36 protein-coding genes and 1 tRNA gene are annotated in these 40,897 nt (G+C 56.6%); 24 read left to right on the top strand and 13 right to left on the bottom strand.

The genetic code is table 11. From position 1 onward, the window contains the following. The 10 genes from Q0816_RS24085 to Q0816_RS24130 all read left to right on the top strand — a co-directional run. Positions 1–1,104 (top strand): hypothetical protein (locus Q0816_RS24085; RefSeq protein ID WP_298855483.1); only part of this gene is annotated, 1,104 nt, incomplete at its 5' end. A 10-nt stretch (positions 1,105–1,114) separates the two neighbouring features. Then, positions 1,115–2,608 carry a heme biosynthesis HemY N-terminal domain-containing protein gene (locus Q0816_RS24090; protein WP_298855485.1) on the top strand — a complete coding sequence of 498 codons (1,494 nt, stop codon included), beginning with the start codon at positions 1,115–1,117 and terminating at the stop codon, positions 2,606–2,608. Positions 2,609–2,693: 85 nt separating this feature from the next. Then, positions 2,694–3,791: an MHYT domain-containing protein gene (locus tag Q0816_RS24095; protein WP_298855487.1), complete on the top strand. Its 1,098-nt coding sequence runs from the start codon at positions 2,694–2,696 to the stop codon at positions 3,789–3,791. A 140-nt stretch (positions 3,792–3,931) separates the two neighbouring features. Next, on the top strand, positions 3,932–4,765 hold the full coding sequence (locus tag Q0816_RS24100) for a xanthine dehydrogenase family protein subunit M (RefSeq protein ID WP_298855489.1): 834 nt from the start codon (positions 3,932–3,934) through the stop codon (positions 4,763–4,765). 14 nt (positions 4,766–4,779) lie between these two features. Next, positions 4,780–5,274 carry a (2Fe-2S)-binding protein gene (locus Q0816_RS24105; RefSeq protein WP_298855491.1) on the top strand — a complete coding sequence of 165 codons (495 nt, stop codon included), beginning with the start codon at positions 4,780–4,782 and terminating at the stop codon, positions 5,272–5,274. Then, positions 5,271–7,688 carry an aerobic carbon-monoxide dehydrogenase large subunit gene (locus Q0816_RS24110; protein ID WP_298855493.1) on the top strand — a complete coding sequence of 806 codons (2,418 nt, stop codon included), beginning with the start codon at positions 5,271–5,273 and terminating at the stop codon, positions 7,686–7,688. The genes Q0816_RS24105 and Q0816_RS24110 overlap by 4 nt, the downstream gene beginning before the upstream one ends. A 105-nt stretch (positions 7,689–7,793) precedes the next feature. Then, the gene (locus tag Q0816_RS24115; RefSeq protein ID WP_298855494.1) at positions 7,794–8,660 is read left to right on the top strand and encodes a MoxR family ATPase; all 867 of its coding nucleotides are present in this window, start codon (positions 7,794–7,796) and stop codon (positions 8,658–8,660) included. Next, the gene (locus Q0816_RS24120) at positions 8,660–9,850 is read left to right on the top strand and encodes a VWA domain-containing protein (protein ID WP_298855495.1); all 1,191 of its coding nucleotides are present in this window, start codon (positions 8,660–8,662) and stop codon (positions 9,848–9,850) included. Before Q0816_RS24115 ends, Q0816_RS24120 begins: the two co-directional genes overlap by 1 nt. A 12-nt stretch (positions 9,851–9,862) precedes the next feature. After that, entirely contained in the window at positions 9,863–10,675 is an 813-nt protein-coding gene (locus Q0816_RS24125) for an XdhC family protein (RefSeq protein WP_298855496.1), read from the top strand. Positions 10,676–10,783: 108 nt separating this feature from the next. Beyond that, positions 10,784–11,236, top strand: coding sequence for a carbon monoxide dehydrogenase subunit G (locus tag Q0816_RS24130; RefSeq protein WP_298855497.1), 453 nt, complete (start codon positions 10,784–10,786; stop codon positions 11,234–11,236). An 83-nt stretch (positions 11,237–11,319) separates the two neighbouring features. Here the strand turns inward: Q0816_RS24130 and Q0816_RS24135 are convergent, their stop codons facing one another. Then, a complete protein-coding gene (locus tag Q0816_RS24135; protein WP_298855498.1) occupies positions 11,320–11,808 on the bottom strand; it encodes a class I SAM-dependent methyltransferase in 489 nt (162 codons plus the stop codon). Between the two features lie 373 nt (positions 11,809–12,181). After that, a tRNA-Leu gene (locus Q0816_RS24140) sits at positions 12,182–12,268 on the bottom strand. Positions 12,269–12,469: 201 nt separating this feature from the next. Here Q0816_RS24140 and Q0816_RS24145 point away from each other — a divergent pair. Then, positions 12,470–13,453 carry a complex I NDUFA9 subunit family protein gene (locus tag Q0816_RS24145; RefSeq protein WP_298855499.1) on the top strand — a complete coding sequence of 328 codons (984 nt, stop codon included), beginning with the start codon at positions 12,470–12,472 and terminating at the stop codon, positions 13,451–13,453. On the opposite strand, the gene Q0816_RS24150 is transcribed toward Q0816_RS24145, so the two are convergent. Continuing rightward, the gene (locus tag Q0816_RS24150; RefSeq protein WP_298855500.1) at positions 13,454–14,257 is read right to left on the bottom strand and encodes an undecaprenyl-diphosphate phosphatase; all 804 of its coding nucleotides are present in this window, start codon (positions 14,255–14,257) and stop codon (positions 13,454–13,456) included. It lies immediately after the preceding gene. Between the two features lie 229 nt (positions 14,258–14,486). On the opposite strand from Q0816_RS24150, the gene Q0816_RS24155 reads away from it, so the two are divergent. From Q0816_RS24155 to Q0816_RS24190, 8 genes are all read left to right on the top strand, one after another. Continuing rightward, positions 14,487–15,920 (top strand): NAD(P)-dependent oxidoreductase, encoded by a 1,434-nt coding sequence (locus tag Q0816_RS24155; protein ID WP_298855501.1) that lies wholly within the window; start codon positions 14,487–14,489, stop codon positions 15,918–15,920. 24 nt (positions 15,921–15,944) lie between these two features. Beyond that, positions 15,945–16,382: a GFA family protein gene (locus tag Q0816_RS24160; RefSeq protein ID WP_298855502.1), complete on the top strand. Its 438-nt coding sequence runs from the start codon at positions 15,945–15,947 to the stop codon at positions 16,380–16,382. Beyond that, the gene (gene gltB / locus Q0816_RS24165; protein ID WP_298855503.1) at positions 16,379–20,911 is read left to right on the top strand and encodes a glutamate synthase large subunit; all 4,533 of its coding nucleotides are present in this window, start codon (positions 16,379–16,381) and stop codon (positions 20,909–20,911) included. Before Q0816_RS24160 ends, gltB begins: the two co-directional genes overlap by 4 nt. A 181-nt stretch (positions 20,912–21,092) precedes the next feature. Beyond that, the gene (locus Q0816_RS24170) at positions 21,093–22,007 is read left to right on the top strand and encodes a Hint domain-containing protein (protein WP_298855504.1); all 915 of its coding nucleotides are present in this window, start codon (positions 21,093–21,095) and stop codon (positions 22,005–22,007) included. Between the two features lie 39 nt (positions 22,008–22,046). Continuing rightward, entirely contained in the window at positions 22,047–22,781 is a 735-nt protein-coding gene (mtgA, locus tag Q0816_RS24175; RefSeq protein WP_298855505.1) for a monofunctional biosynthetic peptidoglycan transglycosylase, read from the top strand. Positions 22,782–22,839: 58 nt separating this feature from the next. Beyond that, positions 22,840–23,505, top strand: a complete 666-nt coding sequence (locus tag Q0816_RS24180) for a glutathione S-transferase family protein (RefSeq protein ID WP_298855522.1) — start codon at positions 22,840–22,842, stop codon at positions 23,503–23,505. A 74-nt stretch (positions 23,506–23,579) separates the two neighbouring features. Further along, positions 23,580–24,617: a tRNA epoxyqueuosine(34) reductase QueG gene (queG, locus tag Q0816_RS24185; protein ID WP_298855506.1), complete on the top strand. Its 1,038-nt coding sequence runs from the start codon at positions 23,580–23,582 to the stop codon at positions 24,615–24,617. 71 nt (positions 24,618–24,688) lie between these two features. Continuing rightward, entirely contained in the window at positions 24,689–26,692 is a 2,004-nt protein-coding gene (locus Q0816_RS24190) for a hydantoinase/oxoprolinase family protein (protein WP_298855507.1), read from the top strand. Positions 26,693–26,730: 38 nt separating this feature from the next. Here the strand turns inward: Q0816_RS24190 and msrA are convergent, their stop codons facing one another. Together msrA and msrB are read right to left on the bottom strand one after the other, a co-directional pair. Further along, a complete protein-coding gene (msrA, locus tag Q0816_RS24195) occupies positions 26,731–27,243 on the bottom strand; it encodes a peptide-methionine (S)-S-oxide reductase MsrA (RefSeq protein ID WP_298855508.1) in 513 nt (170 codons plus the stop codon). Next, positions 27,243–27,689 carry a peptide-methionine (R)-S-oxide reductase MsrB gene (msrB, locus tag Q0816_RS24200; RefSeq protein WP_298855509.1) on the bottom strand — a complete coding sequence of 149 codons (447 nt, stop codon included), beginning with the start codon at positions 27,687–27,689 and terminating at the stop codon, positions 27,243–27,245. The genes msrA and msrB overlap by 1 nt, the downstream gene beginning before the upstream one ends. A 145-nt stretch (positions 27,690–27,834) precedes the next feature. Here msrB and Q0816_RS24205 point away from each other — a divergent pair, with 145 nt between their 5' ends. After that, positions 27,835–28,356, top strand: a complete 522-nt coding sequence (locus Q0816_RS24205) for a glutathione peroxidase (protein ID WP_298855510.1) — start codon at positions 27,835–27,837, stop codon at positions 28,354–28,356. On the opposite strand, the gene Q0816_RS24210 is transcribed toward Q0816_RS24205, so the two are convergent. Further along, a complete protein-coding gene (locus tag Q0816_RS24210; RefSeq protein ID WP_298855511.1) occupies positions 28,332–29,219 on the bottom strand; it encodes a DMT family transporter in 888 nt (295 codons plus the stop codon). The two genes, Q0816_RS24205 and Q0816_RS24210, sit on opposite strands and share 25 nt — an antisense overlap. A 182-nt stretch (positions 29,220–29,401) precedes the next feature. Here Q0816_RS24210 and Q0816_RS24215 point away from each other — a divergent pair, with 182 nt between their 5' ends. Next, positions 29,402–30,598, top strand: coding sequence for a BCCT family transporter (locus Q0816_RS24215; protein WP_298855523.1), 1,197 nt, complete (start codon positions 29,402–29,404; stop codon positions 30,596–30,598). A 146-nt stretch (positions 30,599–30,744) separates the two neighbouring features. On the opposite strand, the gene Q0816_RS24220 is transcribed toward Q0816_RS24215, so the two are convergent. The 4 genes from Q0816_RS24220 to ade form a co-directional block, all read right to left on the bottom strand. After that, entirely contained in the window at positions 30,745–31,281 is a 537-nt protein-coding gene (locus tag Q0816_RS24220) for a GNAT family N-acetyltransferase (protein WP_298855512.1), read from the bottom strand. A gap of 231 nt (positions 31,282–31,512) precedes the next feature. Then, on the bottom strand, positions 31,513–31,800 hold the full coding sequence (locus Q0816_RS24225) for an HU family DNA-binding protein (RefSeq protein ID WP_117871130.1): 288 nt from the start codon (positions 31,798–31,800) through the stop codon (positions 31,513–31,515). Between the two features lie 130 nt (positions 31,801–31,930). After that, positions 31,931–33,394, bottom strand: a complete 1,464-nt coding sequence (locus tag Q0816_RS24230) for an AMP nucleosidase (RefSeq protein ID WP_298855513.1) — start codon at positions 33,392–33,394, stop codon at positions 31,931–31,933. Further along, positions 33,391–35,193 carry an adenine deaminase gene (gene ade, locus Q0816_RS24235; protein WP_298855514.1) on the bottom strand — a complete coding sequence of 601 codons (1,803 nt, stop codon included), beginning with the start codon at positions 35,191–35,193 and terminating at the stop codon, positions 33,391–33,393. Before ade ends, Q0816_RS24230 begins: the two co-directional genes overlap by 4 nt. On the opposite strand from ade, the gene Q0816_RS24240 reads away from it, so the two are divergent. Beyond that, the gene (locus Q0816_RS24240) at positions 35,192–35,353 is read left to right on the top strand and encodes a hypothetical protein (protein ID WP_298855515.1); all 162 of its coding nucleotides are present in this window, start codon (positions 35,192–35,194) and stop codon (positions 35,351–35,353) included. The two genes, ade and Q0816_RS24240, sit on opposite strands and share 2 nt — an antisense overlap. Before the next feature lie 20 nt (positions 35,354–35,373). On the opposite strand, the gene Q0816_RS24245 is transcribed toward Q0816_RS24240, so the two are convergent. Next, entirely contained in the window at positions 35,374–36,243 is an 870-nt protein-coding gene (locus Q0816_RS24245) for a LysR substrate-binding domain-containing protein (RefSeq protein WP_298855516.1), read from the bottom strand. Between the two features lie 113 nt (positions 36,244–36,356). On the opposite strand from Q0816_RS24245, the gene Q0816_RS24250 reads away from it, so the two are divergent. Beyond that, on the top strand, positions 36,357–37,112 hold the full coding sequence (locus Q0816_RS24250) for a class II aldolase and adducin N-terminal domain-containing protein (protein WP_298855517.1): 756 nt from the start codon (positions 36,357–36,359) through the stop codon (positions 37,110–37,112). A 114-nt stretch (positions 37,113–37,226) separates the two neighbouring features. Here Q0816_RS24250 and Q0816_RS24255 read toward each other — a convergent pair whose 3' ends face one another. Beyond that, the gene (locus Q0816_RS24255; RefSeq protein WP_298855518.1) at positions 37,227–37,859 is read right to left on the bottom strand and encodes a class I SAM-dependent methyltransferase; all 633 of its coding nucleotides are present in this window, start codon (positions 37,857–37,859) and stop codon (positions 37,227–37,229) included. Positions 37,860–37,947: 88 nt separating this feature from the next. Between Q0816_RS24255 and Q0816_RS24260 the strand changes: the two genes are divergently transcribed. Further along, positions 37,948–38,793 carry an SDR family oxidoreductase gene (locus Q0816_RS24260; protein WP_298855520.1) on the top strand — a complete coding sequence of 282 codons (846 nt, stop codon included), beginning with the start codon at positions 37,948–37,950 and terminating at the stop codon, positions 38,791–38,793. Positions 38,794–38,798: 5 nt separating this feature from the next. Here the strand turns inward: Q0816_RS24260 and Q0816_RS24265 are convergent, their stop codons facing one another. After that, positions 38,799–40,418 carry a GMC family oxidoreductase gene (locus Q0816_RS24265; RefSeq protein ID WP_298855521.1) on the bottom strand — a complete coding sequence of 540 codons (1,620 nt, stop codon included), beginning with the start codon at positions 40,416–40,418 and terminating at the stop codon, positions 38,799–38,801. Between the last annotated feature and the right edge of the window lie 479 nt (positions 40,419–40,897).

Consider the following 40,897-nt stretch of genomic DNA (forward strand, 5'->3'; position numbering starts at 1 on the left):
GAAGCCGAAGCCGAAGCCGAAGCCGAAGCCGAAGCCGAAGCCGAAGCCGAAGCCGAAGCCGAAGCCGAAGCCGAAGCGCCAACAGAAGAAATCGCCCCGGTCGAGGAAAAGGTTGTCGAGCGTGTAGTTGAAAAGCGCGGTGGTTTTGTGCCCGCTTTGCTGGGCGGCGCCATCGCGGCTGCAATGGGATTTGCGCTGGGCAATGGCGGGATGTTGTCAAATGGCTCCGACAACTCAGATGTGTTGGCGGCATTGGAATCGAAACTGGCAGATCAATCGGGCCAGATTGCCAAGTTGTCACAGACGCTTGCAAACATCCCGGACGTTTCCGGTCTGACAGATCAGGTCAAAGCGTTGTCGGACAAGCTAACACCGGTCGAAGGAGACCTGAGCGCGGTCAAATCTTCGGTTGATACGCTGAACGGTCAGGTCGGGCCTTTGTCGGACCGGATCGCAGCATTGGAGAAAGCACCAATCGAAGCCAACGTATCACCCGAAGCCATCGCTGCCTTTGACGCCGAGTTGAAGAAACTGCAGGATTCGTTGGCGACTCAACGGGCTGAGGTTGAAAAAATGGTCTCGGACGCTCAGGCGCTTGAGGCGAAAGCGTCCGCCAACGCACAGGCAGCGACAAATGCCGCTGTTTTGTCCCGTCTGCACGGGCAACTGGACGCAGGTCAGCCCTATTCTGATCTGGTCACTGAATTGAAGACAGGGGGTGTCAATGTCCCGGACGCCTTGACCAGCACGTCGGAAAAGGGGGTGGAAACCCTGACCTCGTTGCGAGCCTCATTTGATTCTGCTGCGAGAACGGCGCTGACTGAAGCGCGGGATGCCGACAAAGGCAGTGGCCTGATCGCCTTCCTGCAACGCCAAACGGGTGCGCGTTCGGTCACGCCTCAGGAAGGCGATGGGCCTGACGCTGTTTTGTCACGCGCGCAGGCTGCGCTAGCGAATGGAGACCTGTCCAAAGCGTTGAGCGAATTGAAATCACTTCCCGAAGCGGCGCAGACCGCGATGGCCGATTGGGAGCAGGCGGCCCAGACACGGGTCGATGCCGTTGATGCGGCAAATACATTGGCTTCCGGCCTGAACTCGAACTGAAGGACCTGCCATGCTGTGGTCACTGTTTAAGATCCTCGTTTTTGTTGCGATTATCGGCCTGCTTGCGCTGGGCGGTCACTTCCTTATGCAAACCAGTGGCGGGGTTCAAATCACCGTCGCGGGCACAGAATTCACACTCGGGCCGCTTCAATCGGTGATCGCTCTGGGCGTGTTGGTGTTTGCGGTCTGGCTGTTTTTCAAACTGCTCAGCCTGTTAATCGCAACATTGAAATTTTTGAACGGTGACGAAACGGCCTTGTCCCGGTATTTCGACCGCAACCGAGAACAAAAAGGATATCATGCGCTGGCGGATGGCCTGATGGCGCTGGCTTCGGGCGAAGGGCGTGTGGCGATGACCAAAGCCAGCAAGGCCGAGAAGCTGTTGAACAGGCCGGAACTGACCAATCTGCTCGTGGCACAGGCCGCCGAGATGACCGGTGATACTAAAAAAGCATCGGACACCTACAAGAAACTGGTGACCAACAATGCGACCCGCTTTGTCGGCGTGCGCGGGATCATGAAGCAGAAGCTGGCCGAAGGTGATGATGAAACCGCCCGTAAATTGGCCGAGAAAGCTCTGGCGATCAAACCGCGCCACGAAGAAACGCAAGACGTGTTGATGAACCTGCAAACCAAGGCGCAGGATTGGGCCGGTGCGCGGTCGACGCTGACGTCCAAATTAAAAGCCGGGCATTTGCCACGCGACGTATTCAAACGGCGCGATGCAGTTTTGGCCTTGTCCGAAGCCAAGGGAATTCTGGACGAAGACGCCTCTGTCGAACAACAGGAGCGCGCGATCGAGGCCAATCGCCTGTCACCCGATCTTGTGCCAGCCGCCGCCATGGCGGCCCGTGCATATATTGCCAAAGGCAAACCCCGGGCGGCGACAAAGATTCTCAAAAAGGCATGGGATGTGCAGCCCCATCCTGATCTGGCCCATGCCTTTGCCGAGATCGCACCGGAAGAAACCCCCGATCAACGGATCAAGCGGTTCACCGCGCTGACTCGCATTCATCCCGAGAACATGGAAACCCGTCTGATTCTGGCGGAGCTGAATATCGTTGCCGAGGATTTCCCCGAAGCCCGCCGTGCGTTGGGCGATGTGGTCGAAAAACAAGGTGATGCACGCGCCTATACATTGATGGCTGCCATCGAACGGGGCGAAGGTGCTTCGGACGCCGTTGTGCAAGGCTGGTTGGCCAAGGCGTTGAACGCGCCGCGGGGTCCGCAGTGGGTGTGCAACAATTGCCATGATATTCAGCCTGAATGGGGGCCGGTTTGTCAGAACTGCGGCAGCTTCGATACGCTCAGTTGGCAGACACCTCAAACGCCCGAAATCGCAAGTGCGACCGGTGTACACATGCTGCCGTTGATCGTTGGTGCGCTTGAGGATCAATCCGAAGAGCCCGAAGCCATGGAGCCTGCGGAAGGGGACGACGTGGTCGAAGTGACAGCAGACGCTGTTGAGGTGGCGGAGCAGGCCGAGGTTCAAAAGCAGGCCTGAGCCCTGCGACAGCTAACTGTGAATTGTCGCAGCTAATTCTGTTTGCTAACGTCGCCCTCGCGTCGGGGAGGGCGCTCAAATCCAAATGTTGGACTATTCTCATAACGCCTGGTTAGTGGCGGCATCGCTTGCTGTGGCACTGATGGCCGGATTTACAGGTCTTTACCTTACGCATGGCGCGTCAAAGCTGGACAGTCAGCGGCGCAAACTTGTTGTGGCTTTGGCCGCGGTCATTCTGGGCGGCGGCATTTGGTCGATGCATTTTGTTGCTATGCTGGGCCTGCAACTGCCGATCCTGTTCTATTACGACGCCCTGATCACACTCATGTCGGCGCTGGCCGCAATCCTGATGGTTGGGCTAGCGCTGCTGTTGCTACATTTTCGGCCCCGTTCGGCGCAGACGATGATCGGTTCGGGGATGATCGTAGGTCTGGGTATCGTGGCGATGCACTATATCGGTATGGCCGGGATGCAACTGTGCCGCCCCGTGAACAACGTCTTGGACATTGTTCTGTCCACTTTGGCATCGGTGATTCTGTCAGTGGCCGCCATTTGGGTGGCTTATGGCAATCGAACTCAACGCAACATTCTGCTGGGCACGGTTTGTTTCGGGCTGGCTGTGTTTACCATGCATTTCGTTGCCACTGGTCTGACCGATTTCGTTGCAAGTGACAGCCCCGGTGGCGCGGGTCCTGCACTGGACAATCAGGTGCTGGCGATGGGCGTGACTGTATCCGTCTTCCTGATCTGCGGTGCTTTTTTGTTGACCGGGATCACGTTTATCGAACCAAAGCCCGAAGCGGCACCTGCGGCTTCTGCCCTAGATCCTGCGCCTGAACAGACACAGATGCGCGCTGGTGTTCCGTATGAGCGTGAAGGCCAGACGTTTTTTGCGGACCCCGCCGGAATTGCCGCCATTCGGGCCGAAGGGCATTATACTGTCCTTTATTTGGATTCAGAGAAACTATTCTGCCCATGGTCGATCACCGAAGCGGAAACCCGTCTGCTTTCCGAAGGGTTCTTGCGGGCGCATCGCAGCTATTTGGTGAACCCCAAACATGTCTCGAGTTTCGAACGGCACAAGGATAACGGCACTTGCTATTTCGACGGCGTCGACGCGTTGACAAAGGTGCCAGTCAGCCGATCCCGCCTGACGGATATTCGCGATGCGCTGGGTCTGTGATCGCAACTGGTGCAGCTCATTCGTATTTCGTGAAACAAGCTGCGCGCCCCGTTTCACGTAACTGGCGGGTGCGGAGTTAGCGCCGCTTTTCTATCCTCAGGTCCCCCAAGGCATATCGCTCGGACCCAGGGAGGAAAGATATGATACCAGCCGGTTTTGAGTATCACCGGCCAGGCGACATCGCTTCGGCCATCGGCATTCTACAGGAACACGGAGACGAGGCGCGCGTGATCGCGGGCGGGCACAGCCTGATCCCGATGATGAAGCTGCGAATGGCTGAAATGGGCCATCTGGTCGATCTTCAGGCTATTGATGAACTCAGGGGCGTCGAGATTGGTCCTGAGACAGTGACTCTTGGTGCGATGGTCACGCAGCATGAGCTGATCACCCATGATGGTTTGACTGCTGCTATCCCGCTGATCCGAGAGGCGGCGCTACAGATCGCCGATCCTCAGGTGCGATATATGGGAACTGTCGGTGGCAACGTGGCCAATGGAGATCCGGGGAATGATATGCCCGGTCTTATGCAGTGTCTGAACGCATCGTTTGAACTGTCTGGCCCCGATGGAAATCGCAGCGTTGCGGCCCGCGACTTTTATGAAGCTGCATACTTCACGGCCCGCGAGGACGAGGAAATTCTGACGCGGATTTCGATTCCTGTGCCGGGTGCGGGTGTCGGTCAGGCCTATGAAAAGCAAAAACGCAAGATCGGGGATTACGCAACTGCCGCCGCGGCAGTGATGGTTGGCAATGGAACGGCCTCGGTCGCGATGACCAATCTGGCCGATACTCCTGTCTGGTCCGAAAGCGCCAGTACTGCGCTTGCCGGGGGAAATGTTGATGCCTGCGTGACCGCGATGCTGGATGCCATCGAGCCTGTCGAAGACAACCGAGGACCCGTCGAATTCAAAAAACACGTGGCCGCTGTGATGTTGCGCCGCGCCATCGACCGCGCACAAAGCCGCGCGGGCTGAGGGGAGGAACATTCATGTCGAAAATGCACGTCAAACTCACCGTGAATGGCAAACAGGTCGAAGGTCTGGCCGAGCCGCGCACGCTGTTGATCCATTTCCTGCGGGAAGATTTGAAAATCACCGGTCCGCATATCGGGTGCGAGACCAGCCATTGCGGGGCCTGCACTGTCGATATCGACGGCAAGTCGGTCAAATCCTGCACCACTTTCGTGGCACAGGTGAACGGGGCCGATATCACCACCGTCGAAGGACTGGCCAACGACGATGGCAGCCTTGGGGTTCTGCAAGAGATGTTTCGCGAACATCACGGGCTGCAATGCGGTTTCTGCACACCGGGTATGATCACCCGTGCGCACAGGTTGCTGCAGGAAAACCCAACCCCGACCGAGGAAGACATCCGTTTTGGCATGGCCGGAAATCTGTGCCGCTGCACCGGGTATCAGAACATTGTCAAAGCGATCTCGGCCTCGGCCGACATGCTGAACGCTCAGAAGGAGGCTGCGGAATGAACGACCAGACTCTGACCCCCGAAGAACGCGCCACCAACCTAAAAGGCATGGGCTGCGCCCGAAAACGCGTCGAAGACGTGCGCTTTACCCAAGGCAAGGGCAACTATGTCGATGACATCAAGCTGGACGGAATGCTGTTCGGCGCATTTGTCCGCTCGCCCTACGCTCATGCACGTGTCGTCAGTGTGAACAAAGAGGCAGCGCTCGCCGTGCCCGGTGTTGTTGCCGTGTTGACTGCCGAAGACCTTGCTCCGCTAGGTCTGCATTGGATGCCGACGCTGGCCGGCGACAAGCAAATGGTGCTGGCAGACGGAAAGGTTCTTTTTCAGGGCCAAGAGGTTGCCTATGTCGTTGCCGAAGATCGCTATATTGCGGCCGATGCGGCAGAACTGGTTGAAGTCGACTACGAAGAATTGCCGGTTTTGACCGACCCGTTCGAGGCGTTGAAATCGGACGTTGTTCTGCGTGAAGACCTTGCAGGCCAGACCGAAGGTGCGCATGGGCCGCGCAAACATCACAACCATATCTTTACCTGGGAACAGGGCGACAAGGACGCGACCGAAGCGGTTCTGGGTGAGGCCGATGTCGTCGCTGAAGAGATGGTTTATTACCACCGCACGCACCCTTGCCCATTGGAGACCTGCGGCTGCGTCGCATCGATGGACAAGGTGACCGGTAAGCTGACGCTCTACGGCACGTTCCAGGCTCCGCATGCCATCCGGACAGTTGTGTCGCTTATTTCTGGATTGGCCGAGCATAATATCCGGGTGATCAGTCCTGATATTGGCGGTGGCTTTGGTAACAAGGTCGGGGCCTATGCAGGCTATGTCTGCTCGGTTGTGGCCTCGATCGTAACCGGTCAGCCGGTAAAATGGGTTGAAAACCGGATGGAAAACCTGATGGCCACCGCTTTTGCCCGCGATTACTGGATGCAGGGCAAAATCGCGGCCACGAAAGAAGGTAAGATCACCGGTCTGTGGTGCCATACCACGGCGGATCACGGCGGCTTCGATGCCTGTGCCGACCCGTCCAAGTTCCCGGCAGGGTTCATGAATATCTGCACCGGGTCTTATGACATCCCCACCGCTTATTTGGCTGTGGATGGTGTCTATACCAACAAGGCGCCCGGTGGTGTGGCCTATCGCTGTTCCTTCCGCGTGACCGAGGCCGCCTATTTCATCGAACGGATGATCGAGGTTCTGGCCATCAAGCTGAACATGGACGCAGCCGAGCTGCGCCGGATCAACTTTATCAAGGCCGATCAGTTCCCCTATCAGTCTGCGCTGGGCTGGGAATATGACTCGGGCGATTATCATACCGCCTGGGACAAGGCTTTGAAGGCTGTGGATTATGACGGTCTGCGTGCCGAGCAGGCGCAGCGGATCGAGGAGTTCAAGGCTGGAAAAACGCGTAAGCTGCTGGGGATCGGTCTGACGCATTTCACCGAAATCGTTGGCGCAGGGCCTGTGAAGAACTGCGATATCCTTGGGATGGGCATGTTCGATTCATGCGAAATCCGCATTCACCCCACCGGCTCTGCCATCGCGCGTATCGGGGCGATCAGCCAGGGGCAGGGTCATGCCACGACCTTTGCCCAGATCATCGCCAGCGAGATCGGTCTGCCCGCAGATGATATCACGCTGGAGGAAGGCGATACCGACACCGCGCCTTATGGGCTGGGCACCTACGGGTCGCGTTCGACCCCCGTGGCCGGTGCCGCGACGGCGGTAGCGTCGCGAAAGATCCGCGCCAAGGCGCAGATGATCGCGGCCTATCTGCTTGAGGTTCATGATGGCGATCTGGAATGGGATGTGGATCGCTTTGCCGTCAAAGGCGCGCCTGAGCGGTTCAAGACAATGAAAGAGATCGCTTTTGCCGCTTACAATCAGGCCATTCCCGGTCTGGAACCGGGGCTGGAGGCTGTAAGCTACTATGACCCGCCGAATATGACTTATCCTTTCGGGGCCTATATCTGCGTTATGGAGATCGACGTGGACACCGGTGAATGGGATGTTCGGAAGTTCTATGCTCTGGATGATTGCGGCACCCGGATCAACCCGATGATTATTGAAGGGCAGGTCCATGGTGGCGTGACCGAGGCGCTGGCCATCGCGATGGGTCAGGAAATCGCCTATGATGAGATGGGCAATGTGAAGACCGGCACGCTGATGGATTTCTTTATTCCTACCGCGTGGGAAACGCCGAACTACACCACGGACCACACGGTGACGCCTTCGCCGCATCATCCGATTGGTGCAAAGGGCGTAGGAGAAAGCCCGAATGTGGGTGGCGTGCCTGCGTTTTCAAACGCGGTGCATGATGCGTTCCGACCCTTTGGGCTGGTGCAGAGCCACATGCCGCATGACCACTGGCGCATTTGGAAGATCGCCAACGGGTTGGGGATGCACGGGTAATCGGTTTCGAACCGGCTGTCGCCGGTCCGACCGAACGGAGGGGGTTCTACCCCCTCCGAATCTCCCCCGAGGTATTTTTGGCCAGATGAAGATTGGATCCTGGTTTTGACTTTGAATGACGTGCAGAACGGATTGGCCGCGCAGGGCTATGTTGCCGACGACCGGTTGGCGATGGCGCTGCATTTGGCGCAGCAATTGGGGCGGCCTTTGCTGTTGGAAGGGCCCGCAGGCGTGGGCAAAACTGAAGTTGCCAAAGCAATGGCGGCATGGCGAGATACCCGATTGATCCGGTTGCAGTGCTATGAGGGGCTGGATGCCAGTCACGCCATCTATGAATGGAATTACCAACGTCAATTGCTGGCCATTCGCGCGAGCGAAGCGCAGGGTGGAATTGTCGAAGCGCAGCTGTTTTCTGATGATTATCTACTGAAACGGCCTTTGTTAGAGGCTATTTCTGAGGAGAAACCCCCAGTTCTTCTGATTGACGAGATTGATCGTGCGGATGAGGAGTTCGAAGCTTATCTTCTGGAAATTCTCTCTGATTTTCAGATCACGATTCCGGAACTGGGCACTGTGAAGGCGCAGGTCACGCCTATTGTGATCCTGACCGCTAATGGGACGCGTGATTTGTCAGACGCTTTGCGCAGACGGTGCTTGTATAGTTTCCTTGCCTATCCATCGAAGGAAACCGAAATGGCTATCTTGCGGTCTCGTTTGCCTCACATAGAAGGAATTCTGGCGCGTCAGATCATCGGGGTCGTCCAGGCGTTGCGGAAAGAAGACTTTGAGAAATCACCAGGTATTGCCGAAATGCTGGACTGGGCTGCTGCTCTGTCCGGGTTGGGGGTGAATGATTTGGCCAAGTCACCGGATGAAGTGCAGGCAACATTGGTTTGCTTGCTAAAGACCGCCGCTGATTACGACGCGGCCCCACCCGAGGTGATGGATCGCTTGATCGGAAAGGTGGCGTAATGCAGGTCACGCGCTTCCCTTCCCGAGCTAATGGTCTCGCGGATCGTATGTCCGGGTTCATCGGTTATCTGCGAATGAATGGCCTGCGTGTGGGGCCGAGTGAAACCGGGGATGCGCTGGCCGCTTTGTCCAATATCGATGCAACGAATGCCGACCAGGTCCGGCAGGCGATGTGCGCGGTGTTGACCGGTGATGCGGATGATTGGCGCCGTTTTGATGAGCTATTCGACGCCTATTGGTTCAATCTGGGCAAGCAGCGTGCGGGAACGGTGAAAAACAAACATGTGCGGGTGCAATCCGCGAAACCGATGATCTGGCAGTCCAAGAGCGAGGCGGAGGATGAAACACAGTCGCATTCGCCTCAGGAAGCCACCACTCCGGACCATGGCGACGGAGAGGCTGAGGGGATGGACGGGAAGTTGATCGCGACTCGGACTGCCAACATGTCGCGCCGGGATTTGCGTGAACTGGTGGATGAAGAGACTCTAAAACAGGCCGAAATGGCAGCTCTGGCCTTGGCCCACGCCATAAGGGATCGTCGTTCGCGTCGCCGCAAAAGAGCGTTGAGAGGATCAGTTTTGGACATGCGCCGAATTCAGCGCGCCAGCTTGGCGCGTGGTGGCGAGCCTTTGGATCTGTATCGCCGTGCGCGGCCGCCACGCCCGATGCGGATTGTGGCGCTGTGCGACGTGAGTGGATCGATGACCGTGTATTCACGCGTGTTTCTGGCTTTTCTAAAAGGGCTGATCGGTGGCGAGACTGAGGCGGACGCCTATCTGTTCCATACACGTTTGATGCGGGTTACCGATGCACTGCGCGATCACGATACGCTTCGGGCGGCAGGGCGATTGTCGCTGATGGCTGAAGGATTCGGGGGCGGTACCGATATATCGGGCAGTCTCGAGAGGTTTCTGGTCGGTTACGGCGCGCAAGCATTGAACGGGCGGACTGTCGTTCTGGTTCTTTCGGACGGATATTGCAGTTCTGATCCGCGAGCTCTGGGCGATGTATTGGCGCGCATAAAGCGCAAAGCACGGCGGATTGTCTGGTTGAATCCGCTAAAAGGCTGGAAAGACTATCAGCCGATTGCAGCGGGGATGCGAGCGGCAGAACCCTATCTGGACGCCCATTTGCCGGCCAACACACTCGATGCTTTGGCGGCGCTGGAGCCGCAATTCCGGAAGCTGTGAAAGGAGTCCAACATGGCAAATTTCGACATATTCGACACCATCGAACGGCTGCGCGAGAGTGGGGAGGCCTTTTGTGTGGCGACGGTTCTGCGTACAGCGGATGCGACCTCGGCCAAGGCCGGTGGCAAGGCGGCAATCACGCGAGACGGCCAGATTCTGGGGCATCTTGGCGGGGCGTGTGTGCAGCGCGCGGTTCGAACGTCGGCGCAGCGGGCGCTGACCTGCGGTGCGCCTCAGCTGATCTGCGTCAAACCTTCGGAAAAGGTGGTAACCATGACAGACCCGGATGGCGTGCAAACCTTCAAGAGCGGCTGCCCGTCTGGTGGCACCGTCGATCTGCTGGTCGAGCCCTATCAACATGCGCCCCGGCTGGTAATCTTCGGCGACGGGGTAATCGCAGAGGCTCTGGCGGCGCATGGGTTGCTTGCAGGGTTTCGTACGATGGTCGAGGCCGGAGTCGAGGCCGGAAAGGACTGTACGCGGTTCGCTTTGGACCAAGTCGATACTCTGGGCGTGGAACAGCGCGACTTTGTTGTTGTAGCTGCGCAAGGACGCAATGACGGGGTTGCCTTGAAGGCAGCCTTGGGGACCGAGGCGGCGCGCGTGGCGATGGTGGCCAGCCGCCGCAAGGCTGACACTCTGACTGCGAAGCTGATTACGCAGGGTATGGATCCAGTGAAGGTCGCCCGCCTGAAATCTCCGGCGGGGCTGAACATCAATGCCATTGACCCACATGAGATTGCCCTGTCGATCCTGGCCGAGATCGTGATGTGGCGAAACAGTGACAAATCGACAGAGGTTTCTCATGATGAAAAACTTGCTTGAACGCTTGCGCCGCAAATGGCCTGTGCGACCAGAACAAACCACTAAAGAGGCCACGGAGGTCGCTTTGCGTGTGTTTCCAAGATGTTGTTGAATAAAGGAAAGACCTGAATGGAACTGACTGACGAAATTCGTATTTCTGCACCTCGTGACGTGGTTTATCGCGCGTTGAATGATCCGGAAGTGTTGAAGGACTGCATCCCCGGCTGTGAAGAGCTCACGCAGAATTCACCTACTGAGCTTGAGGCCAAGGTGGTGCTGAAAATCGGTCCGGTTAAAGCCCGCTTTTCGGGTGAGGTTACGCTGGATACGACAAATGCACCGGATAGGTTCTCATTGACTGGTGAAGGAAAGGGCGGAGCAGCAGGCTTTGCCAAAGGCGGGGCCGAGGTAACGCTGACCGAAGACGGGGACGAAACGGTTCTGACCTATACGGCCAAGGTCGACGTCGGCGGCAAGATCGCTCAGCTTGGCAGTCGGTTGATTGCAGGAACTGCCAAGAAACTGTCAGGCAAGTTCTTTACCAGCTTTGGTGAGATCGTGTCTGAGCAATCGGTGTCCTGAACGTCGTAGTATGTGAGCTTTGATCAGTACTCTGCAAACGTTGCCGGTTTCCGGTACGCGAAGCTACCAAGGTGAAAGCGCCGTCAAGCGTTACTTGGACGCCTACCCACCGCCTGTACCAAAGTGTCCCGGCTCCAAATCCCCATTGATCGGTGCTGCCGATTGCCGAGGTTCGGATCGTGAAGATCAAACTCGGGTGCGTCTGATGTCTCGTGGATTAGATACAATGGCATCGGGAAATTGAACGGTTCAATCATAGGATTGAACCGTTGATACCCGCCATTCTTTTTGAGGTCCTGATTGTGCCGAACATGATCAATCGAAGTAAGAAGATAGGGAATATCAGCCTCAATGAAGTTCCTGAAGAATGCCCATTTTGCTTCGTGTTTCAGATGGAATAAGCAGTCGCGGCACATCATCAGGTCAGCTTTGGGCAGCGGGTCTGAACATATATCCAGTACGGAGAACGATACATTTTCAGAAGTAAACTCTTCTGCAACGGGGTTTATGACCGAACTTGAGATATCTGCTCCGTGATAGGCCACAAGCGTTGACAGGTCCACCGCCTGCATCCACGTCCAGTCGCCGCAGGGGGCATCAAGAAACCTACGGACTTCGAGTTTTTCGAAAATACTGGGCAAAGCGTCGCGAAGCCTAGTTGTGGCGGCCAAGGTCGATCCGCGACCTGACCGAGGCGCTCTTCCTCTTTTCCCCGACCAGTCAATATTTTCGAAAGCTACCTTCAGATCTTTGCGCATCGGTTTTGCCCTGTTGAACAATTCGCAAACTAATCTCTGGTGCCAGTGATCACCAGATGGATTTCTGTGTTCGGGGAAATACCTGCCAGATTTTTCATCTGCGGGTACCACAAGGTGCAATAGACGGTTTCCGGTACAAATCGCCTACGTCAACATGTTGAATCTATTTATGTTTTGTAAGGGGATTTGGTGCCCAGGAGAGGACTCGAACCTCCACGTCCATACGGACACTAGCACCTGAAGCTAGCGCGTCTACCAATTCCGCCACCTGGGCAGGTGTCGTGGAGGGGCGTTTAAGCCTAGTGGCCGGGGGCGTCAACCGGATTCGAATAGATTTTTTAAAGTTTTTTGAATTCGGTTTTCGACCGGTGGTTTTGACCCAGGAGTTTCAATGTCGTCGCGGCGAATTAGCGCCTTGTTTGACTGGGCTGCGGGCGTTAGTTCTAGGGCGCAATTTCTCAGCAGGAGCCCTCTCATGTCGAAACTGGTGACGATTTATGGCGGATCGGGATTTGTCGGTCGCTACATCGCGCGGCGCATGGCAAGTGAGGGCTGGCGTGTACGGGTTGCGGTGCGACGTCCGAACGAGGCAATGTTCGTGAAACCCTACGGTGTTGTGGGGCAGGTTGAACCGGTACTGTGCAATATTCGGGATGATGCTTCGGTCGCATTGGCGATGCATAGCGCGGATGTCGTGATCAACTGCGTGGGCGTGCTGAACGCGTTGGGTAAAAACGGTTTTGATACCGTGCAGGCCGAAGGAGCTGAACGCATCGCGCGTTTGGCCGCCGAGCAGGGTATTGAACGAATGGTTCAAATCTCGGCCATTGGTGCTGATGCGGGTGCCGCCAGCGATTATTCTCAAACCAAAGCACAAGGCGAAGCGGGTGTTCTGAAACATATGCCCAGCGCGGTGATCCTGCGCCCCTCAGTAATCTTTGGAACCGAAGATCAGTTTTTCAACCGTTTCGCCGGCATGACTCGCATGGGGCCGTTCCTGCCTCTGGTTGGGGCCGACACCAAATTCCAGCCGGTCTTCGTGGATGATGTGGCCCAGGCGGCCGTCAAAGGCGCTTTGGGTCAGGCCGAGCCTGGTGTGTATGAGCTGGGTGGGCCCGAGGTGAAGACCTTTCGCGCACTTATGCAGCAGATGCTTGAGGTCATTCACCGTCGCCGCGTCATCATCGGTATGCCGTTTTTTGCTGCCCGGATCATGGCGGGAATGTTGGACATCGCAAAATTCGTCAGCTTCCAGCTGTTCCCGAACAACATTTTGACCCGGGATCAGCTCAAGAACCTGCGGCACGACAATGTCGTATCGGACGGGGCCAAGTCATTTGCTGATCTTGGGATCGCGCCAACAACGCTGGACTCCGTGCTGCCGGAATATCTGTGGAAATTCCGGCCCTCGGGTCAGTATGATGACATTCAGAACTCGGCCAAGAACCTGCGTATCTGATCAGCTGTAGGCCATAAACAGCAGGATCGCGCCGAGAATGACGCGGTAGATGACATAGGGTGTAAAGCTGACACTGCGCAGAAGTCGCATCATCAGGCTGAGTGCCAAAAGGGCCGAGAGAAAAGCAAACACCGCTGCAATGGCCCCATCCCGGGCCAATTGCATATCGGCGTCGCGCACAACATCCAGTGCCAGCAAAGTGCCCGACGCCAGAATCGTCGGGATCGACATCAGCATGGCAATCCGTGCGCCGTCTTCTCGGGTATAGCCCAATTGACGGGCTCCTGTGATGGTAATCCCGGATCTGGATGTACCGGGAATCAGCGCAAGAACCTGCCACAACCCCATTATGAACGCGTCACGTATTCCCCAATCGGCGGCTTCCTTGGTTTCGGGGCCTTTCTGATCCATCCAGTACAGAAGCAGCCCAAAGCCCAGCATTGTCCAGCCGATCACGGTGATTGATCGCATGGCATCGCTCAGTCCGGTTAAATGCAAAATAAAGCCCGCGATCACAGTTGGGATCGTTGCAATGATCAGCCCCAGAGCGAGACGGGACTGAGGTGTGTCCGTCCGCCCGGTCAGAGCGCCAGGCAGCCCAGCAAGGGCTTGCTTCACGTCCGACCAGAAATAAAGAATAACGGCGCCGAGCGTGCCCACATGCACCGCAACGTCTATGGCCTGACCCTGATCTTGCAAGCCCGTCAGGCTAGGTAAAAGGATCAGGTGACCTGATGAAGATATGGGCAAAAACTCAGTGATTCCCTGAATGATTGCTACGAGAATCAGGTGGAAAAAACTCATCTGCCCTGCCGTGCTGCCGCCACGTGTCTTTGAGGTTTATGGGTATAAGGGCGGTAAAAAAAAGGAAAGCACGCATATAGGTCCGAATCGGAACTAAAACTTCGGGTTTTTACCTAATTTTTCCAATGGAACGACACGTTTTCTAAAAGTAGGTCAGTATATTTGACTTTTCATTCAGATACTCATCCCGTAAAGAAACCAGACTAAGCCAATTCATGGAGTCTGACCCGTGGCCAAGCAACCGATGCTGAAATTTGTGCAGATCGACCGCGTCATGCCGGAAAAGCGTGCCGCCGATGACCGCAAGGACGACTTTGACGAGATCTATTCCGAGTACGCCGCTAAAAAAGCGGCCGAGCAGGCGAGTCGTTGCAGCCAGTGTGGGGTACCATATTGTCAGTCACATTGCCCGCTGCACAATAACATCCCCGACTGGTTGCGACTGACTGCGACCGGCCGTCTGGAAGAGGCCTATCAGACAAGTCAGGCAACCAATACTTTCCCCGAGATTTGTGGGCGCATCTGTCCGCAGGACCGCCTGTGTGAAGGCAACTGCGTGATTGAACAATCGGGCCATGGAACGGTCACCATCGGTACCATTGAAAAATACATCACCGACACAGCATGGGATAAAGGTTGGGTAAAGCCAGTGATCCCGGCGGCAGAGCGCGGTGAAAGTGTGGGTATCATTGGTGGAGGACCTGGTGGACTGGCTGCAGCGGACATGCTGCGCCAAGCGGGTATCCAAGTCACCGTCTACGACCGTTATGACCGTGCGGGCGGCCTGCTTATGTACGGTATTCCGGGCTTCAAGCTGGAAAAAGACATCGTCCAGCGCCGCAATGATCTGCTGGCCGACGGTGGGGTCGAGTTTGTTCTGAACTGCGACGTGGATGCGGCCAAGTTCGAAGAAATCCGGGCCAAGCATGATGCCGTCATCATTGCGACCGGCGTTTACAAGTCGCGTGACTTGTCCATGCCGGGCAGTGGTCTTGCGGGTATCGAAAAAGCAATCGACTTCCTGACCGCTTCAAACCGGAAAAGTTTTGGCGACGAGGTCGAGGATTTCGACAATGGTCGCCTGAATGCGGCAGGCAAAAAAGTCGTTGTGATTGGCGGTGGTGACACCGCGATGGACTGTGTTCGCACATCGATCCGTCAGGGTGCAACTTCGGTCAAATGCCTGTATCGCCGGGACCGGGCGAACATGCCGGGCTCGCAGCGTGAAACGCAGAACGCCGAGGAAGAAGGCGTGATCTTTGAATGGCTCAGCGCGCCCAAAGGCTTCACGGGCGATGACACGGTTTCGGGTGTGATGGTGCAGAAGATGCGGCTGGGGCAGCCTGATGCCACGGGTCGTCAGGCCCCCGAAGTAATCGAAGGCGCGGATTATGTCGAAGACGCCGATCTGGTGATCAAGGCGCTGGGATTCGAGCCTGAAGATCTGCCCACACTGTTCGGCCAACCCGACCTGCCGGTCACCCGCTGGGGCACCGTCAAGGCGGCATTCCAAACCGGCGAGACCGAGATGGACGGCATCTATGCCATTGGTGACATAGTACGTGGTGCCTCTCTGGTGGTTTGGGCAATCCGTGATGGGCGCGACTGCGCCGACGCGATCATCGACCGCTTTAACACAAAAGCTGCCGTTGCAGCCGAGTAATCCCAGCGATCAGGAGGGTCCGAAATGCCTGAATTGCAAGGCCAATGCATGTGTGGCGAGGTCACAGTAACCGCAACTCCGGCGCGGGATGCGCTGGGGGCGTGCCATTGCGACCAGTGTCGCCGCTGGACCAGCTCGATGTTAGTGACCTTTCAGGCCGAAGAAGGGTACGCAGCGCTTGGCCCGGTCAAAACCTATACGTCTTCCGACTGGGCTGAGCGTGCCTTTTGTGCCGATTGTGGTTCGGCACTTTGGTATCGGATCACCCTTCCGGGCGAGATGCACGGCCAGACACAAATGGCGGCAGGTCTGTTTGATAATGCCGCAGGCAACCCGCTGAAACTTGAACTTTACATCGACAAAAAGCCCGAGGGGTACGCGTTCGCAGGCGAACGTCGGCAGATGACCAAAGCCGAGGTCGAAGCCATGTATGCCCAGCCGGAACAAGGAGACAGCCAATGACCAAATATGATGCCGATTGGGTGCGGGCCGAAGAAGCCAAGCGCACATGGATGGCCGAAAACGGTCTCTATTCCAAGGAAGAAGAGCATTCTTCTTGTGGCGTAGGCCTTGTTGTGTCCGTGGACGGCAAAGCGTCGCGCAAGGTTGTCGACGCGGGTATCGACGCGCTCAAGGCGATCTGGCACCGCGGCGCTGTCGATGCTGATGGCAAAACCGGCGATGGCGCGGGGATCCACGTGCAGATTCCGGTGCCATTCTTCTATGACCAGATTCGCCGCACAGGCCACGAGCCCAAGTTGGATGAGCTGATCGCGGTTGGTCAGGTCTTCCTGCCGCGCACCGATTTTGGTGCGCAGGAACAGTGCCGGACCATCGTGGAAACCGAAGTTCTGCGCATGGGCTACTACATCTATGGCTGGCGTCATGTGCCGGTCGACGTTACCTGCCTGGGTGAAAAAGCCAACGCCACCCGCCCCGAGATTGAGCAGATCCTGATCTCGAATTCCAAAGGCGTGGATGAAGAAACCTTCGAGCGTGAGCTCTATGTCATCCGCCGCCGCATTGAAAAAGCGGCCGCAGCGGCTGGTATTTCCGGGCTGTATCTGGCGTCGCTCAGCTGCCGTTCGATCATTTACAAGGGTATGATGCTGGCTGAACAGGTGGCGGTTTTCTATCCCGACCTGATGGACGAACGCTTTGAATCAGCGTTTGCAATTTATCACCAGCGCTATTCAACCAACACCTTCCCACAATGGTGGCTGGCCCAGCCGTTCCGCATGTTGGCTCATAACGGTGAGATCAATACACTGAGGGGCAACATCAACTGGATGAAGAGCCATGAAATCCGCATGGCCAGTGGCACCTTTGGCGACTATGCCGAAGACATTAAACCTATCATCGCTGGCGGATCGTCGGATTCCGCTGCATTGGACTCGGTTTTTGAAGTTCTGGTGCGTGCAGGCCGGTCTGCCCCGATGGCGAAAACCATGCTGGTGCCGGAAAGCTGGTCCAAGCAGGCAGTTGAGCTGCCACAGGCCTGGCGTGACATGTATTCCTATTGCAACTCGGTGATGGAGCCTTGGGATGGCCCGGCTGCGTTGGCCATGACCGATGGCCGCTGGGTTTGCGCCGGTCTGGATCGGAACGGATTGCGCCCAATGCGCTATGTGGTGACAGGCGATGGTTTGGTTATCGCGGGCTCTGAGGCCGGAATGGTTCCGATCGACGAGGCGAGCGTGACCGAAAAGGGCGCGCTGGGTCCGGGCCAGATGCTGGCCGTCGACATGAAAAAGGGCAAGCTGTTCCGCGATACCCAGATCAAGAACAAACTGGCCCGCGCCCTTCCTTTTGGTGAATGGGTCGGCAAGATCAACGATCTGGACAAAACGCTCGCTGGCGTGACCGAAACGTCCATCTTCTCGAGTGAAGAGCTGCGCAAGCGTCAGATCGCTGCGGGCTATTCGGTTGAAGAGCTGGAGCAAATCCTGGCTCCGATGGCAGAAGACGGTAAAGAAGCCCTGGCATCCATGGGCGATGACACGCCGTCGGCGGTTCTGTCCAAGCAATACCGCCCGCTCAGCCATTTCTTCCGCCAGAACTTCAGCCAGGTTACCAACCCTCCGATCGACAGCCTGCGTGAATACCGTGTGATGTCGCTGAAAACGCGGTTTGCCAACCTCAAGAATGTGTTGGATGAAGACAGCAGCCAAACCGAGATCGTGGTTTTGGAAAGCCCCTTTGTCGGTAATGCGCAATGGGACAAGCTGGTTGAAAACTTCGATGCTCCGCTGGCTGAAATTGATTGTAGTTTTGAACCCGGTCGGGGCGCTCTTAGCGCCGCTTTGGCCCGTGTTAGAGCCGAAGCAGAAGAAGCTGTACGCTCGGGTGCCGGACATCTTGTGCTGACGGACATGCACTCGGGCGAAGGCCGTGTCGCAATGCCAATGATTCTGGCAACCAGCGCCGTGCATTCGCACCTGACACGTCAGGGATTGCGCACTTTCTGTTCGCTGAACGTGCGGTCGGCGGAGTGTGTTGATCCGCATTACTTCGCTGTGTTGATCGGCTGCGGTGCGACCGTTGTGAACGCCTATCTGGCAGAAGATTCGCTGGCAGATCGCATTGATCGTGGGCTGTTGGACGGCACGCTGACCGAGAACGTCGCCCGCTTCCGCGAAGCCATCGACCAGGGCCTGCTGAAGATCATGGCCAAGATGGGCATTTCAGTGATCTCGTCCTATCGCGGTGGCCTTAATTTTGAGGCCGTTGGCCTCAGCCGCGCCATGGTGGCCGAATATTTCCCGGGCATGACCAGCCGTATTTCCGGTATCGGCGTCACGGGTATTCAGTCAAAGGCTGAAGAAATCCACGCCAAAGGCTGGAATAGCGGTCTGGATGTTCTTCCCATCGGTGGTTTCTACAAGGCGCGGAAATCAGGTGAGACCCACGCGTGGGAAGCCACGTCCATGCACATGATGCAGATGGCCTGCAACAAGGCGTCCTATGAGCTATGGAAGCAGTATTCGGCCAAGATGCAGTCGAACCCGCCGATCCATCTGCGTGATCTGATGGACTTCAAACCGCTGGGCAAGCCGGTTCCGATTGAAGAAGTCGAGTCGATCACCTCGATCCGCAAACGCTTTGTCACGCCGGGTATGAGCTTGGGTGCGCTGTCACCCGAGGCGCATAAGACGCTGAACGTGGCGATGAACCGGATCGGCGCAAAGTCGGACTCGGGCGAGGGTGGCGAAGACCCGGCACATTTCGTGCCGGAACCCAATGGCGACAACCCATCGGCCAAGATCAAGCAGGTGGCCTCGGGCCGGTTCGGTGTGACTGCTGAATACCTGAACCAGTGCGAAGAGTTGGAAATCAAGGTCGCCCAGGGTGCGAAACCCGGTGAGGGTGGACAGTTGCCAGGCATGAAGGTCACCGACCTGATTGCGCGTCTGCGGCACTCGACCAAAGGCGTGACCTTGATCTCGCCGCCGCCGCATCACGACATCTACTCGATCGAGGATCTGGCGCAGCTGATCTATGACCTCAAGCAGATCAACCCACGCTGCAAGGTGACGGTGAAACTGGTGGCGTCCTCGGGCGTTGGCACGATTGCGGCCGGTGTGGCCAAGGCAAAGGCTGATGTGATCCTGATTTCGGGGCACAATGGCGGCACAGGTGCTTCGCCCGCGACCAGCATCAAATATGCCGGTCTGCCGTGGGAGATGGGGCTGACCGAGGCGCATCAGGTTCTGGCGATGAACAACCTGCGCGACCGTGTTACCCTTCGGACTGACGGCGGTCTGCGCACCGGGCGCGACATTGTCATGGCCGCGATGATGGGGGCCGAAGAATACGGTATCGGCACCGCCGCGCTGATCGCGATGGGCTGTATCATGGTGCGTCAGTGCCAGTCGAACACCTGCCCGGTTGGCGTCTGTACACAGGACGAGAGCCTGCGCGCGAAGTTCACCGGAAATGCGGATAAGGTGGTGAACCTGATTACCTTCTACGCGCAGGAAGTGCGTGAGCTGCTGGCCAGCCTCGGGGCGCGATCGATTGACGACATCATCGGCCGGGCGGACCTGCTGGCTCAGGTCAGCCGTGGTTCGGCGCATCTGGACGATCTGGATCTCAACCCGCTGCTGATCACCGTCGATGGCTCGGCCAATATTGTCTACAACCGTGACAAAGATCGCAACGCGGTACCTGATACTCTGGATGCCGAGATCGTGCGGGATGCAGCAAGATTCCTGAAGGACGGCGAGAAAATGCAGCTGTCTTATGCGGTGCAGAATACGCACCGGACTGTGGGAACCCGTGTTTCCAGTCATATTGTTCAGAACTTTGGTATGCGGAACACGTTTCAGGACGACCATCTGCACGTGAAATTGCAGGGCTCGGCCGGTCAGTCTCTCGGTGCTTTCGCAGCTCCGGGTCTGAAGCTGGAAGTGTCAGGCGATGCAAACGACTATGTCGGTAAAGGTCTTTCTGGTGGCATGATTGTAGTACGCCCGCCGCAAGTCAGCCCGCTGAAGGCGGATGAAAACACGATTATCGGTAACACGGTCCTGTACGGCGCAACGGATGGCCATCTGTTTGCGGCTGGCCGTGCGGGTGAGCGGTTTGCTGTGCGAAACTCGGGTGCCAAAGTTGTGGTCGAAGGCTGCGGCTCGAACGGATGTGAATACATGACCGGCGGTCTGGCCGTTATCCTTGGTGAGATTGGCGCCAATTTCGGTGCAGGCATGACCGGTGGCATGGCTTATCTGTATGATCCAGAAGGCAAGGCCGAAGCGCTGATGAACAAGGAAACGCTTGTGACCTGTCCGGTCACTGTCGACCATTGGGTGGATCAACTGAAATCCATGATCACACGCCACGCCGAGGAGACTTACAGTCGCAAAGCCGCGGATATTCTGCAGCACTGGGACGTGGAAAAAAGCAACTTCCTGCAGGTTTGCCCCAATGAAATGCTGAACAAGCTGAGCCATCCGCTGACCGAGGAAGCCACGGCAGTTCCGGCGGAATAAGTCGGATTTCACCGAAAAACAGGGCCTCGCGTGTCATTTGCACCACGCGGGGCCCTGTTTGTTTACATTGATTGTGTGTGTTTCTTGCCTGCTCTTCTTAATTTCGCCAAGCTTTGTTCACGTTCTGGTGATAACCATGGGCTGTTTCGGTTTTTGATGGTGAGAAAATAGGTGCAGCAGGATGCCAACGACATATCGTGACCAGTTTTACACCTTTGACCCTGCAAACCCTCCGCCCTTGGGAACAGCCATCACGGTCACCAGTCTGGATCTGACAGATGTGGATGATGACGGTGAAATTGACGCGCCCAGTGGAGATACGGTCAACGGCCAGGATGTCACGAATTCCTGGCCCGGAGACACTGTAACAGTCAACGTGTCTGGCGTTGGGAATGTTACCTATGTAGGAACAACATTTTACTTGGCTGACGGATCTCGGGTTTTCACCCCGACGGACGGGCAGGTGTTGCAGCCAGGAACACTCGTATCAACCACGTTTGTTAATACGCAAGGCCCGCTGCCGGTCGGAAGCCTTGGCCCTCCCTGTTTCACATCTGGAACTATGATCGCGACGCCCGAAGGCGAATGCGCGGTGGAAGATCTGAAAGCTGGCGACATGGTCATAACAGTGGACCGCGGGCCGCAGCCTTTGATCTGGGTCGGGCGCACAATGGTTGCCGCGGAAGGTAAACTGGCCCCAATCCGGTTGGACGCTGGTGTGTTTGGTCTGGATCGCCCTTTGCTGGTATCACCTCAGCATCGGATGCTGGTTGAAGACTGGCAGGCGTCATACCTGTTCGGCCATACCGAAGCGCTGGTTCCCGCACACACCCTGGTCAATGGCGACACGGTAACACGGGTCGAAGGCGGTGAAATCGAGTATTTCCACCTCTTGTTCAAGCAACATGAGATCGTCTTCGCCAATGGAGCGAAAAGCGAAAGTTACTATCCGGGGCATGCGTTGTCGGCCTCGGATCGCGAGACACAATGCGAAGTGTTGCATTTGTTTCCTGAACTGGCCGGGCTTGACCCGATGTCGCTGGAAACTGCGCGTCCCGTTGTTCATCCGCGCGAGGCACGTGCTTTCGCGATTTAGGCCGTTTCAAACCGGAACCCTGCGTCGTATAGCTGAGACATGGCGAAGAAAGCAGCCCGCAAATCAGGCGGCAAAAAAAGCAAGGCATCCAGAAAGAAAACACCATTGGCGCGGCAGTTTCGCCGCTGGATGACGCGCGCTGGCCTGACGGTTGTGGGTCTCGTGGTTGCTCTGGTCCTGCTGTATTCGGTTTTGAACCCGCCCGTGACCCATACCATCTGGTCCGAATGGCGACGGTTGGGCAGGGTTGAGCGCGAATGGGTGCCGATTGAAGAGATAGCTCCAATCATGGCGCGATCGGTTGTGGCAGCAGAGGATGCAAATTTCTGCCAGCATTGGGGATTTGACGTTGAAGCCATCCGCGACGCGCTTGAGGGCGGCGGCAATCGCGGTGCATCGACCATAACCCAGCAGGTGGTTAAGAACGTGTTCCTTTGGCAAGGGCGCAGCTGGGTGCGCAAGGCAATGGAAACTTCGATCACGCCGGTGATTGAGATATTCTGGAGCAAGCAGCGTATCCTTGAGGTGTACCTGAACGTTGCGGAAACCGGGAATGGCGTTTTTGGGGTCGAAGCAGCCGCGCAGCAATACTTCAACACCAGCGCGTCAAAGCTGACGTCGGTTCAGGCGGCGCGAATTGCCGCAATTTTGCCTTCGCCGCGCAACCGATCAGTCACGGATCCGACCTCGCGTACACGCAGACGAGCGGCTTCTATTCTGGATGGGGCGGCCACCATCCGCGCAGATGGTCGCGCAGATTGTTTCGAGGATTGAAACCCGCCGCCCTCAAAGGCTAAATCTGTTGGGTACTCACTGGTTCGATTGGAAGCCCATGGCGCGTTTGTTTCACGTTCCCCTCTCACCGTATTGTCGCAAGGTCCGTCTGTCATTGGCGGAAAAGAAGATCGAGGTTGAGCTGGTCGAAGAGCGATATTGGGAACAGGATCCGGATTTTTTGCGTCGCAATCCGGCGGGAAAAGTTCCAGTGCTGCGCCTGGACGGGCAGATTATGTCAGAAAGCGCGGCGATCTGCGAATATATTGAGGAAACCCGTCCTGAACCCTCTTTGATGCCGAAAACCCCCGAAGCCCGGTTTGAAGTGCGGCGGCTTGTGGGATGGTTTGATGATAAGTTCCATCACGATGTGACATCGAAACTGGTGTATGAGCGGGTGAATAAAAAGGTGACGGGTCAGGGGTACCCGGACAGCAAGAATGTCAAACAGGGCGCCAGAGCGATCAAATACCACCTGGACTACATGGCATGGTTACTGGATCAACGCCGGTGGTTGGCAGGGGATCAAATGACATTGGCTGATTTCGCGGCCGCAGCGCATCTGTCTTCGCTGGATTACATTTCAGATGTGGATTGGAACCGCAGTCAGGTGGTCAAGGACTGGTACGCGAAGATCAAGTCGCGCCCGGCCTTCCGGTCGATACTGGCGGATCAGGTGCCCGGGTTCCGGCCACCGCCCCACTACGCTGATTTGGATTTCTGATAGGGTGCACAGAGGGGGGCTGTCTGCCCCCATCGCGCCAAGTCACGATTCCCCCCGAAGGTATTTTTGGCCAGATGAAGAACGGATCGGATTTGAAGGAATTGCTGGTGCAACGGGCCTTGGCAGAAGGGTTTGTTGCATGCCGCGTGTGCCGTCCGTGGGATGTTCCGCAGGTACCCGAGCGATTGGAGGCGTTTTTGGACGCTGGGTATCACGGCCAAATGCGCTGGATGGCTGAGCGGACACATTGGCGTGGCGATCCTGCCGCTTTGTGGCCCGAGGCGAGATCGGTGATCATGTTGGCCGAGAGTTACACGCCGGAACGCGACCCGACAGAAATCCTGAACCGCCCGGACCGAGGCGCGATTTCGGTCTATGCGCAGAACAAGGACTACCATGACCTGGTTAAGAAGCGGCTCAAGCGGTTGGCGAGGTGGTTGATTGGTGAAGCTGGTGGCGAGGTTAAGGTGTTTGTCGATACCGCGCCGGTTCCCGAGAAAGCTTTGGGACACGCCGCTGGACTTGGGTGGCAAGGAAAACACACAAACCTTGTGAGTCGCGATTGGGGAAATTGGGCTTTTATAGGGTCTGTTTTTTCTACGCTGGAATTGCCGGCGGACAAATCTGAGATGGATCATTGCGGGTCGTGCCGTGCCTGTCTGGACATCTGCCCGACCGATGCATTTCCGGCCCCGTACCGGTTGGATGCACGACGGTGCATTTCATATCTGACCATTGAACATAAAGGCCCGGTGGAGCCTGAGCTGCGCAGCAAGTTGGGCAATCGGATCTATGGTTGCGATGATTGCTTGGCGGCCTGTCCATGGAACAAGTTCGCGGTCGCCGCAAGTGACATGCGCTATGCTGCCCGCGAAGACCTGACGGCACCTGCGCTGGAGGAGTTGGCAGTTCTTGACGATGCGGCCTTTCGTGCGAAGTTTTCAGGTTCATCTGTCAAACGTATTGGACGGGATCGGTTCGTGCGCAACGTTCTTTATGCCATCGGAAACTCCGGACAGCCGAAGTTGAAGCCCGTCGCTGAACGTCTGACGGAGGATCCGGATGCAACCGTGGCCGACGCGGCGCGCTGGGCGGTGGAACAACTTTCATAATTGCCGCAAACAGGCTGGACGTGTCGTGCACAATCGCTAAACCATCCGCAGCGAACAGTAAGGAGGACCCGATGACGCTGTCTTTGGGGGTAGATACGGGCGGAACCTATACCGACGCGGTGTTGATCCGGGATGAGAAGGAGGTCATCGCCTCAGCCAAGTCCTTGACCACGCGTGCGGATCTGGCGATTGGTGTGGGCAAGGCGATTTCGGCTGTTCTGGAAGAAGCTCGGGTTGCTCCGGATCAGATATCGATGGCATCTCTGTCGACGACGCTGGCCACGAACGCTCTGGTCGAGGGGCAGGGCGGTCGGGTTGCGTTGATCTATATCGGGTTCAAAGACAGCGATCTTGAAAAACATGGGCTAAAGGATGCCTTGAAAGGTGATCCGGCCCTGGTCATTGGGGGCGGTCATTCCCACTCCGGCGGAGAAACTGCGCCATTGGATGTCGCTGCGTTGGAGGGTTTTTTAGACTCTCATAAGGGTATTTCCGGCTTTGCGATTGCGTCGCAGTTCGCGACCCGAAATCCTGCGCATGAGCTGGAGGCGGCGCGCGTTATCTCGGAAAGAACCGGGGCTCCGGTAACATGTTCGCATCATTTATCGGCAAAGCTGAACGGGCCAAAACGCGCGGTCACTGCCGTGTTGAATGCGCGGCTGATCGGGATGATCGACCGTTTGATCGGACGTGCGCAGGATCAGCTGCGCGCGTTGGGAATCTCAGCCCCCATGATGGTGGTGCGGGGCGATGGGGCGTTGATGAGCGCAGAACAGGCGAGGGAGCGGCCGATTGAGACAATCCTCAGCGGGCCGGCAGCGTCAATTGTCGGCGCGCGCTGGTTGACGGGTGCGGATAACGCGCTGGTGTCCGATATCGGAGGAACGACGACCGATGTGGCGCTGATCCGCGACGGCAAGCCCGCGATTGACCCGGCCGGCGCGCAGGTTGGTGGGTTTCGAACCATGGTCGAGGCCGTGGCGATGCGCACCCATGGTCTGGGTGGGGACAGTCAGGTTCATGTGGTGACCGAAGGGTTGCAGGGTGGTGTGTTTCTGGGGCCGCGTCGTGTCCTGCCGGTGTCGCTGATCGCGACTGAAACGCCAGAGGTTGTGCATGCCGTTCTGGACGAACAATTGCGGGCCACGACAGTGGGCGAGCATGATACGCGTTTCGCCCGCCGCGTGCCCGGTATTCATGCCGAGGGCGTCGGCGCGCGGGAAGAAGTTTTGTTGGAGCGGTTGGGCGATCAGGTTCTGCCCCTTGGCGCGTTGTTACGAACGCGTATGGAGAACGGAGCGCTGTCGCGGTTGGTGGATCGCGGAATCGTTCAGGTCTCGGGCGTGACGCCGTCGGATGCCAGCCACGTTCTGGGGCGGGTGAGTGCTTGGGATACCGAGGCGGCCCGTAAATCATTGCAGCTGGTGGCGCGTAAACGGGTAGGATCAGGCGACATGCTTGCAAGTTCGCCCGAAGCACTGGCGCGGATGATTATTGATCAGTTGACGGAACAAACCAGTTTGACCTTGTTAGAGGCTGCTTTTGGTGAGGAGCAGGATGGTTTCGGCCTGCCGCCACAAGACCTGGCGCGCCATGTGCTGACTCAGCGTGGATTGGCACAACATTGTGGGCTCCTGGCGCTGAGTGCGTCACTGAATGTGGATGTGGTGGGTCTTGGCGCATCGGCGCCCAGCTATTACCCGGCGGTGGGTGAGCGACTGCATTGCCGAATGATCCTGCCGGAACATGCAGGCGTGGCAAATGCGATTGGTGCTGTCGTGGGGCGGCTGACCTTGAGGCGTTCAGGCACGGTCACCTCTCCGACTGAGGGGCGGTATCGTGTGCACCTGGAGGACGGTCCACAGGATTTCGCCGCATCCGATGAAGCTTTGGCCTTGTTGGAACGCGTTCTGAGGTCTGAAGCGGAAGGTGCAGTACGACAAGCCGGTGCGGAAGATATCCGGGTGATCGTGGATCGTGACATCAAAACGGCACGGATCGAAGCCAAGGACGTGTTTGTCGAGGCCATGATCACGGTCGAAGCCAGTGGTAGACCGCGGGTGGCAGTAGACTAGCCCCCCTGAAGGATCAGAGGGGCCGGGCAGGTGGTGCGTTACTCTGCGGCGCTGACGCGCTTGGGCAAGACCCAATCCTGGCGCGGGAAGTGGCAGGTATAGCCGTTCGGGATGCGCTCAAGGTAATCCTGATGCTCTGGCTCGGCCTCCCAGAAGTCGCCGACGGGTTCGACTTCGGTCACAACCTTGCCGGGCCATAGGCCACTGGCGTTCACATCGGCGATGGTATCATCGGCGACCTGTTTCTGAGCGTCGTCAACGAAATAGATCGCCGAGCGATAGCTCATGCCGCGGTCATTGCCCTGACGGTTTGCCGTGGTCGGGTCATGGATCTGGAAGAAGAACTCCAGCAGGTCACGATAACTGATCTTCGACGGGTCGAACAAAATCTCGATCCCTTCGGCGTGGGTGCCGTGGTTGCGATAGGTCGCGTTGGGCACGTCGCCGCCGGTGTAACCGACGCGGGTGCGCGAGACACCCGGCAGTTTTCGGATCAGATCCTGCATACCCCAGAAACAGCCCCCGGCCAGTACAGCGCGTTGTTCGGTCATCAGATATCCTCCACGTGAATCAAATATTCGCCATAGCCTTCGGCTTCCATCTCATCGCGATGGATGAACCTGAGCGAGGCGGAGTTTATGCAGTAACGTAGCCCGCCATGTTCGCGCGGACCATCAGGGAAGACATGCCCCAGATGGCTGTCGCCGTGTTTTGAACGAACCTCGGTCCGGATCATACCATGCGTCGTATCGCGAACTTCTTCCACATGTTCGTGGATGATCGGTTTGGTAAAACTGGGCCAGCCGCAACCGGACTCGTATTTGTGGGTCGAGGCAAAGAGCGGCTCACCTGATACGATATCCACGTAAATGCCCGGCTCCTTGTTGTTCAGGTGTTTTCCGGTGCCCGGACGTTCGGTACCACTGCGCTGAGTGACGTGAAACTCTTCGGGTGAAAGCGCAGCGATGGCCGTGGGGTCTTTGGTAAAGCGAGTCATGGATCCTCCGGCTGAATTATTGTTTTCGCCATTATCTGGGGGCTGCGGGGTGGAAAGCAAAGCGATATTTCAAATCGCTCTCGCAGTCGTGCAAGTGATCTGAACAACAAAGACATGCGTATCAATCTAAAAGGGAGGACAAGTCATGATGAAATTGCTGCTTTTGACTGCCCTGATCTTACTGGGCCGCGCCGTTCAGGCGGCGCCTTTGACCGGTGAGTTCGACTCGATCGACGGAGGCACATTGACCATCGAAGACTGGCGCGGCCAACCTGTGCTGGTGGTCAACACCGCGTCGCATTGTGGATTCACGGGACAATACGCGGCTCTGCAAAAGGTGCATGAGACTTATTCCGGCAAAGGGTTGGTCGTTCTTGCGGTGCCGTCGGATTCATTCAATCAGGAGCTGGAATCGGCAGATGAGGTTAAACAGTTTTGTGAGATGAACTATGGGCTGACCCTACCGATGACGGACATCACTCCGGTGAAAGGCGCAGACGCCCATCCGTTCTACAAAGCCGTTGCCGCCCGGACCGGTTTCACGCCCAAATGGAACTTCAACAAGATCCTGATCGATTCTGAAGGGGAGGTGGTTGCGACCTATGGGTCGAACGTCAAACCCGATTCCCGTAAACTGTTGTCTCAGGTCGAGGCCTTGCTGCCCTGAGCGCCCTGTCGTGAAATCTGAACCGCAAGAATGCCAAGGGTCGTGACGGCGACGCCGACCGCGTCCATCGCACCCAACTTTTCGCCCAGCATGATCGCCGCGATCGTGACCCCGAATACAGGGTTTAAAAAGTGGAAAGTGGCGGCCCGAATGGCTCCGATCCGATCCAATAGCAGGAACCAGATCAATGTGGCCAGCAATCCGGGGAAAAGGGTTGTGTAGATGAACGCCAGCGCCAGCGGAAGTGTCGGGTGAATGTAGATGGTCTCAAAGATCGGAGCGGCCAGAAACAGCGCGGCTGAGCCTACCAGCATCTGCAAGCCGACGACCATCATGAAGTTACCGCCAGACGTCGCACCGCGAACCGCAAGCGTGGCAAAAGTCAAAGCAAGCGCCCCCGCACCGCATAGTGCGACTCCGAACATATCGACGCCCGCGCTGATCCGGCTGCTCATAATAAGGGCGACTCCGGCGAAACCGGCGAACAGACCCAATACACCAAGCGGGCGCAGCTTATCCCCGAACATCAGCCAACCTGCCAGTGCCACCAACAAGGGCATAGTGGATGCGATAATGGCCGCGACCGAAGCCTCGACCGTTTGCATCGCGTAGAAGTTCAGGCCCAAATACAGGGCATTTTGGCAGATTCCGAACAGGATCGTGGCACGCCATTGATTTCGGGTCAGGTTCCAACTTTGCCCCATCGCGCGGGCAATCATGACCCCCAGAGCACCGGAGATCAGAAACCGCAGTGCCAGCGAAAACAGAGGAGAGGCATCCGCCACGATGATCCGCGCCGAGGTAAAGGCAGATGACCAGATCAGGGCAAATGTCAGCCCCATGGCTATGGCGCGCAGATCCATGGAGACCCCCTGTCACGTCGCGCGGACTGTCCCTGATTTTGGGATCGGTCGCAAGCAGTGCGCGTCAAAAAAGACACATGCGTGATGCAAGAAAAGTCTTGCACATGTTTATATTGATTGACTGGCCAATTAAAGATATCGGCGGCAGGACCTGACATATCAAGGGAGGTTTGTCGGTGCTTCTGGAGTACATTCTATCTTTCGGCGTCCTGCTGGCATTGGGCCTGGTCGCTTTCTTCGTCGTGAAATGGTGGAACCTGCGTTGCGTTGGCGTTACACCTGTTCATCTGTTTACGTTTATCGCGATCCTGTTCACATCCGGTCTGGATGTCGGCCTGATCATGTTCCCACTGACGGAATTCGGCGGCTATGCCGATGATCCGGCCTATGCCTTTGCCAACCCGCTGGCGATCGAATTCGGGTTCTGGGGCTTCCTGATCTGGGCGTTCTACTTCCTGACGGCCTTCTACTTCTGCGTGATCGAGCCGCGTGTGAAGTTCTTTGAGATCCCGGTGGTCAAGCTGATCAACAACGTGGTCATCATCGGTACCTGCGCCTTCACCGCCAGCCTGTTTCTGATCTACCTGCCGGGCTATCTGCCCGAGGTCGGAGACGGTGAATCGGTTGTCACAACTTTCTACGTCATCGTGTTTGTGGTCATTCTGGCTGCGGCCTATTCCTCGACCGATCTGAAATACGTGCGTATTCTGTCGGTGGGTTCGACCTTCCTGTTCCTGGCGCTTATCCTCGGCATGTGGGTGGCTGCTGGCATGGGAATGACCGGGTTTGTTGAAACCGGCAGCAATATCAACGCCTATTTCGCCAACTTGCACAAGTTTGTCCTGCCTCTGACCGACTATCACGCTTTCTACCTGTTCTGGTGGTTTGCATGGTCAATCATGATTGGGCAGTTCACTTCGCGCTTTGTGGGCGGGTTGAAGACCTGGCAGCTGCTGGCGGCGTTGTTGATCTTCCCGTCGATTCCGCTGGGGATCTGGTTCACCGTTCTCTACTACTACCATCTGAACGGTATCAGCACCGCAGGCATCACCAACATTGCTATGGTAATCGTGGGCATAACCTTTGTGATCAACTCGTTGGACTCGCTGATCCGTCTGTACACTGACAACCTGAACCTGACGGTCGAACGGTTTGGTAAGGCGGTGTACGTGGCAGGCAATGTTGCATTGTTGTTCATGCTGACCCTGCTGTTCCAAAGCCAATGGCTGCAAATCCAGTGGATCGGGGCCATTGTTGTCGGACTTTATCTGGCCTGCGTGGTCTATATCCTGATCACCAAACGCAATGAGGTGCTGAGCATCGACTCCATGCCTGAAGGTCGGGAAATAGATTTCCGTAAGATCGAAACGGTTCACTGATTTGACCGATGAATAAAGTAAACGGGCGCCCATGCTGGCGCCCGTTTTGTGACAAGGATGCCTTCCGAAATGGAGGAAGTGCGTGCCTTCCAACTCGGCCTTTCGGGTTTGTCTTTGGAACCTGGCTTGGCGCAGGAGAATGAGTGCTAGGAATGATCTGTTATGCGTTTGCTGAACATGTCAGTTTCCGGATCGGAGTAGTCTTTCATCCTTTCAAAGCCGTTCTTTTGCAGCACTCTGGCCGACGCTGCATTCCCTTTTTCGACCCCGCCGATAATCTGGACAGAAGTCCTCGAGTCACGGTACCAATTGATCAAACCGGAAATCAGTTCGGTCGCGTATCCCCGTCCCCATGCGGCTTCGGAAAAAAGATACCCGACATGCACCGTCGCCAAACTCTCCTGCTCCGAAAGTCGGGCCAGGATCAGAAGGCCGATCAGTATTCCTTTGCTGTCGCGGACGGTTAGTAGATCAGATTCCGCCACCCTTTCTTCCAGCCAGTGCTCAATCGCGTTTTCAGAATCCGAGAGCTGCAATGCCTTGGGCAAGTGTTTTAAAACTGCTGGTGTAAGTAGCGGCGAAAATTCTTCGCGAAACTCATGCGTGCCGATTGAAGGCAACGATGATGGGCTCCAAGCCTGAACACTCAGTCTCTTGGTTTCAAACGTGTAAGCGGAGGCCAAAGTTAATTCCTTCCCGTTTTGAAAATAAAAAGTGAGATAGCCCCTCAAAAGCACATGTTTCCGTGATCGTGCCGGGCAAGGCAATCCGATGATAAAATATATGTGGCGTAATCAATGACGCTTCTGCCTGTATTTTCGAGTTTCTGAGTGATCTGGCGGGCCTGATTTGGCGGAAAAAGAAAAAGGGCCCCCAAACGGCGGCCCTCAATCGTTTCAAAATGAACGCTGAAATCAGCCGTTCACGCTGTCTTTCAGTGCTTTCGCAATGGTCATTTTCACAACCTTGTCGGCTTCCTTGGTGAAAGTCTCACCGGTTGCCGGGTTGCGTACCTGACGCTCGGGGCGTTCGCGGCAGTAGATTTTGCCGACGCCGGGCAGGGTCACTGCGCCACCGGCCGAAACTTCGCGGGTGATCAGGCCGGTGATGGCCTCCAGCGCGGAGTTCGCGGATTTCTTGTCGGTTCCCATTTCCTCAGCGAGAGCAGCAACCAGCTGAGTCTTAGTCATAGGCTTTGCCATTTCTTGGTCTCCTTAACGTGCCCGATGTCTTGGGCCTCACCGCGTAACTGTAACGGGATATTGTGGCTAAACACAACGAATAGTAGTGCTGAAACCCCTAAAAATATGGGGAAAACGTTGCTTTTTTGCGTCAGAGGAAGGCTGTTTCGTCGAAGGAACGCAATTTCCGACTGTGCAGACGCTCTAACGGCATGCCGCGCAGGTGCTCCATCGCCTTGATGCCAATGGCCAGATGGCGGCTGACTTGAGTGGTATAGAAGGATGATGCCATGCCTGGCAGCTTCAATTCGCCGTGCAACGGTTTGTCTGAAACACAAAGCAATGTGCCATAGGGAACGCGGAACCGGTAGCCGTTTGCGGCGATAGTTGCGCTTTCCATATCCAATGCAATTGCGCGGGATTGGCTGAGGCGCTGAACCGGGCCGGAGTTATCGCGAAGCTCCCAGTTGCGGTTGTCGACCGATGCGACCGTTCCTGTCCGCATGATCCGTTTTAGCTCGTAACCTTCCAGCTCGGTAACCTCGGCCACGGCACGTTCCAGTGCCACCTGAACTTCGGCCAGAGGTGGAATCGGGACCCAGACCGGCAGGTCGTCATCCAGAACCTTGTCGTCGCGCAGGTAGGCATGGGCAAGCACGAAATCCCCAAGTGCCTGCGTGTTGCGCAGCCCGGCGCAATGGCCAACCATCAGCCAGGCATGAGGGCGCAGAACCGCAATATGGTCCGTGGCGGTTTTCGCATTTGACGGCCCAACGCCAATGTTGACCAAAGTGATACCGGAACCATCTTCACGTTTCAGGTGATAGGTCGGCATTTGCGGCAGTTTCAGCGGCTGCTCGATTTCTGCTTTGGGGTCCGTTATCACGACATTTCCGGTTGAAACGAAACTTGTATACCCGCTGTCGGGGTTCGCCAATTGCTCGCGGGCATAGTTTTCGAATTCCGAGACATAGAACTGATAGTTCGTGAACAGCACATGATTCTGGAAATGACCGGCATCCGTCGCGGTGTAATGGGCGAGTCGTGCAAGCGAATAGTCGACCCGTTGGGCGGTAAACAATGCAAGAGGCCCTGCATCGTTATCGTGATCATGCACCCCATTGACGATATCGTCGTTGGTGGTGGTCAGATCCGGTACGTCAAACACGTCGCGCAGGGTGAAGGCGGCTGCGCCCTGATGCGGCACAACCAGATCGGCGTTGTTGGCCACTGCGAAATGCACCGGAATCGGTGTATCTGACGCCGCAATGGTTATGGGCTGGTCATGGTTCCTGATCAGCAGGGCAATCTGCTGCGTCAGGTAGGATCGGAACAAATCCGGGCGTGTCACGGTTGTCGCATGAACACCGGGTTCAGATACATGGCCAAAGCTCAGACGGCTGTCGACCTGTGCATATGTCGAGGTCTGTATACGAATTTCAGGGTAGTAGGCTCTGTACCGCGCAGCTGGTGCGCCTTCCCGCATGGCTTTGGAAAAGCTGTCGCACAGGAAATCGGTTGCCTGATTGTAAAGCGCTTCCAGCCGTGCGACCGCTGCTGCAGGATCGGTAAACCGCTCTGGCGCTGATGCTTCAGGTGTTATGAGTTTTGTCATGCCAAAGGTTCCAGAAGATCGATTTTTTCAAAGGTGCGCACGTCAACAAGCCCAAGATCCGAGATTCTGAGTTCCGGGATTACGACCAGCGCCAGCAACGAGTGCTGCATATACGCGTTGTTGAGGTGACAACCGCAGTCTTGCATGGCCTGCATCATCTTGTCCGCTTTGGCAGCAACCTCGGCGGCGGGGCTGTCGGACATCAGGCCGGCAATGGGCAATTCGACCAGCGCCAGTTCCTGCCCATCGCGGAGGATGGTGATGCCACCGCCCACTTCGGCCAATCGGTTGGCGGCCAGCGCCATCTGTTCCCGGTTGGTGCCTACAACAATCATGTGGTGACTGTCATGCGCCACGGTCGAGGCCATGGCCATTTTTCCCTGATAGCCAAAGCCTGATACGAACGCGTTGGTCACCCCGCCAGTTGCGCGATGCCGCTCGACCAGTGCGATCTGACACACCTCGCCTTCGCCTTCAACAAGCCCGCCAATGATCGGCAATTCGGCTTTCAAAGCCTTGGTTGGGGCCTGGTTTTCCACTACACCGATCACATTGGCCTGCACCTTGTTGGCCCCGTCCGGGGCTTTGATCTCGAAATCGGTCGACGTCAGTTCGTGTCCCAAATGAATGGTGTTGCGTGCTTTGTCGGGCCAATTCAGATGAGGGCAATCGACGGTGATTGCACCATCTTTTGCAATTACTTTGCCGCGGGCAATCACCATATCAATCGGCAGCTCATTCAGATCCGAGCTGAGGATGATATCTGCCCTCCGCCCCGGCGTGACCGACCCGATTTCGCGTTCTAACCCAAAATGTGTAGCAGTGTTGATTGTCGCCATCTGAAGCGCGATAAGCGGATCACATCCGCAGGCAATGGCGTGACGCACGACGCGGTTCATATGCCCGTCGTTTACCAATGTGCCCGAATGGCAGTCATCGGTGCATAGAATGAAGTTGCGTGGATCCAGACCCTTTTTGGTCACGGCGGTGATCTGGCTTTCCACATCATACCAGGCCGAGCCCAGCCGCATCATCGACCGCATGCCTTGCCGAACCCGTGCAATGGCGTCGGCCTCGCATGTGCCTTCATGATCGTCCGCCGGTCCTCCGGCGACATATGCCGCAAAATCAGGCCCTAAATCTGGCGAAGCATAGTGCCCGCCGACGGTTTTGCCCGCCCGTTGCGTGGCCGCAATTTCAGCCAACATCTTCGGATCACCGTGAACTACCCCCGGGAAATTCATCATCTCACCCAACCCGATAATACCGGGCCAGCTCATCGCCTCAGCCACATCTTTGGCCGTGATCTCATAGCCCGTCGTTTCCAACCCCGGTGCAGATGGTGCGCAGGACGGCATCTGAGTGAATATATTGACCGGCTGCATCATGGCTTCGTCGTGCATCATGCGCACGCCGTCCAACCCAAGCACATTGGCAATCTCATGCGGGTCGGTGAACATGCTGGTGGTGCCATGAGGGATGACAGCGCGGGCAAACTCGGCAGGAGTCAGCATACCGGATTCAACATGCATATGCGCGTCACACAAGCCGGGCAGGATGTATCGCCCTCGCGCGTCGATGATTTCCGTGTCCGGACCGGCACAGTGAGAGGCATCAGGCCCGACAAACGCAATCCGCCCAGCAGCAATTGCCACAGAATGGTCCGGCAGCAGTTCGCGGCTGTGCACATTCACCCAAATACCACCCTGAATGATCGTGTCTGCCGCCTCACGTCCGGCTGCGACTGCGATCAATTTAGGGGCGACATCGGGCCAACTTGGGAAGGGTGTGTATTCCATGGCTCAACTTTCACGAATGCGCGAGCAGGTGCAACCCCGGTTCTTCGTTGTTCTGAAATCGTCGCTCGTTCTGGGCGCGGCTTGCCCGTCCAATCGCATCCGCAGCGCGTCAGCGCTGCTCGGCCCAACCAACGACGATGCCCTGAAGGGGGCATTGTAAGTGGGTGGGAGTAATTCCGTTTACGCAACAGACCCGATTTCGCGTCGCACCCAATCCGCAAAGGCCACAGCTCCGGGTGTATCTTCGGCCTGCGGAGACAATAGCAGATAATAGGACTCGGGCATTCGAACGCGGTGTTTAAACGGTGCGATCAGCTGTCCGTGGTCAATCAGATGACTTGCGATAGTGTCGTGAGCCAGGCACAAACCGCCTCCAGCCATTACAGCTGACAGGCAAACCAGATAGGTCGTCGCGTAAGTTACCGACGGATTTGTCCAGGTTAGACCCTGATCTTCCGCCCAATTCGCCCAGTTCGACAACAGGTTGGAGCAATCGAGCAGCGGTTTTTCCTGAAGGTCCTCCAAACACACCTGATATCCAGGGGCACAGACTGGATAGTAGTGTTCAGTGCGCAGCATCTCGGTTCGGGCGGTATCCGAGGGGCGAAGAGAGAATCGAATCTCAACCGCAGCACCTTCGGCCATCTCGCGCGGTTCCCAAAGCTCGGTGAAGATATTCAGTTGAACGTCGGGATGTTCGGCCCGAAATGCCGGCAGGCGCGGGGCCAGCCAGTTGACGGCAAAGCTGATGTTGCACTGTACCTGAACCGCGTTTGGTTGCGCACCGGTCACCGCCTGAGTGCCCCGCACCAAGGTTCGAAAGGCTTCTCGTACAACCGGCAAATACGTAATTCCGGCCTCAGTCAGTTCCAGTGCTTTGGGCCGACGTAGAAACAGTGGCTGCCCCAGATGCCCTTCCAGCGATTTGATCTGCTGGCTAACCGCGCTTTGCGTCATGTTCAGATCCCGCGCCGCGCCAGTAAAGGACAGATGACGCGCGGCGGCCTCGAAAGTACGCAGCCAGCCAAGCGGAGGAAGCCTGTTCTGCATCTACATAACCTCGGCATAAGTTCAGCTAATGCGATAGCCATGTTTTTTTCGTTGGTCAAACGGCCAGACCGAATGCAGGTTTGGTCAGGACCAGCCGCAAAAGGAGCCAAACCATGAGCCTCACCAATCTTCGTCCCAATATCGACCATTGGCCCGAGCGTGTGGATATGGCCGCCACTTTCCGCTGGACGGCCAAACTGAACATGCATGAGGCGGTTGCCAACCATTTCAGTCTGGCGGTGAATGATGACGGCACGCAGTTTCTGATGAACCCCAATCAGGTGCACTTCTCGCGCATTCGCGCCTCGGACCTGCTGCTGCTGGATGCGAATGATCCGAATGTGATGAAACAACCCGGTGCACCGGACCCGACAGCCTGGGGGCTGCATGGTTCTATACACCGCCATTGTACTCATGCGCGTTGCGTCATGCATGTGCATTCGATCTTTGCGACTGTTCTGGCCTCATTGGCCGACAGCTCACTGCCGCCGATCGATCAGAACACGGCAACCTTCTATAACCGTTACGTGGTTGATGAAGAATTCGGAGGCCTGGCCTTTGAAAGCGAAGGGGAGCGTTGCGCCGGGATGCTGTCTGATCCCAAGAAGAAAGTTATGATCATGGGCAATCACGGTGTTCTGATCATCGGCAGCGACCCAGCGGATACGTTCAACCGGTTGTATTACTTCGAACGCGCGGCCGAAACTTACATTCGTGCCTTGCAAACCGGCCTACCCTTGCGCGTCTTGTCTGATGAGATCGCCGAGAAAACTGCGCAAGAGCTAGATGACTATCCTGATCAGGCCGATGCGCATCTGCGGGAGATCAAAGCGATCCTTGATGTTGAGGCTTCGGATTACGCGACCTGAACCTGATCCTGCTGTTCCACAAGTCAGCCAGCTTTGACCGAAGTCCGATCTGAAAAGCTGGCATTGCGGAGCCATGAAAACCGGGAGCACAATCTGTTCACTGGGCATACAGGGTTAAGCCCGTTCGAACAAAGCGATCAGGGCGGTGTCATTTTTGTTTGGACCAGCGGCGAGATCACCATAGATGCGGACTTCGGGCAGGGTCAGGTTGCGAATCTGGTTCTGTTCCAGTTCGCTGAGAGCATCCGCAAAACCCAGTTTTTCGAAATGGCGTGCATTGATCGACAACGCGAACTGCGCCCCGTGCCGAGCCACGCGCAACAGGGCGGGCAGCACTTCGGGCCCTAAATGGCCATGTGTGAACGTGCCGGATGAGACAATGCCGGAATAGCTGTCGCGCGGAACAGGGATGCCCTGCGTCAGATCAGCCTCGATTGCGTCCCGGTAGATATCCTTGCGCATCGCTTGATCCAGCATTTCCGCGCTGATATCGGTTGCATCTATCGGCCCGACACCAAGCCTGGACAACACCGCGCCACACAGACCCGTTCCTGCGCCCACATCGAGAACCGGTCCCTGACCACCAGCACCGACGAACGCCCGTGCTGTACGGGTGTGAAGCTGATAGTCTTCGCGCGCGGCAAAGCTCTCGTCATAATCCCCAGCCCATTCCGCATAGAGTCGTTTGTTCTCTCCCGGAGAGCTCGACGCGTAGGCCGAATGCAGGTCAGGTGTTTTTTTGCTCATGTCTGACAGAAAGGCGCAATCGAAGATTCGATTCAAGTGCGTCCTTGCGGCGCTTGCATCCCGGCACGGTGCGGATCATCAAAGGGTCATGAACAAGACGCTCTTCTCATTTGGCCATGGTTATTCCGCCCAGGCCTTGTCCCGAATTCTTGCCCCGAAAGGCTGGAGTATTGTTGGCACCACGCGAGACCGCGAGGGAACTGCTGCAATCCGGGCTTCAGGTGCCGAACCACAGATCTGGCCGGGTGAAGTACCGAATCTTGATGGGGTGACTCATTTACTGATCTCAACGGCGCCGAGTGAAGAAGGCGATCCAGTGTTGGCGGTGCTGGGCGATGAAATCGCCAAGCGTGCGGGTCAATTCATATGGGTGGGATACCTGTCGACGACGGCCGTTTATGGCGACCACCAAGGGGACTGGGTTGATGAGAACACTCCGCCTGCACCGACCGCTAAGCGCGGCAGATGGCGTATGCTGGCCGAGGATCAGTGGTCGGCCATTCCCGGCCTGCCTGTTCATATCTTCCGTCTGGCGGGCATCTATGGGCCGGGTCGCGGGCCGTTTTCCAAGCTCAAGCGCGGCGGATTGCGGCGGATTATCAAGCCAGGGCAGGTGTTTTCACGCATTCATGTGGACGACATCGCGCAGATATTGCAGGCCTCAATGGCCAAACCAAACCCGGGAAGTGTGTACAACGTCTGTGATGATGAACCGGTCCCCCCGCAGGATGTCATAGGATATGCGGCTGAGTTACAGGGTTTGCCATTGCCCCCTGCAGTTCGGTTTGAAGAGGCTGATCTGACCCCGATGGCGCGTAGTTTTTACAATGAAAACAAACGTGTCCGGAACGACCGGATCAAAGATGAGCTGGGTGTAGACCTGATCTATCCCAATTATCGCGTCGGGCTGGAGGCCCTGAGGAAAGGCCATTAGGGCGTTTACAACGCTGCGGCTTTGATCATGTCAGCAGCTTTTTCGGCGATCATGATGGTGGGTGCGTTTGTATTGCCCGACACCAATGTCGGCATCACCGAAGCGTCAACCACACGCAGCCCCTCAAGACCCCGTATCCGAAGCTCGGGATCTACAACTGACATATCGTCTGTGCCCATTTTGCAGGTGCCGACCGGGTGATAGATCGTATCGGCGCGGGCGCGAATATGCCTCTCCCAATCCGCGTCGGTTTCGGCAGTATCCGTTCCGAACATCTCTTTGTGCTGATATTTGGCCAAAGCCGGTGCCTGCAGGATGTCTCGGGTCATGCGCGCGCCTTTGATCATTGTGTCCAGATCGCGGGCATCTGAAAGAAATCCCGGATCAATGGCGGGCGCAGCCATGGGATCAGCGCAGTTCAAGCCAACTGTCCCCCGACTTTCCGGGCGCAGTTTGCAGATGTGACAACTATATCCATACCCATAGTGCAGTTTGCGCGCGTGATCGTCGACCATTGCGATTGTGAAATGCAACTGAATGTCAGGGCGGTCCAGATCGGATGAGGTTTTCAGAAAAGCTGCGCCTTCAGCAAAAGGGGTGGCCGCCATCGAAACCCCAGATTCGCGCCACCTCAAGATATGCTTCAGCAGTTGCACGGTACCAGCTAGCCCTATTCCGAAATTGTCCGTGTCCTTGGTGCGGTGCGTAAGCGTGAAATCCAGATGGTCCTGCAGGTTTTTTCCCACGCCGGGCAATTCATGCCGTACGTCGATTCCATGTGGTGTCAGATCGGCGGCATCGCCAATACCTGACACTTGCAGTAACTGCGGTGTTTTTAACGCACCAGCGCATACCAAAACCTCGCGCCGTGCTGTAATCGCGATTTCCGTTCCTTTGCCCTTTGCATCACACGCGATACCGGTGGCACGGCTACCGTCGAACGTCAGCCTTTTGACCTGAGCGTGTGTGATAACGGTCAGGTTCGGGCGATCCATGACAGGAAACAAGTAGCCTACCGCTGACGAGCATCTCTCACCATTTTTTCCGGAGTCATGAAATTGTGTGACCTGGTACAGACCGACTCCTTCGTTGTCGCCGCGGTTGAAGTCGTCAGTAGGTCGATGTTGCAATTGTTGAGCGGCTTCAATGAAGGACAGGGTGATCGGGCGCGGTGCTTTTTGGTCTGACACCTGAAGTGGTCCGCTGTCGCCATGCAAGTCATCTGCGCCAAGTTCGTTGTTTTCGGCGCGTTTGAAATAGGGCAAAACGCTGTTCCAATCCCAGCCCTCACACCCCAGTTCAGCCCAGCCATCATAGTCCTGTCTTTGACCCCTTATATAAAGCATCGCATTGATAGCGCTTGATCCTCCCAGCGCTCTCCCTCGAGGTTGATAGCCTTTGCGCCCATTCAGACCGGGTTGTGGGACGGTTTCGAATGCCCAGTTGTTGATCCTGGGCCGCCCGGGAAGTGCGGCAACAACAGCAGCCGGCATTCGGACAATCAGGCTGTTCCCACCACCACCTGCTTCAAGCAGGCAAACGCTTGTGGTCGGGTCTTCGCTGAGCCGGTTTGCCAGAACCGATCCTGCCGAACCTCCGCCGACGATGACATAGTCGAATTGCATTGCGGCCTTTCTACCTCTCGTAACACTGGCTGGCTGATCTGTTGTTCGCCGTCTTGGCCATCGTGCTTCGTTTCATTTGAGAGTGCGCCGATTGAGTAAAAAAACAATTGTGACCCCAAGTCAGTTCACTTCGTGTTCGTGATTCCGCCTGCAAGTTTTCAATATGACTTTCGACCAGCTCGTATGAGATTAAGGGCTGCTTTCTGGTGCAACAGCCCTCGATTCCATTCCCGGACAGAGTAGTGTCGAAATCCAACGGCCAGTCTGACGTCAAAAATTCCTTCGGAGAACTTAGTTTGTTAAGGTAGTATGTTGATTTTGTTAATGAATAGAAGAAATCGACGAGAAATGTGAAGTTTTTTCAAAATGGGGGTTGCAGGTCCCAGACCTAATCCGTAAATACCCCTTCACCGGCGCTGCTGAGGTGGTGCTGACGGGTCGGAGAGACGGCCTGACGGACTGGAAAGACGGTTGAGACG

This window comes from uncultured Ruegeria sp., assembly GCF_947497005.1.
Lineage (GTDB): Bacteria > Pseudomonadota > Alphaproteobacteria > Rhodobacterales > Rhodobacteraceae > Ruegeria.

Excerpts from the sequence above, each read along its gene's own strand:
- Q0816_RS24245 (WP_298855516.1), bottom strand. The coding sequence starts at position 36,243 with ATGCAGAACAGGCTTCCTCCGCTTGGCTGGCTGCGTACTTTCGAGGCC.
- msrA (WP_298855508.1), bottom strand. The coding sequence starts at position 27,243 with ATGACCGAACAACGCGCTGTACTGGCCGGGGGCTGTTTCTGGGGTATG.
- Q0816_RS24180 (WP_298855522.1), top strand. The coding sequence starts at position 22,840 with ATGGCGCGTTTGTTTCACGTTCCCCTCTCACCGTATTGTCGCAAGGTC.
- Q0816_RS24105 (WP_298855491.1), top strand. The coding sequence starts at position 4,780 with ATGTCGAAAATGCACGTCAAACTCACCGTGAATGGCAAACAGGTCGAA.
- Q0816_RS24225 (WP_117871130.1), bottom strand. The coding sequence starts at position 31,800 with ATGGCAAAGCCTATGACTAAGACTCAGCTGGTTGCTGCTCTCGCTGAG.
- Q0816_RS24095 (WP_298855487.1), top strand. The coding sequence starts at position 2,694 with ATGTTGGACTATTCTCATAACGCCTGGTTAGTGGCGGCATCGCTTGCT.
- Q0816_RS24265 (WP_298855521.1), bottom strand. The coding sequence starts at position 40,418 with ATGCAATTCGACTATGTCATCGTCGGCGGAGGTTCGGCAGGATCGGTT.
- Q0816_RS24090 (WP_298855485.1), top strand. The coding sequence starts at position 1,115 with ATGCTGTGGTCACTGTTTAAGATCCTCGTTTTTGTTGCGATTATCGGC.
- Q0816_RS24100 (WP_298855489.1), top strand. The coding sequence starts at position 3,932 with ATGATACCAGCCGGTTTTGAGTATCACCGGCCAGGCGACATCGCTTCG.
- ade (WP_298855514.1), bottom strand. The coding sequence starts at position 35,193 with ATGGAATACACACCCTTCCCAAGTTGGCCCGATGTCGCCCCTAAATTG.
- Q0816_RS24250 (WP_298855517.1), top strand. The coding sequence starts at position 36,357 with ATGAGCCTCACCAATCTTCGTCCCAATATCGACCATTGGCCCGAGCGT.
- Q0816_RS24255 (WP_298855518.1), bottom strand. The coding sequence starts at position 37,859 with ATGAGCAAAAAAACACCTGACCTGCATTCGGCCTACGCGTCGAGCTCT.
- Q0816_RS24230 (WP_298855513.1), bottom strand. The coding sequence starts at position 33,394 with ATGACAAAACTCATAACACCTGAAGCATCAGCGCCAGAGCGGTTTACC.
- queG (WP_298855506.1), top strand. The coding sequence starts at position 23,580 with ATGAAGAACGGATCGGATTTGAAGGAATTGCTGGTGCAACGGGCCTTG.
- Q0816_RS24125 (WP_298855496.1), top strand. The coding sequence starts at position 9,863 with ATGGCAAATTTCGACATATTCGACACCATCGAACGGCTGCGCGAGAGT.
- Q0816_RS24135 (WP_298855498.1), bottom strand. The coding sequence starts at position 11,808 with ATGCAGGCGGTGGACCTGTCAACGCTTGTGGCCTATCACGGAGCAGAT.
- Q0816_RS24190 (WP_298855507.1), top strand. The coding sequence starts at position 24,689 with ATGACGCTGTCTTTGGGGGTAGATACGGGCGGAACCTATACCGACGCG.
- gltB (WP_298855503.1), top strand. The coding sequence starts at position 16,379 with ATGACCAAATATGATGCCGATTGGGTGCGGGCCGAAGAAGCCAAGCGC.
- Q0816_RS24145 (WP_298855499.1), top strand. The coding sequence starts at position 12,470 with ATGTCGAAACTGGTGACGATTTATGGCGGATCGGGATTTGTCGGTCGC.
- Q0816_RS24210 (WP_298855511.1), bottom strand. The coding sequence starts at position 29,219 with ATGGATCTGCGCGCCATAGCCATGGGGCTGACATTTGCCCTGATCTGG.
- Q0816_RS24120 (WP_298855495.1), top strand. The coding sequence starts at position 8,660 with ATGCAGGTCACGCGCTTCCCTTCCCGAGCTAATGGTCTCGCGGATCGT.
- msrB (WP_298855509.1), bottom strand. The coding sequence starts at position 27,689 with ATGACTCGCTTTACCAAAGACCCCACGGCCATCGCTGCGCTTTCACCC.
- mtgA (WP_298855505.1), top strand. The coding sequence starts at position 22,047 with ATGGCGAAGAAAGCAGCCCGCAAATCAGGCGGCAAAAAAAGCAAGGCA.
- Q0816_RS24110 (WP_298855493.1), top strand. The coding sequence starts at position 5,271 with ATGAACGACCAGACTCTGACCCCCGAAGAACGCGCCACCAACCTAAAA.
- Q0816_RS24130 (WP_298855497.1), top strand. The coding sequence starts at position 10,784 with ATGGAACTGACTGACGAAATTCGTATTTCTGCACCTCGTGACGTGGTT.
- Q0816_RS24170 (WP_298855504.1), top strand. The coding sequence starts at position 21,093 with ATGCCAACGACATATCGTGACCAGTTTTACACCTTTGACCCTGCAAAC.
- Q0816_RS24205 (WP_298855510.1), top strand. The coding sequence starts at position 27,835 with ATGATGAAATTGCTGCTTTTGACTGCCCTGATCTTACTGGGCCGCGCC.
- Q0816_RS24160 (WP_298855502.1), top strand. The coding sequence starts at position 15,945 with ATGCCTGAATTGCAAGGCCAATGCATGTGTGGCGAGGTCACAGTAACC.
- Q0816_RS24150 (WP_298855500.1), bottom strand. The coding sequence starts at position 14,257 with ATGAGTTTTTTCCACCTGATTCTCGTAGCAATCATTCAGGGAATCACT.
- Q0816_RS24240 (WP_298855515.1), top strand. The coding sequence starts at position 35,192 with ATGGCTCAACTTTCACGAATGCGCGAGCAGGTGCAACCCCGGTTCTTC.
- Q0816_RS24260 (WP_298855520.1), top strand. The coding sequence starts at position 37,948 with ATGAACAAGACGCTCTTCTCATTTGGCCATGGTTATTCCGCCCAGGCC.